Raw genomic sequence first — 57671 nt, forward strand, 5'->3', positions numbered from 1 at the left:
TTATCAGTATCTGAGCCAAATTTTCCTATTGAGGAAGGCGGAGCGCCAACCAAACGAACATCTGTAAAAGTTTCTGTTACAAAAAGCATGTATTGATTGCCTTCGTAAAACGTACGGATTTTATTTTCTTGCCAATTTTCCTTTGGTAAAGAATTAGTAAGTACCGTAATGTTTTCTTGGATTTTATTTTGTTTTTCTGCTTCGCTTTTTAGAGCAGCAGTTCCTTCTAAAACTAATGTCGTCACATCTTCGATTTTTACAATAAAAGCGACTGTTAAGTTTTTATTAGGCAACTCGTCTTCCATTTTGTAAGCCCAAAAGCCATCAGTCAGGTAATCGTGGTCTACCGTAGAGTGCGATTGAATTTGTGAAAATCCGCAATGATGATTCGTTAAAATCAGTCCTTTTGGAGAAATAACTTCAGAGGTGCACCCGCCATTAAAATGCGGAACTGCATCTTTCATGCTCGATTGATTGACATCGTAAATCTCTTTAGCAGACATTTTCATGCCTAAATTTTTCATTTCTGTTTCATTCATTCCTTTCAAAAGCGAAGGGATCCACATGCCGCCCTGCTGCGCTTGCGTCTGAATGACAAATAGTAATAAGAATAATTTTAAAAATTTCATGGTATTAAATTTAGGGTGTAATTTTATTTGATTTTGTATCGCATCAATTTTCTGTTGTGCATCTCAAAATCGTGCGCAAGGTACAATTTTTGTGCTTTTTCGTTGTGTTGTTCCACTTCCAGATAAATAAGTTTTAACGATAGTTTATGACTTTCATTTTGAATGAATGCAATGGTTTTACTTCCAATTCCTTTGCCTCTAGTTTTTTCGGTCAAATACAATTCGTCTAAAAAAGCAATTTTTCCTTGGTATTCAAAACTAAAAACAAAGGTTAGGATAACGTAGCCTACAATTTCATTATCGGATAAAATGAGCCATGATTTTCCCAGATTTTCATTGGAAATAAATTCTTTAAATAAAGTTTTGGAAACGTCAATGTCAATAGGATAATTATCAATCGCATAAAACTCTTGCATCATCGACACAATCGTTTCGATATCAGAAATTACTAACGGTTTAAATTGAATCATTCAAGATGTGTTTCAGAATAATGGCTGTAGCTCCTTTATTCATTTGTACAAAAGTGCTGCACATATGTCCTTTTTCGTGCCTGATGTCATCGTTCTGGATTAGGTTTTTAAATGCTTCGTCTAGCTCTTTGTTATTGTTGATAGAAATACAAGCTTCCATATTTACCAGTGCTGTTGCTTCTGCAAAATGTGAATAGTTGGGGCCAATGAGTATTGGAACGCCAAAGGTTGCCGGTTCCAGTAAATTATGAACTCCGGGATTCCCAAAACCACCGCCCACGTACGCAATATCCGCATAACTGTAAATTTTTGTCAGAATCCCAATTGTGTCAATGATAAAAACATCGAAATCAGCGAGATTTTGTCCTTCTTTTTCAGAGAATAAAACGGTTTTTTTGGTGATGCTATTTTTTAATTGTTGAATTTGTTCTTCTTTGATATTATGTGGCGCAATTATAAATTTGACACTTAGTGTATTCGAATTAATGAAATCCACTAATAAATTTTCGTCTTTCGGCCACGAACTTCCCACGACAATCGTTAATGTGTTGTTTTTAAACTGAGCAATAAAATCCAAGGAATTGTCTTTTTCTAAAATTGCGGCAACTCGGTCAAATCGGGTGTCCCCAGAAACCGAAACATTCGTTTTGCCTACTTCTTGCAGTAATTTTTTTGAAGTTTCATTTTGTACAAAAAAGTAAGAGAATGTATTTAATGCTTCTCTGTAAAAGCCGCCATACCATTTGAAAAACAGTTGATTTTTTCTAAGAATTCCAGAAATTAAATAGGTTTTAGTGTACCGTTTTTTGAGTTCGTATAAATAATTGGGCCAGTATTCATATTTAATAAAAAACACCAAATCCGGATGAACGATTTTTAAAAAGTTCTGAGCATTTTTCTGGGTGTCCAAAGGCAAATAAACCGTAACATCTGCAACGGTATTGTTTTTACGAACTTCATAACCCGAGGGCGAAAAAAAAGTAAGTACAATTTTGTGAGAAGGGAATTGCTCTTTTATTTTTTCAATTACGGGCAAGCCTTGCTCATACTCGCCTAAGGAAGCAGCATGAAACCAGATTGTTTTATCGGTAGGTTTTATTTTTTGTTCCAAAACAGGAAAAACCAGTTTGCGGCCTTCTACAAAAAGTTTCATTTTTGGGCTGAAAAGAGCTGCGATTTTTAATAAAAAACCAGCTATTTGAACAATTAGATTATAGAGAAAAAGCATCGTTGAAATTTTGGGCTAAAATACGTTTTCTTTAGGTTTTTTGTTTCGGCAGCAATATATAAATTTTGGTTGTCAGGAATTCACTTTTTATTTCATTGGAATAATATCGTTTTTTAATGTGGGTTGCATTGGTTTAAACTCATAAATAACTATTTTTGTTCTTCGTTTTAAGAAAGTGTTTGTGGTTTCTGGAAACTATAAACTTTCGAACTTTAACAAAAATTTCAATGAAAAAAATCCAAATGGTTGACTTGAAAAGTCAATATGATAAAATTGCAACCACTGTAAATGCTTCTATTCAGCAGGTTCTGGATACAAATACTTACATTAATGGGCCTCAAGTTCATCAGTTTCAAAAATCTTTAGAAGAATATCTTGACGTAAAACACGTAATTCCATGTGCTAATGGAACCGACGCGTTGCAAATTGCAATGATGGGATTGGATTTAAAACCAGGAGATGAGGTAATTACTGCCGATTTTACTTTTGCAGCGACAGTGGAAGTAATTGCTTTACTGCAATTGACACCAGTTTTAGTCGATGTGGATATGTATAACATGAATATTTCTATCGAAGGAATTAAAAAAGCGATTACGCCAAAAACAAAAGCAATAGTTCCAGTACATTTGTTTGGCCGTGCCGCCAATATGGAAGCTATTATGGCTATCGCCAAAGAATATAATTTATACGTTATTGAAGATAATGCGCAAGCGATTGGTGCCAATTGTAAATTTTCTGACGGAACAAAAAAGAAAGCAGGAACGATTGGACATGTAGGAGCTACATCCTTTTTTCCTTCCAAAAACCTTGGATGTTACGGAGACGGTGGAGCCATTTTTACAAATGACGATGCATTGGCCCACAAACTTCGCGGAATTGTAAACCACGGAATGTACGAACGTTATCACCATGATGTCGTAGGTGTAAATTCACGTTTAGACAGTATTCAAGCAGCTGTTTTGAATGCTAAATTGCCTTTGTTAGACGAGTACAGTAAAGCCAGACAAGATGCAGCCAGAAAATATTCAACTGCTTTTGAAGGACATAAAAATATAATTGCACCAAGTATTTGTGATATTTGTGATTGTCACGTTTTTCATCAATATACATTGCGAATTGTTGATGCTGACAGAAATGGTTTAATGCAACATTTGTTGGACAAAGGAATTCCATGTGCTATTTATTATCCAATTCCATTGCATTCGCAAAAAGCATATTTGGATTCCAGATATAAAGAGGAAGATTTCCCAGTTACCAATCAGTTGGTTAAAGAAGTTATTTCGTTACCGATGCATACAGAATTAGATGACGAACAAATTAAATTCATTACGGATAGCGTTTTAGAGTTTTTAAAATAATAGAAAGACGCAATTTATTGCGTCTTTTTTATGTGGTATAAATATTAAGAGATGCTATAAATCGCGTCTGTACAAAAAAGTAATCATGAAAATATTAGTTACAGGAGGTTTGGGTTTTATTGGTTCGCATACTGTTGTCGAATTACAAAATGAGGGTTTTGAAGTAGTAATTGTAGATAATTTATCGAATACATCATTGAGTGTGTTGGATGGAATTCAGAATATTACCGGAAAAGTTCCCGCTTTCGAAAAGTTAGATTTGCGCGAAAAGGATAAGGTTCAGGACTTTTTTAAAAGGCATCATGATATTTCAGGTGTTATACATTTTGCAGCTTCAAAAGCAGTGGGTGAAAGCGTAGAAAATCCGTTATTGTATTATGAGAATAACATCAATGCGTTAGTTTATATTTTGCAGGAATTACAGCAAAAACCAGAAGCGAATTTTATTTTCAGTTCGTCTTGTACGGTTTATGGTCAAGCTGAAACAATGCCAATTACCGAAAACGCTTCAATTCAAACGGCTATGTCTCCTTATGGAAACACAAAACAAATAGGAGAAGAAATCATTACTGATACTGCCAAAGTAACCAATGTTAATGCAATTTTATTGCGTTATTTTAATCCAATTGGGGCGCATCCATCTACTGAAATTGGAGAATTGCCTATTGGAGTTCCTCAGAATTTAGTGCCGTTTATTACGCAGACTGGTTTTGGATTGCGCAAGGAATTAGCTGTTTATGGAGATGATTATCCAACTCCAGACGGAACAGCGGTACGCGATTATATTCACGTAGTAGATTTGGCGAAAGCCCATGTGATTGCTTTGCAACGATTATTGAATAAAAAAAATACAGCTAAAGTGGAAACTTTTAATCTGGGAACCGGAACCGGAAGTTCTGTTTTAGAAGTGATACATACTTTCGAAAAGGTAAGCGGTAAAAAATTGCCTTACAAAATTGTAGGACGTAGAGAAGGAGATATTACTTCGGCTTACGCCAATACGGATAAAGCTAATACTGTTCTGGGATGGAAAGCACAATCCACGCTTGAAGAAGCAATGGCCAGTGCCTGGAAATGGGAACAGAAAATTAGAAAATAAAAAAAGGGCTGTCATTGACAGCCCTTTTTTTAAAATTATTTTTTTGCTGCTTCTTTCAATTTTTCAGCGGCTTGATTCATTTTGTCAGCTCCTTTTTCAAGAACTTCTCCTGCTTTAACCTTGGTAGAATCAGCTGCAGCATCCACTTTTACAGCTGCTGTGTCTATAGCTTCTTCCATTTCATTACCAACGGCTTCGGTAGCCTCTTTTACTTCGTCTTTTGTTTCTTTTTTGCAAGAAGTCATTAAAGTTGCAATACATGCTAATCCTAAAAGTGCTTTTTTCATTTTTTTCATTTTAAAAATTAAAATTGATTTTAACTCATTTTATAAAGATAAAAAAAATCCTCATAAACAAGAGTTTATGAGGATACTATTTTGAACACTAAATGCTAATTATGCATTCGCAGTAACTGCTTCTTTATCAATTTTTCCAATCAATCCTGCCAATACTTTTCCAGGACCTACTTCAGTAAATAGGGTTGCTCCGTCTTTTATCATTTGTTGTACAGATTGTGTCCATTTTACTGGAGCTGTCAATTGAATGATTAGGTTTTTCTTAATTTCTGCCGGATCTGAAACTGCGCTTGCCGTTACATTCTGGTATACCGGACAAATAGGGGCAGAAAACGTAGTTGCTTCAATAGCTGCAGCCAGTTCTTCACGAGCCGGTTCCATCATTGGAGAGTGAAAAGCACCTCCAACAGGTAACAATAATGCGCGTTTTGCACCAGCGGCTTTCATCGCTTCACATGCTTTTTCTACTGCTGATGTTTCTCCTGAAATCACTAATTGTCCTGGGCAGTTGTAATTTGCAGCTACTACAATTCCGTCGATAGAAGCACAAACTTCTTCTACGATATTGTCAGCCAGTCCTAAAACTGCTGCCATTGTAGATGGTTTTATTTCGCAGGCTTTTTGCATTGCCAAAGCGCGTTGTGAAACCAGTTTTAATCCGTCTTCAAAAGACAAAGCGCCATTTGCTACTAAAGCTGAAAATTCACCTAATGAATGTCCCGCTACCATTTCTGGTTTGAAATCTTCACCAAGCGTTTTTGCCAAAATCACAGAATGCAAGAAAACTGCCGGTTGTGTCACTTTGGTTTCTTTCAATTCCTCGGCTGTTCCTTCAAACATGATGTCTGTGATGCGGAAACCTAAAATTTCGTTGGCTTTCTCGAATAATTCTTTTGCAAGAGCAGAATTTTCATATAAGTCTTTACCCATTCCTGTGAATTGTGCGCCTTGACCTGGAAATACGTATGCTTTCATGTGTCTAATTTAAAGATTGAAAAATGTAAGGATTGAAATATTAGTTTCAATCGGAATGCAAAAATACTATTTTTTGCGGTATTTGAAACTATCTGTTAGGGTTCCTTTTTCTATTGAAGGGATGGTCCATTTATAAAATAGTACATTCAATCTAAAAAAAAATCCACTCAAATTAATGAGTGGATTTTCACCAAAATCAAAAACTAAAGAACGAAATAAGCATTGTTTAAAGGTTGTATATGATGTGCTTTTGCTCCATAAACAGGTAATTCTTCATCAAATTCATCTCGATATTCGTTAACCATTTGCATAAGATTTTTTTCAATTGTATTCGAAATCGCACTTACAGGAGTATCTGTAGGTCTGTTTTCAAATGGATCTTGCAAATGAATGGCCATTTTTTCGATTAAGAAAAAAGCGGCGGCAATGGTTGTCACCAATGGAATTTGAAGCCAGCCAATAATATTAATTAATCCAAAAGGCAATAGAATTATAAATAAACACAGCGCAAATCTAATGTACATGCTATATGTTGTTGGGAAAATGGTATTTTTTATACGCTCACATTTACCCATTGAATCACACAGTCGCGATAATGTATTGTCGATTTCTACTTGTTGGTAAACATTAATTTTATCTGCATTAAGTGCTTTTTTTAAATCTTTGGCGTGTAGCATTAAAATGGCATTTGGTACATGTTTGTGTTTTTTTACAAAGCGTAACTCATCTTCGTCTAGCAAATCTCTTATTGGTTTAATAGGATCTTTTTCTCGAAGTGCTTGTCCAAGACTGTAACACCAAGCAGCTTGTCTTTTTGCGAATTTTTCCTTGAAATCGTTTGCCTCTACGGAGAAATTAGGGTCGTTATAAAAAATAATAATTTGGCGTAAAAGTGTTCTGGAATCATTTACAATTGCGCCCCATATTATTCTTGCTTCCCACCAACGGTCATAAGCTTGGTTGGATTTGAAGGCCAATAATAATGAAATAATAGTACCAATAATAGTAGGGATTGCGATAGGAATATTAACAGAAGCTGTTTTGAAAAAATAATGAAAAATTTCAAATGCAATACAAAAGAGAATCACCAATGTCAATTCAGTTTTTATCTTACCCAGCACATATTTCATGGGAATTTTCTTTTTTAGTAACATATGTTTTAGGTTTAAATTTTAAACAATTATTTATTTTACTAAGAAATCTCTTCGTACAGAGAAAGAACTGGCAGGCCTAAGGTTTCGTTAAGTGCTTTTTTTTCTGTTTTAAGTAATTTTAATTTTTTAGGTTTTCTGGTTTCAATCAAAATATCAATGTTGTTTTTTGATATCGTATCCGTCAAAAAAGGTTTGTTTTCGTTTGTTTTGGTTTCACCTACAATTTTCAATGAAAGAATTGTATTAATGTACGTTTGCAGATCTTCTGCATGAAGGTTTGAATCTGAATTTTTAATATACAATGCTTGGCTTAAGATTTCTTCTTCAAAGTTTGCGTTTGTATGTAAAATGGGGCATTTGCTGTTAGAAATAATTTGGACACAATAACTGTTGATTTTCTTTTTTGAAGATTTAAAAGAAGGAGTAATAATTGTTAGTCCAATAGTAAAATGCTCCATTAGATTTTTAAAAACAGGAGAAGAAATACCATATTGATGGTGAATTTTTAAACTGCAATTTTTAGATTCTGAAATGATTTGTCGGCACATCTGCAAAACATTTTCTTGCGAAGTGCTTAAACCTTTATTGATGTTTCGTAATAAACTGGCAGAAGAAAAGGTGTCAGGAATATCTGCAAGTAACATCAATACGAGCTGGCATTGAGTGCCATTAGATGAGTTTATAGCAGTTTTTACCGCATTGATTGTGTCACTTTGTAATGTCGATGGGATAAGAATATTTTTCATATGTATTAAATTTGATTTATTTATACATACAAAATAACAGTACCCAGTTTATAGCAACCTTAAATTAAAATTAGAATATTCTAAGAATTCACATTAGAATTTCTAATCTTGGCGGTATTAAAAGTAATATTTACAATAGTGCCTTTGTCAGGTTCAGATTGTATTTGAAGTTCGCCATTGTGCATCCTGATTATTTTCATGGCAAGAGGAAGCCCTAATCCATAACCATTGTATTTTGATGCTTTTTTGCCTCGAAAAAACGGCTCATAAAGATGTGGAATATCTTCTGCCGGAATACCAATGCCAATATCAGTAATAGAAATTTTGATGCTAGAGCTGTTTACAAATAAAGTAACAAAAACAGTCTCGTTATCAGAATATTTGACACCATTAGCGATAATGTTATTCAATGAAAGTTCCAGTAAAGATTTGTTACAAGGGATTTCCAGAAAACTTGGGTCAGTCGGGATTTTCTTGATCTTGATCGTTACTCTGTTATTAGGGTAAATTTTATCAACATCTGATTTTACATCCATTAGAAGTTCATCAATCCTGACAATATCTAATAATTGTTTTTTGCCGTCATAACCGGTTTGTGTCAGTTTCAAAAGACTTTCCGTAAGATCTCCTAATCTTGATGCCTGACTGTGAATGTTTTCTAATGAAGAGATATATTCCGAAATATTTCGTTCTTTTAAAAGCATGATTTCTGCTTCGGCAATAATAGTTGTCACGGGTGTTTTTAGCTCATGAGAAGCATTATTGATGAAGTTTGCCTGGATTTCAAAGGAGGTTTCCAGTCGGTCCAGCATGTTATTAAATGTCTTTGTCAAATCGGCAATTTCATCAGTGCTGTTGGTCTCGGGAAGTCTATTGTGAAGGTTTGATGCGCTTATTATTTTTACTTCATCCGTAATTCGGGCTACTGGATTTATTACTCTTCTTGCCAAAAATCTACCAAGAAAATAAGCCAATAATACAAAAGCCAATCCTCCAAAAAAGAGAATTTGAATAATGTAAATGCTGCTGACATTTCCCCTTCGGTCTATTGCGGTGATGATTACGATATATTTTTGATTGGATTCCGTAAAAGTCTGGGCATAAAAATAACGATTGCTGTTTTCTATCCAATTAGAACCATTAGCCATTACTTTTGTATAAAAATCAGCTGGTAAATCAAGATTGGTATTGTATTCAAATGTATTTTTCCCACTGACTTTAAGAACAAAATCTTGTTCATCAATCAGTTCTTCCAGTCCATTAGCTTTAAATTCTTTGAAATAACGGGTTTTTACAGGGTCGTTTTGATAATGAATAGATGCTACAATTTTAGCCCTATCTTGTAATCGTTTCAAAAAATGATATTGATTATTTTGTTTGAACAAAAAGAAAACCACCAAACTCAATAAAAGGGTGCTGAGGGTTGAAAGCGCAATATAGGTAAAGGTAATTTTTTTCTTAATCTGCATTTTTTATGGTTTCAGTACATAACCCAAGCCTTTCATGGTGTGAATTAATTTAGTGTCGTACGGTTTGTCAATTTTTTTTCTCAAATAGTTAATGTAGACATCAATTACATTGGTATTCATGTCAAAATTAATGTCCCAAACATTGTCTAAAAGTTGTTCGCGGGATAAAATAGTCTCAGAGTTGATGGCTAAATAATGTAAGAGTTTAAATTCTTTGGCTGTTAAAACAATGGTGTCTCCATTTCTGGTTACCGATTTTGTTTTTGAATTAATTTGAAGATCGGCAATAGTTATGATTTCATTCGGTTTTTGTATTTGACCGGCTCTTCTGGAAAGGGCATTGACTCTTGCGTCAAGTTCAAGGAATTTGAACGGTTTTAATAAGTAGTCATCGGCTCCGGAATTCAATCCGTTTATTATATTTTCAGTACTTCCCAATGCAGTTAATAGCAAAATGGGAACAAAGTTTTTAGCAGCTCTCAAGCGTCTGCAAATTTCAATACCATTGATGTCAGGTAGCATTACGTCTAGAATCACCACATCAAAATTATGATTAGAGAGTAAATCTAACGCTGTGGTACCATCAAGTGCAACACTTACTTCATGATTTTTTTCTGAAAACCCTTTGCGGATAATTGACGAAAGATTAGGTTCATCTTCAACGATTAATAACTTCATTAACATTACTATTTCTACAAATCTAATGTTTAAACTTTTATTTTTTTTCCAAAATACAGCTGCTAAACTAATATTAACAAAATCTTATAATTTGTTGAAAGTTTCATTTTGTGTTTTTATATCCAAATCGTAGAATTGTTTTTAGGCTTCATTATTAATTTATTACGGTTTTGTTTTGTAACATTTTTTGTTTCTTGGTTACTAATTAAGTATAAAAATAAACAGCTTTATGAAAAAAATATTCTCTATAGTTTTCTTACTCCTTTTTGGATTTTTCCTTTTTTACATCAACCTGCCGGTAATTAATTATGGATTTACGGGTTTTGCTATTGTTTTGTTGTTATTAGTTATTCTTGGGATTTTATTTTCTTTGGGATTTACTGTTTCACAGCAAACAAAGCAAGTGAAGATTGTTTCCAGACCGAGCAAGGTTTTGTATATTCTGGCAGGAATACTTTTAGTGTATTGTATCGCGCTTCCTTTTGTAACAAGCTTAAAAATGTTCAGAAGCGATTCGTATCAAAAATTAATAGGCGAGGTTAAAAACGGCCAAAAAATAACCAATCATATTGCTCCAATTTCTATTGATAAAATCCGTGTGGTCGATGAGGAGTTAGCGCATCTTTTGGGTGAAAAAATATTAGGTTCACAACCAGCTTTGGGAAGTCAGGTAGAATTAGGGGATTTTTGTATCCAAAAGGTAAATGACAACTTGTATTGGGTTGCTCCATTATTGCATTCTGGTTTTTTAAAATGGTTTAACAATCAAGAAGGAACTGCGGGATATGTTATGGTTTCTGCAACCAATGAACGCGATGTGAAATTAGTTCAGAGTGTAGGAGGGAAAGCCATTAAGATTAAGTACCAGCAAGGGGCTTATTTTCAAAGTGATATTCACAGACATGTTTATTTTAATGGAAACGCTACGGTTGGTCTGGCTGATTTTAGTTTTGAAATTGATGATGCTGGAAATCCATTTTGGATTGTCACTAAATATGTGAAAAAAATTGGTTTCTCAGGAAAAGAAGCGACTGGTGTTATTGTGGTTGATGCGCAATCTGGAGCTATAAAAGAATATTCAATTGCTGAAACACCAAAATGGGTAGATCGAATTCAGCCTTTGGATTTCATAGAAGATCAATTGAATGATTGGGGAGAATATGTTCACGGGTATTGGAATTTTTCTAATGCGGATAAACTTCAAATCACGGAAGGATTGACATTGGTGTACGGAAAAGACAATAAATCCTATTGGTATACGGGATTGACTTCGGTGGGGAAAGAAGAATCAGCAGTAGGTTTTGTATTGGTGGATACCAGAACCAAAGAAACTACCTTTTATAAGCAAGGTGGCGCAACAGAATTTGCTGCTCAAAGTTCTGCACAAGGGAAGGTTCAGGAAAAAGGCTATAAGGCTTCGTTGCCTATTCCGTACAATATCAACAATATTCCCACGTATGTAATGACACTTAAAGATGACGGTGGATTGGTCAAAATGTTTGCGATGGTTGCCATCTCAGATTATACGATTGTGGGCGTAGGCAATACGATGCGAGAAACGTTGACTTCGTTTAAAAACGTCTATAATATGGCGGATAATAAAATAAATCCGAACAGTGTTTCCAATAAAAAATCGCTGAAATCAGTGGTAACCCGAATCCAGAATGATGTGAAAAATGGGAATAGTTTTTATTATTTTAAAGTCAAAGATTATCCTAATATTTTTGTAGGTTCTTCACAAATATCGAATCAATTGCCAGTTACAATGGTGGGTGACAGTATAAAAATTTCTTTTGATGTAGACTTAGAAGAAGTAATTGATGTTTCGAGTTTTGAGAATATCAATCTGAAAATGAGCATGAAAACGAAATAATTAAAAAGGGCCTAAAGAAATTTCTTTAGGCCCTTTTTTTATTTTTTTGGCAGTAATTTGAATGAGGTGACTTTGAATTTATTGTCAACCACTTTACCAACCACTTCCGCTTTTCTAATGGCAGAACAAAAACCATCGCTGGCATGCGCATCTCCATGAGAGTCGATAGAACTTCCGTCAACAAAATAGGATTTTCCGTCAATGCGAACGGCTAATTCGCAACCGTGTCCTTCCATCCCAAATTGGCATTGTCCGCATGAAGCTTCTACAATTTGAGGTTTTTTTGGTTCTTCTTTCTTATCCTGAGCGCTTGCAAGTGTTGCAGAGAACAAAATAGCTAAGTATAGTAACTTTTTCATAAATGATTAAATTTTTACTTCAGCTAAGATACTCGTTTTTTTATATCGAATAATTTTTAAACATATAAATCCACAATAATCTGGAAAAACGAATGTTGAAAGAAGACATTGCAATAATGACAACAGCAATAATTGGAATGATTCTCAAATCAAAATTTTCGGTAAAGAAGAATTGCGCTACAGCATATGTCGCTATACCTTGCGCTACTGTTAAACCATAATTGACATACATGGCGCCAAAGAAATAGCCAGGTTCTTTTTCGAATTTAAACTGGCAATTCGAGCAATACTGGTTCATTTTAGGAAATCCAATGTTTAAGAAAATATTCTTTTCATTGAAAACTTTGCCTTTAAGACAGTGAGGGCAATCATTATTCAGGATGTGTACAATAGAATTTGACATCGTTATTATTTTTATCAAAGGTATTTCTTATTCATGTCATGGATGTTTTCTATATTCGCTTATTATAGCACAATAAAGACATTTAGAGGAGATGAAAAAATATCCGATTTATAACATCCAGCGGTTTAACTGTAATTCAGTGAATAGTGATTTGTATATTAACACCTTCAAAAATCACTTAATCGACCATAGTTTTGTTGAGGAACCTCACCGCCATAATTCGTATGTTCTGGTTTTTTTTACGAAAGGTTCCGGAACGCATGAAATCGATTTTGATGTATTTACGATTCAGCCGGGAAGTATGTTTTTCTTGCAACCCGGACAAATGCACCATTGGAATTTATCCGATGATGTGGAAGGTTTTGTGATTTTCTATTCCCAGGAAATGTATAATCTTTATTTTGGACAAAAAACCATTGGCGATTATCCTTTTTATTCTTCGGTGGATAATAAGCCTGAAATGTTTTTTGATGCAACCGAATCGAAATTGATTCTCCCTTATTTTGAAAGTCTGATTTTAGAAACTCAGGCAAATCAGCTGTTGAAACAGGATAGAATCATGAATCTGTTAGACATTATTCACATTGAAATTGCCAGAAAATATAGTGAAACACATCTCCACGAAGCCCATTCGTATAATGTGAAAATCAAAACATTTGAATTGGTTTTAGAACATAATTTTAAAAAAGAAAAAGCACCTTCTTTCTATGCTTCGCAACTTGCAATTACTTTAAAACACTTGAACAGGATTTGCAATGAAATGTTGCAAAAAACCACAACCGAGGTAATTACAGATAGAATTATACTCGAAGCGAAACGCATGCTGATGGATAAAAAGTTTACCGTTAATGAAATTGCAACGGAATTAGGCTTCGATGATTATTCTTATTTTACACGATTATTTAAAAAACATACCCGAATGACTCCAACAGTTTTTCGAATGGTTAAAAAGTAATGGGGAATCAATGTCATTTCCTTAAGACGTTTGTCAAGTCGAGCGCAGTCGAGACTCAACGGTTAGTCTCGACTGCGCTCGACTTGACAATACTATAGATAGTAAATTACGAATTCACGGTAACCAAACTAGCTGCTTTTTTCGCTTTTTCTACCACTTCTTCAATAGGAGTTTCTAAAGTATCATTGACTAAAGCCACGCCCATTCTCCTATACGGTCTTGAAGTTGGTTTTCCAAAGATTCTGAAATCAGTTTTAGGTAAGGAAGCAATGTTTTCGATGCCGGAATACGTTGGGTTTGTTGAGTTTTCCGAAGCTAAAATTACGGCACTTGCTCCCACTTTTTCTAATGTAATTTCGGAAATGGGCAAACTCAAAATGGCTCTTAAATGCAATTCGAATTCATTGAAGTTTTGTGTTCCAGCTAATGTTACCATTCCAGTATCATGCGGACGAGGTGATAATTCCGAGAAATAAACGCCGTCATCAGCCAAGAAAAATTCTACTCCAAAAAGTCCTGCGCCACCCAAAGCTTCAGTTACTTTTTCGGCCATGTCTTGTGCTTCGTATAAATCCTTATCGGAAATTCTGGCGGGTTGCCAGCTTTCTTGATAATCCCCACGTTCTTGTCTATGGCCAATTGGCGCGCAAAAAAGTGTCGGATTATTATTTTGGACAACCGTTAATAAAGTAATCTCCGAATTGAATTTGACAAATGCTTCTACAATGACTTCTACCACATCGCCACGGGAACCTTCTACAGCATAATTCCATGCTTTTTCAATATCAGCTTCAGTTTTTATGGTAGATTGTCCTTTTCCGGACGATGACATTAATGGTTTTACAACACAAGGCATTCCAACGGCTTCAACACCTTTTTGTAATTCCTCGGCAGTTGTGGCGTAGCGGTAATCAGCAGTTTTTAAACCTAATTCTTTGGCAGCCAAATCCCGAATCGCTTTTCTATTCATGGTGAAGTTTGCCGCTTTCGCAGAGGGAACTACGGTAATTTCTTGTTTTTCGTAATCATAAAAACGCTCGGTTCTGATGGCTTCAATTTCCGGAACAATAAAATCAGGTTTGTGTTTGGCAACGATTCTATCTAAAGCGTCACCATCCAGCATATTGATAACTTCAAAATCATGGGCAACTTGCATGGCGGGTGCATTTTCGTAACTGTCAACCGCAATTACGATTTGTCCGATGCGTTGTGCTGCGATTGTAAATTCTTTTCCTAATTCGCCTGAGCCTAGCAATAGTATTTTCATGAAAAAAAGTTTAATGTTTGAAGTTTAAAGTTGCGTAAGGTTAGGAATGCAATTTAAAACGGAAACAAAAATAGTGTTTTTTTGCGTGAGGGATTAAAGTGAAAATCCTTTTTATTTTTGAAGTGATAACGGAGAAATAAAAAGATTGCAGCGGAAAGCCCGACCCTTGTGGTCACGCCCAAAAACAACAAAACCCCAAGAAAATCTTGAGGCTTTGTTTGTATATTGGAAGTTGGAATTTTGACTTTCCAACTTTTGACTATAAAGCTACTGCTTCTTTTATTCTGCGTAAGGCTTCTTTCAATAATTCTTCGCTTGTCGCGTAAGAAAAACGAATACAGTCCGGGTTTCCAAATGCGTCACCGGTTACGGTTGCTACATTTGCTTCGCCCAAAAGGTACATAGAGAAATCATTGGCATCTTTGATAAAAGTTCCTTTTAATGTTTTTCCGAAGAAAGAAGAAACGTCAGGGAATACATAAAAAGCACCTTCTGGAACGTTGATTTTGATTCCAGGAATGTCTTTTAATAATCCAACGACTAAATCTCTACGGCTATGAAAAGCGTCAACCATGTGTTTTAAAACACTTGGGTCCGCATCAACAGCAGTAATTGTAGCACGTTGTGCAATACTGTTAGCACCACTTGTTACTTGTCCTTGAATTTTTGTACATGCTTTTGCAATGAATTCTGGTGCGCCAATATATCCAATTCTCCATCCTGTCATAGCGAAAGCTTTTGCTACTCCATTTACGGTAATTGTTCTTTCTAACATTCCTGGGATAGATGCGATGCTGCAAAAAGTTCCTGAGAAATTGATGTGCTCATAGATTTCATCAGCAACAACATAAACGTTTGGATATTTCTCCAATACTTTTGCTAATGCCGTTAATTCTTCTCTGCTGTACACAGATCCACTTGGATTACAAGGAGAACTAAACCACATCATTTTTGTTTTTGGTGTAATTGCTGCTTCTAATTGTTCTGGTGTGATTTTGAAATCAGTATCTACAGAAGTTGGAACTTCTACAGGAATTCCACCTGATAATTTTACGATTTCGAAATAAGAAACCCAGTAAGGTGCCGGTAAAATTACCTCGTCACCATCATTCAACATTACTTGTGCAATGTTGTATAAAGATTGTTTTGCTCCTGTTGAAACTACAATTTGAGACGGTTTGTACTCTAAATCATTGTCTCTTTTGAATTTTCTACAGATGGCTTCTTTTAATTCTAAATATCCTTCTACTGGAGAATAAGTGCTGTAATTTTCGTCAATTGCTTTTTTAGCCGCTTCTTTGATAAAGTCTGGCGTATTGAAATCAGGTTCGCCTAAGCTTAAACTGATAATGTCTTTTCCTTGTGATTTTAATTCTCTGGCCAAAGCTGCCATTGCTAATGTTTGAGACGTAGATAAATTGTTTATTCTATCTGATAATGGATTCATTTTTTAATAGGTTGTAGTTAGTTTTTATTAAATTCATTCTGTTGGTAGAGATGCACTGCAGCATCTTTACACGTTGTGTTTTTTATGATTATACAGTAAGAGCAGGGTTTTGTCCCAAATCTTTCAAATGCTTAAAATGTGCAATAACGGCGCTTCGCATTGTTTTGTATTCATAATACGGCAAGTTGCATTCCTGCGCAGTTTCTTTCACAATTTTAGCAATTTTACCATAATGGATGTGGCTGATATTTGGAAAAATATGGTGCTCAATTTGGTGATTCAATCCGCCTGTGTACCAGTTAACGATTTTGTTTTTTGGAGCAAAATTAGTTGTGGTAAACAATTGATGAATAGCCCAAGTATTGTCCATTTCACCTAATTCATTTGGAGATGGATTAGTCGTTTCTTCAACAACGTGTGCCAATTGGAACACAACACTTAGAATTAAACCAGCAGTGTAATGCATCACGAAGAAACCAATTAATACTTTCCACCAAGTGATTCCAATAACGATTGGTAATACGATCCAGATAGAAACATAAATTACTTTGGTGATAATTAAAGTCGTCCAAAGTATTTTTGGGCTTTTCGCTTCTCCGTACGATAATTTTCTTTTCAAGTAGCTTCTCATCTGTTTGAAATCAGTTGTGATAGCCCAGTTGAATGTTAATAATCCGTATAAGAATACAGAATAATATTGCTGAAAACGGTGGAAATTATACCATTTTGCTTCTTTAGTAAAACGGATAACACGTCCGGCATCTAAATCCTCATCGTGACCCGGAATGTTTGTGTAGGTGTGGTGTAAAACATTATGTTGCACTTGCCAGTTGTATACATTTCCTGCCAAAACATAAATAGTTCCACCCATGAATTTGTTGACCCAAGTTTTATTGGAATAAGAACCATGATTTCCATCGTGCATCACATTCATTCCTACTCCAGCCATTCCAATTCCCATAACTATTGTCAACAGAAGATGTGCCCAAAATGGCATACCAAGTGTCAGAATTAAAAAATAAGGCGCAAGAAAAACTGAAAACAGAATTATAGTTTTCAAATATAGTTTCCAATTGCCGGTCTTTTGGATGTTATTTTCTTTGAAGTAATTGTTAACCCGTGAGTTAAGTGTTCTAAAAAACTTTAGGCTATCTTGCTTAGCAAATGTTGGAGCATTATTATTCATATATTTTCAATAAAGTTCAAAGGTAATTATTATAAATTTTTGGATATACAAAATTGAGATAAATATTTTAACTCTAAAGTATTACTTTTGTTAAAAAATTAATAGATGGACGAGATTCTTAAGTATTTTCCTAATTTAACTGATATTCAGAAAGAACAGTTCGAAAAACTGGATTTTTTATACCATGATTGGAATGAAAAAATCAATGTTATTTCGAGAAAAGATATTGATGCTTTGTACACCAAACATATTTTACATTCTTTAGGAATAGCCAAAATCATAAAATTTGAAGCTGGAACGTATGTTCTTGATGTAGGAACTGGCGGAGGATTTCCTGGAATTCCATTGGCGATTCTTTTTCCGGAAACGCGTTTTTATTTAATTGATGTTATTGCGAAGAAAATAAAAGTGGTTCAAGCTGTTGCCGAAGGATTAGGGTTGAAAAATGTAAAAGCCGAACAAATGCGTGCCGAAAATGTAAAAGGAGATTTCGACTTTATCGTGAGTCGTGCCGTAACAAATATGCCGGATTTTGTTTCTTGGGTGAAAACCAAAATCAAAAAGAACAACAAACACGAATTGAAAAACGGAATTCTGTATCTAAAAGGGGGTGATTTAACCGAAGAATTAAAGGATTTTCCAAAAGCCACTGAATATAATCTTGCTGATTTCTTTGAAGATGAATTCTTTGAAACCAAAAAAGTAGTGCATTTGCCGTTGAAGTTTCAATCGTAGTCATAAGATCGAAAGATAGAATTGACTAGAAAAAAGATAAAAAAAAGCCGAATCTAAATTTTAGATTCGGCTTTTTTACTATTTGTATGTTCTTTAAGACTTTCGACTTTCAAACTTTACGACTAATTTATTATCCTAAAAACGGGTATCTGTAATTCTCTGGAGTAACAAATGTTTCTTTGATGGTTCTTGGAGAAACCCAACGCAATAAGTTCAATACTGAACCTGCTTTGTCATTAGTTCCTGAGCCTCTAGCTCCACCAAATGGTTGTTGTCCTACAACAGCACCTGTAGGTTTGTCGTTGATGTAGAAATTACCAGCGGCATTTTCTAAAACTTTCATCGCATATTCAATGGCATAACGGTCTTGGCTCAAGACAGCTCCTGTCAATGCATACTCAGAAGTCGAATCTACTAATACAAGAGTTTCTTCCCATTTAGCATCTTCGTAAACGTAAATTGTCAATACTGGTCCGAATAATTCGGTTTCCATTGTACTGTATTTTGGATCTGTAGTTACAATAACGGTAGGCTCTATAAAATAACCAACAGACTTGTCGTAATTTCCTCCTGCAATAATTTCGGCATCAGCATCTTTTTTAGCTTGGTCAATAAAACCGGCTAATTTGTCAAATGAACCTTCTGAAATCACAGATGAAACGAAATTATTAGTATCTCCTGGCGATCCCATTTTCATAGAAGCTAAATCAGCAACTAATAATTTTTTTACTTCTGGCCATATTGATTTTGGTACATACGCTCTTGAAGCAGCGGAACATTTTTGACCTTGGTATTCGAAAGCTCCTCTGGAAAGTGCCGTAGCAACTTGAGCCGGAATAGCGGATGAATGCGCCACAACAAAATCTTTACCTCCAGTTTCTCCTACGATTCTTGGGTATGTTTTGTAGTTGCTGATGTTTTGTCCAATTTTTCCCCAAATGTCATTGAAAACACGAGTTGAACCTGTAAAGTGAATTCCTGCGAAATCACGACTTCCTAATAACGTTTCAGAAATCATGGCAGAGTCTCCATAAACTACATTGATCACACCGTCTGGTAATCCTGCTAGTTTGAATACCTCTACAATTACATTTGCAGAATAAATTTGTGTAGCACTTGGTTTCCAAACTACAACATTCCCCATTAATGCTGGAGCTGCAGGTAAATTACCGGCAATTGCTGTAAAGTTAAACGGAGTGATGGCATATATAAATCCTTCAAGAGGTCTGTGTTCTAATCTGTTCCAAACACCTTCTGATGAAGCGGGCTGTTCAGCATAAATTTGAGACATAAATTGCACATTGAAACGCAAAAAGTCTATAAATTCACAGGCTGCATCAATTTCAGCTTGGTGTACTGTTTTTGCCTGAGCAATCATAGTTGCTGCATTTATTTTGGCACGGTATGGTCCGGCAAGCAATTCAGCAGCTTTTAAAAAGATGGATGCTCTGTGTTCCCAAGCTAAATTAGCCCATTTCTTTTTAGCTTCCAGTGCTGTTGAAATGGCTTTTTCTATATGTTCTTTATCAGCTTCGTGATACTGTCCTACAGTGTGTTTGTGGTCGAAAGGAGGATTTATTGATTGAGTTTTTCCTGTACGGATTTCTTCTCCTCCAATGTATAAAGGAACATCAACTGTTTCATTATACATTTTATTGAAAGTGGCTAGAACTTCTTCTCTTTCCGGACTTCCTGGAGCGTAGGACTTAACGGTTTCGTTAAACGCTTTTGGGACGTTGTAAATTCCTTTTGGCATATTAAATAGATTTTAATTATAATCAAAAATTGAGCTGTAAAGGTAACAATAATTCATCAATCAGAGAATCTGATTGGAAGTTAAAATTCTAATAAAAGAGTTGTAATTTAATTCAAAGCAAAAGGCGCACATAACCTAAAAGTAGGTACGATAACTTTGAAGTTTTTTGTAGAGGTGAAGTTAATCATGTTGAAATATCCTTTCATGGCGCCATAAGGTGAAGAAAGTAAACAGCCAGAACTGTAGGTATGAAATTCACCAGGTTTTAAAACTGGTTTTTTCCCAATTACGCCTTCTCCATCAACTATTTCTATTGCATTTAGAGAATCAAAGATTTCCCAATGGCGAGAAATCAGCTGAACAGAATCTTTACTGTGATTTTCAATTGTGATTACATAACTAAAGGCAAAGTGAATCTTGTAGTTTTTGAAGTAGGTTCCTTCAAAACTAGTCAAAACTGAAATTTTTATACCTCTTGTTATTTGAGAAACCATGATTAAATGGATGAATATGTGTTTATTATTGACAAATTTACAAAAAATTGAACTCGTTTTGCTAAATTTTCGAAAAGTTTTTTTAGTTGGTAATATTTAAGGAATTTGCTATTCCTTTCCCAACAACTCTATCGTATCGATCTGTGTTTTCTCTGTAATAAACGAGTACGGTGTAATCATTTTCCGTTTGATAAAAATTACCGTCAATTGCATTTTCATAGTCAATAACTCCTTTGTCATCAGCAACAATATATTGATAGTTTGTAAATCCCTGTTTGACTAAAATTGCTTTTTCATAAATACCCTTTTGGGAATTATACTCCATTTTGTATTCTGGGGACAGATTATAATTATTGAACATTCCACCAACATAAATATTTTTTTTCAATCTAAAAGTAGGGGCAGAGAGACTAAAATAAACCCATACATAATCCGCTTCGATTTCGGGATTAGTGGCATTTATGTTATTGACAACAAAATCACCATTAACATCTTGGGTAAATGAATAAGGGAAATTTGTTCGTGCGCCATTGGTGTACAAATAGGAACCGTAAATAGCAGTATTAGAATCTATGCGCGCTATATTGTTACTTGCGGATCGTATGTCTTTGTTTTCAAAAAACAAAAACTCATTTCCTGCCCAAAACTGTGTTTCAGGGTCATATTTGTAAATCAAGTCATTTCCAATGGTATATTGTGGGACCACATTTTTTATGGCAGTGTTAAATTGTCCGTTTTGAAGTAAGACTACTTTAACGTTCTTCATTGGATTTTGAAATGTAATTAGGCTTGATTTTATAGAGAATTCTAAATTGTGTTTCAGTTCTATATTACTTACTGTTCGTGCTCGCTTCACCTGCATTGGAACCGTAACAAGATCTTCACATAAAATGAATTTTCTAGAAAATACCACTTCTTTATTTTCGTCTAAAACTTTAATGATATAATTCCCACTGATTCGCAACTGCTGTGTAAACTGATTGGGAATTGATAATTTGTAGTGCGAATAGATTTGTAATGTATTAAAGGAATTAGTATAATCCTGAATTCTTTGGTTGTCAAAACCCTGTAAATATTCGTTTTTTGGAATTCCAGAAGGAACCCAGTTGTAATCGCAATGGATTATTTCGTAATAATAATTGGCTTCATTGCCAAAAAGATCATCAAACTGCAATTGAAATCCTTCTCCTAATTTAAAAATTGGAATCACATTTCGATCACTTTGTAAAAAAGAAATCGTTTTGATATTGTAAGGTGCGGCTACTTCTTTTTCTGCTTGTGCAGAGGAAGAATTAGCTGTGAATACAAAAAGAAAAAAGAAGACTATTTTAAAAAAAGATTTTATCATTTTGCAGCGCTTAAAGATTTTGTAAATATAAGGAATACTCCCCGTTTTTATCCGATAATGTAATTCAAAGAGTAAATATATTTTGTATGTAATTTCTGTTAATTAAAATACAATATTTTTAAAAGTTAGGAGTTATCTTATTATTTTTACTTCAAATATATCTAACCTTATGAAAAAAATCAACAATTTAGTATTCGGGATCATGCTGTTTCCTTTAGCTGTTTTTGCACAGCAAATGGATTACTCAAAAGCAATTCCTTTTGATCCTAGCGTAAAAACAGGTAAGCTTGAAAATGGCTTAACCTATTACATCAAGAAAAATGCCAAACCAGAAAAAAAAGTAGATCTTAGGCTGGTTGTTAATGCTGGTTCTATCCTTGAGGAGAATGACCAACAAGGATTGGCTCACTTTATGGAGCACATGTGTTTTAATGGAACCAAGCGCTTTCCTAAAAATCAATTAGTTGATTATTTGCAAAGTATTGGTGTAAAGTTTGGGCAACACTTAAATGCGTATACCAGTTTTGATGAAACGGTTTATTTTTTGCCAATTCCATCTGACAGTCCTGAAAAATTAGAAAAAGGATTTCAAATTATTGAAGATTGGGCTTTTAATACCGTTTTGACACCAGAAGAAATCGATAAAGAAAGAGGCGTAGTTTTAGAAGAATACAGATTGGGTTTAGGTGCTCAAAAAAGAATGTTGGGCCGCTACATTTCAAAAATGATGCATGAGTCACACTATGCGGAGCGTTTGCCAATTGGTCAAAAAGAAATTTTAGAGAAATTTAAACACCAATCGTTAATTAATTTCTACAAAGATTGGTATCGTCCTAATTTGATGAGCGTAATTGTTGTTGGAGATATTGATGTTGCAGAAATGGAGAAGAAAATCATTTCTCATTTTTCAAGTTATAAAAATCCAGCCAAAGAAAAACCTAGAAAATTTTATGACGTTCCTAATCACAAGGAAACTTTTGTAGCTGTTGAAAGTGATAAAGAAGCTTCAAGCGCTCAAGTACAATTGATTTACAAAGATTATGGAGCTCCAAAACCAATCGTGAATATTGGAGATTTCAAAAATTACATTATTGAAGGATTGTTCTCTACGCTTTTAAATACGCGATTGGATGAACTTACAAATTCAGCTACACCTCCATTTACCTATGGATATTCGTATTATGGCGGAACTTTTGCCAGAAATAAAAAAGCATATCAGTCTGTGGCTATGTCTCAAGAAGATAAGCAATTAAGTGCTTTGAAAGTATTGATAACTGAAAATGAAAGAGCTAAGAAATTTGGATTTACACAAGGTGAATTAGATCGTTCAAAATTAGAATTTCTTGCTTCTATTGAAAAAGCATATAACGACAGAGACAAAACGAATTCAGTAAATTTTGTTGGAGAATACCAAGCTAATTTCTTGGAAAAAGAGCCAGTTCCCGGAATTGAATGGACGTATCAAACGATTAAACAATTGATGCCTTTGATTGATTTAAAGGATGTAAATAGTTTGATTAAAGATTACGTAAAAGAAGACAACCGTGTCATTATTCTTACTGGCCCTGAAAAAGAAGGTTTGAAAAAAGTTACAGAACAACAAGTTCTTGATGCTTTGAAAATTAATACTGATGATATTAAGCCTTATGAAGATGCTGCAGTTGCGACAAGTTTGATAAGAAACGAAGTTAAACCGGGTACAATTGTTAGTCGTGAAAGCAATGCTAAAATTGGAACAAAAACATTAGTATTGTCCAATGGTGTGAAAGTAACGTATAAGAATACAGATTTCAAAAATGATGAGGTTCTTTTTGAGGCGGTTAGTCTTGGAGGAACTAATTTATACTCTAATGAGGATATGAAAAAAGTTCAATTTGCTAACGGAGCCTTGGCGGAAGCCGGATTCTCAGGATTGAAATTGAATGATATCAATAAATTCATGACGGGTAAAATAGCAAGAGTAAACCCATATATAGGTGGAACTACTGAAGGTTTGAGAGGAAATTCCACTCCGAAGGATTTAGAATATTTGTTCCAAATGACGCATGCTTATTTCACAGATTTAAATATGGATGTGACCGCTTTTGAAGGCTACAAACAAAAGCAATCGGCTTTCTTTAACAATATGGCTTCACAACCTAGTTTTTATTTTCAGCAAGAGTTTTATACGTATTTGAATAAAGAGAATCCTAGATTTAATGGGTTGATTCCTTCTGAAAAAACTTGGGGAGAAACAGATTATGCATTAGCGTACAAAAAATACAAAGAGCGTTTTGCCAATGCTGCTGATTTTGAGTTTTATTTCGTTGGAAACATTGATGATAAAACTATGGAAGCGTATTCTATTAAATATTTAGCGTCTTTACCTGCGACTGATAAAAAAGAGAAAGCCGTAGATTTAGGTTATAGAATGCTAAAAGGAGATTTGAAAAAAGTCGTTAATAAAGGAACAGACCCTAAAAGTAACGTAACGATCATGTATTATGGAGATGCAAAATATTCTGCAAAAGATGCGATGAGTATGCAAGCATTAGGAGAAGTTTTGACTATAAAACTAATCGAGCAATTGCGTGAAAATGAAAGTGGTGTTTATGGTGTTTCTGCAAGAGGAAGCATGAATAAAGTTCCAAATGGATCGTACAGTTTTACAATTGGTTTCCCATGTGGACCAGATAATGCTGAAAAATTGACAGCTTCTGCTTTAAAAGAACTTCAAAATATTATCGATAAAGGACCAGATGAAAAAGATGTGGCTAAATTTAAAGAAGGTGAATTAGCTGATTTCAGAAAAGACAGTAAGGAAAACAGATATTGGTTGTCTAATTTCACTAGATCATACACCAATGGAAGTAGCGCTGAAGAAGTCTTGAAATTTGAAGAAACTGTAAATGCAGTATCGGCTAAGGATATTCAAGATATTGCAAAAAAATATCTTACAAAAGATAAAGTAATTGGAATGTTGATGCCAGAAAAAAAATAAACCAACTCAATTTATAAATTAAAAACCTGCTAAAATTAACTTTAGCAGGTTTTTTTATAGTGTAAATTATTTAAAACAAACCGGAATAATTTCCCCTTTGGCTAAACAATATTTCTCTACTAATTCAGGGGCAATTTTATTTGTGTAATCTTCTTCAATTACTTTAAACCCAATGCTTCGTAATTTATCAAAATAATCACGGCCATAAATACGAACGTGATCGTATTGACCAAAGATTTTAGCGCGTTCTTTTTGATCCGTAATGGAATCATCGGCAAAAGTTGCTGCTCTGGATAAATCCTGCGGAATTTGTAAAATAGCCATTCCACCTGGTTTCAAAACCCGATACAATTCCTGCATGGCTTTCGTGTCATCCGGAATGTGTTCTAAAACATGATTGCACAGAATAACATCATATTGATTGTCTTCAAAAGGTAAATTACAAATGTCAGCTTTTACATCCGCCAATGGTGAAAACAAATCGGTTGTAGTATAGTCCAGATTTTTCTGGTTTCTAAACAATTTATAAAAAGCTTGTTCTGGCGCAAAATGCAATACTTTCTTTTTTGCTGCCGAAGTAAAAAAGTCAGTTTCGTTATTTAAATACAACCACAATAAACGATGTCTTTCCAGGGAAAGTGTACTTGGCGAAAGCACATTATTTCTTTGTGTTTCGTACCCATAAGGCAACATCGATTTGAAGCTTTTTCCATCGATTGGGTCGGTGAAATTAGTTCCTCTTAATGAAAAAGCAATAATAGGACGCGCTACATAACTTAAACGAATAAGTATAGGACGCGGAATAGTATTGAGTACAAGTTTAAATAGTTTTTTCATTACAGCACTAAAGGTGTTTGTCTAAACTCATCTTCTTCATCACTCACAATTCCTAACGCTTTGTAGATGTATCCAAAAGTCGATAAAATCTCTGGTTTTCCATCAATAATCGCAACATCATGCTCAAAATGCGCACTTGGTTTTCCATCGGCAGTAAGGATTGTCCAGCCGTCTTTTAATTGTTTGATGTTTCGGGTTCCCATATTAATCATCGGTTCAATAGCGACAACCATTCCTTCTACAAAAAGTTTTCCTCTTCCTTTTTTACCATAATTAGGCATTTCAGGATCTTCATGCATTTTTTGTCCTACGCCATGACCTACTAATTCACGCACAACGCCATAACCATGCGCTTCTGTATATTTTTGAATTGCATTTCCTACGTCTTCTACACGATTTCCTAATTTGAATTCGCGGATTCCAACATATAAAGATTCCTTGGTTACCTGCAATAATTTTTTTGTTTCAGGAGCGACTTCACCTATTTCAAAAGAATAAGCATGATCGCCATGGTATCCATTTTTATATGCGCCACAATCTACGGAGATTACATCACCACTTTTTAAAGGTGTATTGTTTGGGATTCCATGAACTACTTGTGCGTTTGGACTCATGCAAAGTGAATTCGGGAAACCATATAATCCAAGAAAACTTGGTTCAGCTCCATGATCACGAATGAATGTTTCGGCTAATTTATCCAGGTATAAAGTCGTAACTCCTTCTTTTATTTCAGAAGCAATCATTCCTAATGTTTTTGATACGATTAAGGCACTTTCGCGCATTAATTCTATTTCTTCACGTGATTTTACTATAATCATAATTTCGAATTTTCAGTTTGCAAAAGTACAATTTTATAAATTATTTAATCCGGATTAGCCATTATTTTAAAAAGCTCTGAATTTGAAATGTAAAAACGGTTCTCCAAAGCTATCTTTGAAAGCTGTGCGCTAACTAAATTATTCTCTCTTGTATTAATTAAAAATAAGGAACTTTCTCCAAAAGAAAATAATCTTTCCTCTGAATTTAACATCGTGAGATTATCCTGAACCAAACCTTTGATTAGTTCCTTTTGTCTTAGCAAGGATTCAATTTCCATCCTTTGTGCATTTATTTTATTGGTCAGTTGTACTTTTTCTAAATCCAATGTAAATTCAGTTTCCTGTACTTTATACTTCGCCAGTTTCAAACTTCCGCGTTCTTTTCGAAGAAACAAAGGGAAATAAAAATCCAATCCAATTTTATAATCCTCAAACTGATAATTATCAATGTAACTGGGTTCTGATATATAAGAATAACCCACATCAATTTTTGGCAAAAGCATATTGGCCTTTAATTTTTTTTCCACATTTAGCATGTCAATCTTGCTTTGCAATGCATTGATTTTTGGGTGATTGGTAATGGAGAAATTTGTATTCAATAAATCATTCGTTTTTAAACTTTCCTGAATCGTAAATTCCAATTGCGTTTCGGGAATCAATTCATCGGATATTTCCAATGGGATATTGTTTTCCAACCAAAGAAAATTAGAAAGTTCTAATTTGGCTTTAGCCAATTTAAGCTTGGAGTCTTCCAGATTCAGGATTCTGTTTTTTACAATAATTCCCGCTTCAACGCTGTCAATTGCAGGTTTGTCACCTTGCTGGATTAACGACTGAATTCCCTTGAACCTAATTTGTGCATTCTTGTTGTATTCTTCATACAATTGCACTTCATTGAAGTTTTTTTTCCAATTAAAATAGGCCTGCGAAGCATCATACAAAACTGCAATTGCCTGAAGTTTTCGTTCTGCCTGACTCAATTGCATTTGCATTTTTGCCTTTCGTACATCAGCCATTCTTTGGTTAATAAACAGTCCTTGTCCAAGTGGAACGGTCACTCCTAAGGAAGTTAATCCTTGATTGGGAAGTGTGTTTTGCGGATTCAAGTATACACCGTCACTATTGTCAAAACCCGCTTTAATCTCGATTCCATACCAAGTTGGGATTTTGAAACTGCTGTTCAATATCGAATAATACTCTTTGTCTTTGAATTGTTTTTCGCTGAAATCGACTTCGATTTTTGGGTCAAAACCACCGCGAGCCATCATCAAATTAGCTTGCGCTTTATTGATTTCCAAGTTGGCATTCTTCACCAGCGGATGGTATTTTTTTACATACCCCAAGAACTCCGTGTAAGTGAATTCTTTTGAGGTCATATCTTGGGCTGTTGCAGCAAAACCCAAAAATAAAAATGCTAAAAATAGTTGTTTCATTATTTTTTATCTGTTGTTGGTTTTACCGCTGGTTTGTAATAATTAGGAGGGAATCCGTTCAGGGATCGCCACAATTCAAACCAAACAGGTACATTATTTAGCAACGCAATAGTTTGTGCTCCAGCTCCAATACTTAGTTGTTCAGGCCATTTTTCATCATTTTTATCAGGTGATATTAAGACCCGATATTTTCCATTGACGCTAATGAAATTTTCAATGGCTATAATTTCACCACCAAAGGTACCATACGACATGTTTGGCCATCCAGAGAATACAATTGTAGGCCATCCATCAAACCAAACCCTAACTTTTTCGCCTTTTCGTAACAGCGGAAGATCAATTGGGTTTACAAAAGTTTCTACGGCAATATCATATTTGGATGGCATTATCGTTGCAATTGGCGTTCCTTCTTTTATGGTTTCTCCTATACCGGACTGCAATGCCCTGTTGATGTATCCGTTTTGCGAGGCTTTGATATAATACATTCCGTTTCTAATGCTGTAATTTGCATATTGATTTTCAAGTTTATTCACTTGCGCGTCAGTGTCGTACTGACTGCTAAGCGCCGTGAATTTGTCACTATTGGCTTTCGAAACTTTCTCTGCATACTCTGCGCTTATTCTGCTTATTTCAACTTTGGCATTAATAAATTCGTTTTTACTCGTTAAAAATTTGTTTTCCTGAGTGATAATTTTCGCTTCAACTTCTTGTAATTTCAGTCTTTTTTCTTCAATATCAGTAAGCGGTTTCAGTCCTTCCTTATTCAATTGAACTGAACGATTGTATTGCGTGTTAGCTATCTTTAGTTGAGTTTTTACGGCAACTAAATCCATACTGTCGCTCTTAATTTTCAAAACGGATTGTTTGATTTTATTTTGCGCTTGTTCCAGTTTCAAAACTTTTTCTCTTTCAATGGCTTGTATCTGGCCGGTAAGCGTGCTTACTTTTGAACCATACGATTGCAAAGATTGTTTTTTAGCATCTATTTGATTTCTAGTATTTTGAACTAAATTTGGATCCATATAATCCTCTTTTATTTCTGAAATGAACAAGATGGTGTCACCTTTCTTTACAAAATCGCCTTCCTGAACATACCATTTTTCAAGTCGACCAGAAATTACACTCTGAATGGACTGCGGTCTTTGATCAGGTCTTAACGTAGTAACGCTTCCGCTACCTGAAATGTTTTGTGTCCAAGGCAGGAAAAGTGCTATCACGCCTATAATTGAAACTCCTACAATAATTTTATTCAAAATTTTATAGTGAGGTCTGTTGACCAAGTTTTTTACCGTAGTAAAACGATCTAATGGCGGCAGTTTTGTTTTATTGTCAGATATGTTTAGCATTACTATTTATTTTTTAAATCAAGTTGAATAGTTCCATTTTCCATAGTGATAATACGACTGCATTTGGTTTTCCAATATGGGTTTTTTGAGGAAACTATTATTGTCCAGTTGTTCTTCTCGGATGTAAGGAAATCAATAATTTCATTAGCAACTTTAATGTCCATCATGTCCGTGGGATCTTCATAAAAAAGGATTTTTGGTTTGTGTATAATACTTCTAGCCAATAGTACTTTTTGTGCATTAGAAGACGATAATTGTTTTCCTTCCGGAAAAATGCGTGTCTCCAGACCCTTCGGCAGCGTTTTTACAAAGCTGGAAAGTTGGACGCCCTCAATAGCCCATTTTAGATTCTCAGTAGTGATTGAGTTGTCATTGAACGTAATGTTTTCTAACAGAGTACCTTCAAATGGCGTTTCACCGTGAATAATACCGCCAATTTGAGAGCGATATTGCTTTAGGTTGATTTTTCTATAGGTATCGTCATTGATGTAAAAAGTACCCGATGTAGGTTGTAATAATCCGGATAATATGCGAATTAGCGTTGTTTTTCCAGAACCATTAGGACCTTCAATCGCTATTTTTTCTCCTTGTTCTATTTTAAGGGATAAATTACTCAATATTTCCTTCTTGGAGTCCGGAAATTTAAAAGTAAGATTTTCTATTTCCAATGATATATTAGCATAGCAAGTGTCGCTGCTAAAAGCGGTGTCTTCTTCTAATTCCATGTCAGTCACTTGACCAATTTTTTCAATTGAGGTCAGTACATCGTAGAATGTTTCGAGTCCAATTATAATTTTTTCGACAGAGGTTATAACTAATAAAATAATGATTTCTGCCGCTACGAATTGGCCAATATTCATTTGTTCTGAAAGTACCAAAAAGCCCCCAATAGATAATAATCCTCCAGTTATTAAAATTTTAAAAAGAATTAATTGGGTGAATTGTCTTTTGATGATGCTAAAATGTTTCTCCCTGTAATTTAAGTACTCACTAACGATATTATTATTTTTTTCAAGTCCAAAATTATAATGAAGATCATTTTTGAAACTATAATTATTTCGAGCTAATTCTTGTAACCAGCCTGCTACTTTATATTTGAATTTTGATTCTTTCAAGCTTGTTTCCAGACCGGATTTAAAAGAGAATCGGAAAATAAAATACAAAAGGAAAAAAAGTAGTACACCAAACAGAATAAAATAGGGATGGTATAAAGACAGTAAAATTACTCCAAAAGCAATTTGCAACAGCGCCGCAGAAAAATCGATTAGCAGCTTGGAAGTTCCTTTTTGGATGGTCATTGTATCAAAAAAGCGATTGGCTAATTCCGGTGGATAGGAATTGTACAATTGATCCATTTTTATTTTGGGCAAACGGGCTGCAAATTCAAATGAGGCGCGAACAAATATTTTTTGTTGTAAATTTTCAGTGATTCGCAATTGCATCAAGGATAAAATCCCCACTAATGCAACACCAAAAATTACCAAAATAATTAAAACAATCCAAGAGGCGCTTACTCTTCCGGATTGAATAAAGTTGATGATCGCCTGAATACCCAGCGGTAAAGACAAACTGATTAATCCGGCAAAAATAGCGTAGAAAAATATTTGATAAACATCTTTTTTATCTAATTCAAGTAAATTGTAAAAACGTTTTAATGGAGAAATTTTCATAATATCTTATTTTGTAATTCGTTCAACTAAATCAATGTAGAAATCGGTTGGTGAAATAGTTTCATTACAATTTGTAATTGTTTTTAAATGGTCCTTTAAAAAATGCTGGTGTAATGCACCTTCGACTATTGATGAGGCTAAACTTTTTGCATATTTATAATCAGGATTTACCACTTGTATCATTTCTATAACTCTATTGATTACTCTTTTATACACTAAGAAAAAACCAATTTTATTTTCCTCGTCAACGTCTTTTGTTAGCAATGTTTTTGTGAATTCGGCAATTATTATTTTGTTTAGAATAGATTCGTTGATATGGGCGGTTGTAAAATCATCTTCAATTTTTTCCGTTAAAATAGTAATAGCTTTTTTTAATTTCTCCAATGGTACAGATAAATTATTAGTTGCAAACACTAATTTATACTCCATCCAGCCCCAATACCACGAGGATAAATATAATAATAGTTTATGCTTACTTTCAAAGTATCTATAGATTGAACTTTCATTTGAACCAATTTTTTCACCAAGCTTTTTGAACGTAAAATTTTCAAAACCTATTTCATCTATCATTAAAATACTATGCTCAATTATTTTTTTTCCTAAAGAAGAAGTTTCAGGATTCTTGACGTAAAGTTGATCGTTGACTGTTATTGTTATATTTGCTAAAATAGTGTTCATTTTTAAAATTTTGATGATATACTTGAGAGACAAAAAGGGATTTTATATTATTGTTTCACTGCTTGTATTTAAAACGTATTTTTAATTAAAGATAAGTTTTATTGGTTATTATTAGAAATTAATTTTTAGGCCAAAGTTTAAATTTTTCATATCTCTAATGTCAGTTTCTATATTATTATTTTTTAAATCTAAATATTTTAAATGATCTAATGTTTTGAGAACTGGGATTTGCTTCAATTCATTATTGCCCAAATACAATTTTTCTAGATTTTTAAAATGCAGTAGTTCACTTGGTAATGATTTTAAGTGATCATTTTCTAAATGCAGGGATTTTAAATTGGGCAGTTTTGCTAAAATGTTCAGCGTTTTAGGCAAATTCATTTTTTTTTCATCATTTAAAAACACCTCTTCTAATGCGGTCAAATTAGAAAAATCACTAGGTAATATATTGAAATCATTTCCACTTAAATCAATTGTTTTTAAAGATTTTAGAGTAGTAATGCCAATTGGTATTTCCTTCAGATGATCATTTTTAAGATTTAGATAGGTAAGATTAGTAAACTTTGTCCAATTTATAGTATCTAGTTTAACTGTTTGATTACTCAGATCTAGTCTGTAAATCATTTCAGGATTCTTCAGAGCTTCTTCTAAATTATTGTAATCTTTACTTTGATCAGGCTTAATTTGACCAAATAATGCATTTGAAAAGACGATTAAAAATGCCAAAATTAAGTTCGTTTTCATTTTATTTTTTTTAGATTATTCAACAAAAGTAATCACATAATCAATAGTAATGCTATTGATTATGTGACTTTAACTTTTTTTTAAGAAACGCATGCTTTTACTTCTTGTTTAGTAATTAACCTGAACTCGATTTATCATTAAAAAAAATGTGCAAATAATGAAATTAGATTCGTGTAAATATCTGAAAATTGAAAGTTTAACTTAACGATATTTTCAAGATATGATGATGTTTTGCGGCAAAATGTTGATTAATTGCTCAAAAATTTCTTCTTTGAAATTCGAAACCGCCTGATTTAAACAATAAAAGCCTCTTTCTAATCGAGCTTAGGGCATCATTAATCCTTGGTTTTAAGAATCCATATTTCCAATAAATTGTGGTTTTCTTGCAATCAAAAATTTATTCCACATATTTGATTTTAAGTAATAGCGTATGTCTTATTATACTTTTCTAAAGCTAAAGAATCAATTATTTTTTAGTATTAATTTTTTTTAGTAAGGTCTACGTTTATTAGTGTGTTTACTATGAATCCATTATTGTTTTGAAATACATTTCTTTGTTCTATTTCTCTTCCAAGTTGTACCGTTTGATTTATATAACCGCCTTCAACTCTAAAATTATTGTTGAATTTGTAACCTAGTAAAATTCCTATTCGGTTTTGATCAAATATATTTTCATTTACATTTTTGCCAAATCCTATAAGTATTTCATTGTAGGCGGCAATGTATGTTGTTTTGTTTGTTATTTCTTTTCCTTTTAAAGGCATTTGAATTCGAAACATATATCGTAAACGGTTAAGGAATAGATAGTCATCTTCTACTTTTATTGTTGGATTTGTATATCTTCCTATGAAACGCTGTTCGAGCATAAAACGATGCGAAAGATCAAATTTTGATATTTTATCTGTGAGCGTAGCCATCTGAAAAATTCTATGTTCCGTAAAATCTCTTCCCATTCCATTTATTGGAAAATCACCATAAGGATAGGTCTCAATCCAGGCATATCCTAATCGTAATTGCAATTTTGGATTGGTTTGGTAGTTCAATCCTACACGCATTAATCCTTGCTGTTTATCAGCAATATAATTGTCTCTTCGCCACTGGTACTCGGAGTGCAAGCTAAATTTATTGGAAACTTTAAATGTTCCAAAATATCCTAACCATCCTATTTGGTTGTGGTCATTTAGTCTAGTATTTTGCGAAAAAACACTGCTGCCCATTAGTGACAACAGTGTTATAAATATTATTTTTTTCATTTAGTATTCTTTTTTGGCTGTGGCAAGTTATTTAGTGTTTCTGGTAGGAATTCTACTTTTCCTGTGTGGATATCATATACCGCACCTACTATTAATATTTCACCATTTAAGTATTTTTTATGTAAAATGGGGTCTAGGTCGCGCAGGTTATTAACTTGGTCAACAACATTTTGTCGTACTGCATTATTAACACGATTCCCAGGTAAGTGAGCACATTTTGCCACCGCGGGTTTAATTTCATTAATCAGGGTTACAATGTGGCCAGGTACATCCTCGGGGCGTTCTACAGCTGCAGCTACTGCACCGCATTCTGTGTGTCCAAGCACTACAATTAATTTTGTTTTTAATTTTAATACGGCAAATTCCATACTGCCATAAGATGCCGCAGCAGATACTTGTCCAGCAGTTCTGATGATAAATAAATCACCTAAACCTTGGTCAAAAATCATTTCATTAGGCACTCTTGAATCTGAACAGCCTACAATTGTTGCAAAGGGTTCCTGTCCGTTTTCTAGGCTTTTTATGGTATTCATGTCTTGCCTTGGTTTGATTGTTCTCCCTTCAATAAAACGTTTGTTTCCGCCCATTAATTTCTTTATGCCAATCCTAGGATCTGCATAAGCGGAATCTCTATTAATGACGTAATGTTCTTTTTTCCATTGTACGGAATCAATCTCAATTTTTTTTGATTTGTTTTTTTTGACTTGTTTTTCTTGCGAATAAGTGCTTAGACCTATACTTAAACACATTAACCCAACTTGCAGACTTTAGCTTGTAAACCTTTGTTTAAAAAGGAAATCTTGTTTTAGGATTTCAGATTTGGGGACTACAAATTTTTTCCTGGTAAAGGGACATTTTTTATAGTTTAGGGCTAAGTAAATTTCCTTTAGTTTAGGGCTTGGCTCTGAACATTTCTTAATTTCGATTGTGTTTTCAAGTACATCTTTTATCTCTGTTGTAACTAACTTTTGAGTATTTGCAATTCTCATAATTTCTTGCCAATCGTGATTTATTTTTTTTACTTTTAGTTGATATCTAATCGTATTTACGATCCAATAGGCTAACAATCCAAGGTTTAAATGTGCCATAGTTGACTCATCGTTCTGATGATAAATAGGTCGTAAATCCAAGTCTGTTTTTAACGTTCTAAAAGTACTTTCAATTTCTCGTATGCAATTGTATATTCTCCAAATTGTTTGCTCATCCCTTTCTTTTAGAGACGTTTTTATAAAATAAACGCCATGTTCTTTTTTCTGATTTATTTGACTTTCTTTGACCTCCCATTTCATAGAAGTTACCTTGCTCGTTTTTTGGTCAACCAATAAATCAATTTGGTAATGCTTGGCTATTGAGGGATATTTTTGTTGCAATCGCCCTATTTTTTGATTTATAATTTCTTGCTTTTTTATCCCCGATTTTTTGGCTAATCCATTGGCAAGTTTGGTTAATGTGTCTTCATAAAGGGTTTTAAATTTGCGATTCATTGAACGTTCTTTCATTGCTTTCATGTCGCTTTTCACCTTGAAAACACACTGATTTTGTTCTTCACCTTCAATTTCATTCAGCTCTATTTTCTGATTTTTTTTGTCATAAACTATTGTAGGGATTTCATTTTTTAAGGCATATTTTTTGGGTTTAGTACGGCTTACACATAAATAATCATATCCTTTTTCTGTCACCAATTTCAAGTTTTCGTCAGTGGCAATACCAGCATCCATAATCACCAAAGCCTTTTTTGTGGACTCACTCGTAGCCTCACGAAGGCTATCAATCATATCGGACAAGGTCTTGCAATCGGCCATATTCCCTTGGTAGATATTGGAATATTTCAAAAAGCCTTCTACATTTACAACAGCTGCCAAAACAACTAGTTTGGCATCGGTTCGCTTTTCCTTGCTACGTCCGTACTGAGCTAAATCACTGTTCTTTTTCTGACCTTCAAAATAGGTATTGGTTAGGTCATACAAATAAAATTTATCTTCAATATCAAATAATTCATTGGTCTTTTGAGACAAATATTTTTCCATCTCATCTTTAACTTGATACAAATTTAAGGCAGATTGATATAATTTATCCTTTGTTATTTTTTTGATAGGATAAGCGGTTAATTCACAAATAGCCGAATTTTCTTTTATCCATTTACTGGTTCTGTTTTCGCTCGCGGGATAAACGGCTCTGCTTATAATTTGAGTGAGTGCCAATTGAACTTGTTCTTCCGGCCAATTTTTATCCAATAAAAACTGGTCTATTTTTAGTTGCTTCAATGTTTGCAAACTCATCCATTCACCTCCTAGTTCACGTGCTTCAGTGTGTTTTAGTGTGTTCAAATCTACACTGTGAATGTCTTTTTGGGAAGAATGAGAATTATCTATTTTGTTTGATTTTAGTATTTTGGAATACAATTCATCAATATACTCCCAAAGATGTTCTTGAAAATCATCTTCAAACAAGCTGTTTTTTCCATTGAGTTTTTCAGTCAATTTTTTCTGGATATAATTCAATTCCTCAGCCGTTAAATGGTCTATAAATCCAGCAGTTACAATAGTTCTGTTTCTAACAATATCGTTTTGATCACGAAAACTCTCTACCAATCGGTAGTAGGATTCCATTTTGCCTGTTTCAGGATTTCGACGAAAAGTAGATTTGAAATACATTTAGTAAAAATCGGAAATATCCCCATTAAAGACAAGATTTGCTGGGGACTACAAAACGGAATTTACCTAAAAAACACCTGTTTTGAATACAAAAAATACCAATTTTTAAATAAAAACTTACAGAAATGATTGTTAAAATGATGTAATTAACAATTAATTAACTTTTATCGTCATTCAACCCTGCAAGTTGGGTTAAAAATAGAATACTCTTTTTCATGTTTTTAATTAATTATAGTGATACATTTAAATTTAATACAAATATATATATTAAAATAATAGTATTGCTATTAACAATGAAAATTTAACTTTTATTTATAAAAAAAGCTACTCGTTTGGAGTAGCTTTCAATTCAAATATTGCTTATTGGTTTTATTTAAAGTAAAGAATGACAAGTCATTACCTCCGGTTTTTCGACACCCATTAATTCTAAAATAGTTGGGGCAATATCTCCAAGAACTCCATCATGAATTACTCTAAGATCTTTGTCCACTAAAATAATTGGGACAGGATTTGTAGTGTGTGCTGTATTTGGACTTCCATCAGGATTAATCATTGTCTCACAGTTCCCGTGATCTGCAATTACGATGGTAGTATAATTATGGGCTAATGCTGCCGTGATTACTTTTTCGACACATTGGTCAACTGCTTCACAGGCTTTTATTGCAGCACTCATAATTCCGGTATGTCCCACCATATCGCCGTTGGCAAAATTAAGACAAACAAAATCTACTTCTTCTTTCTCCAATTCGGGAATCAAAGCATCGGTCAACTCAAAGGCGCTCATTTCCGGTTGTAAATCATAAGTGGCAACCTTTGGAGAGTTTTTTAAGATGCGGCTCTCGCCAATAAAAGGCTGTTCTCTTCCGCCGGAAAAGAAGAAAGTTACGTGAGGATATTTCTCCGTTTCGGCAATACGAATTTGCTTTTTGTGTGCTTTTTCTAAAACTTCTCCAAGAGTTTCCGTAATATTATCTTTGTTATAAACGACTTTTACGTTTTTGTACGTTTCGTCATAATTAGTCAGCGTAACATAATACAAATTAAGTTTGTGCATGTTTTGTTCATGACAATCCATCTGAGTCAATACTTCGGTTAATTCTCGTCCTCTGTCTGTTCTGAAATTAAAGAAAATAACCACATCATCTTCCTCTATTGTGGCCAATGGTTGGTCATATTCATCCACCATAACTGTTGGATGAATAAATTCATCAGTTACATTGACTTCATAACTATCCTCGATGGAAGCCACTGCATTTGTTGAATGTGTTCCAATTCCGTTTACTAATAAATCGTAGGCAAGTTTTACTCTTTCCCAACGTCTGTCGCGGTCCATTGCATAATAACGTCCTACAACTGAAGCCAGTTTTACGGTAGTATTAGCGATATAATCCTGTAAATCCTGTATATAATGTTTACCGGATTTTGGGTCTACATCACGACCGTCAGTAAAGGCGTGAACAAAAACTTTTTGCAATCCGTGTTGTTGTGTGGCGTCAATCAAACCGCGTAAATGAGACGTATGAGAGTGCACACCTCCATCTGAAACTAAACCTAAAAAGTGTACTTTTTTATTGTGTATTTTGGCATATGTGAAGGCATCAACTAGAACTTGCTCCTTCGCCAAAGTGTCGTGAGCAACTGCTAAATTTATTTTGGCTAAATCCTGATATACAATTCGGCCTGCACCAAGATTCATGTGACCTACTTCGCTGTTTCCCATTTGACCTTCAGGAAGACCAACGTTTAATCCGTCAGTTCGAAGTTGAGCGCTTGGATAATTTCTATAAAGACTATTAATAAATGGAACATTGGCATTATCGATAGCAGAAACTTTTGGGTCAGGAGATTTTCCCCAACCGTCCAAAATCATAAGAATTACTTTTTTATTCATTGCAAATTTATTTTAAGCAAAGATAAAGTATTTCTAAAAATCTTCAAGTGAATCAAAATCACTATTATAGATTCAGAGGCTAAGCATAACAAATAATGATTATTTTGTTGTGGAAAGTTACCTTTTTTAAGGTTTATGCATTTAGAATTTATTCTTCACTTCATTGTAATCTATAAAATAGCGCACACTGATCGAGAAAACATGACTCAATGCGTCATTATTCAATAAATTGGTGAAGTTTTCTCTAAATTCTTTATTGATTTTTCTTTCAAAAGCACCAGCATTGTTTCGATACAAAACAGAAACCTGACTTCCTGGCGCAAACCACCAAGTATAAGACAAATCAGCATTCCAGGAATAAAAACTTGAGTTTTTGTTGTCTGTGTATCCTGTAAAATCAGCCAATCTTCCGTTTTGTTCTAAGGATAAAGTGTTTTTATTCTCGGCATAGGACCAATAATGGCGTAACGAAATATTAAACGTCATCTGACTGTTCAGTGAATACTTTCCCGAAAGTGTATTTGAATAGGTGATTACATTTCTATTGGCGAAAATTATAGTATTTGGTGTAGCTGAATTCAGGTCTTCATTAATACTGTCAATGTAGCCTTTATTATTGTTTTGCCTGAAAAAATTGAAATTATAATTCAATGATAATTTATCGCTAAAACGGTATCTCGGACCAAGAGAAAAACCATAAGAATTTCTTCCGGCTTCATCAAAAACGGCGTATGACGGATTGAAATCAATGGCAAAACTATTGTTGTAATTGGTTGAAATATAAATAAAACCTCCAAGTTTACTTGGTTTTATGACGTATCTGTCAGCGGTTCTTGGTTCGTAATAATCGTAGGTCTCTACTGGATTCGCATCGAAACCTATTCCGAAGTAATGATTTTTTTTGGTATTCGAATTAATCTGAAAGTTAATATTGCCCGTTTGTAATTTGCCTGTTTCTTTTTGAAATTGTGAATAAGCGTTTATTCTGGCATTGAAAGTGTTAAAATACTTCGTAGGATTCAGGATTCTATAACTGGTGTTACCATATACACTGTAATAATTAGTCTCAAAATTGATTCCTAAATCATTATTATCAAAATCTTTTGTGGTGATATCAGCCCCAACTCCATAACGAAATTTACCGCTGGTTTCAGAAAAATTCAATTGGGAATTAATACCTTTTTTATCTTCTACACCATTGATATAACTGTATTTGAAATCACCGACAAGGTTATAGGTATTTTTTTTAGTATTCAAATCCCAAACTAAGGCGGTTACATTTCCATCTCTAAAACTTCCGTTTCTGGTAACATTTGTGTTAACAAACGCAACAGAGGAATTTTTGCGAAAGCGCTGGTCTAAAACTAATACATTATAATTTGCCAGCGGTTCAACAACTTCTTTTCGGACTTCTTGTGTGTCGTTATTTCTGATGGTTGCAGTTGTTTTTTCGGTGACAGCATTTAAGATTCCAACTCCCAATCCATTTTTGGTTCTTCCAGAAACTTTAAATGCATTGATAAGGTTTACACTAGCGGGATTATCAATGATTTCTTCGTTTGCAGCTGCGGTAGGATAATTGATTGGATTTCCTCCAATTCGTCTTGAATAAACTAAATTTCCTTTACTAAACAAATCGGTTCCCTCTGTAAAAAAAGGTCTGTTCTCGTTAAATTGTTGTTCAAATGGTCCTAAATTCAGAATTTGATCATCGTATTTTGTTTGTCCAAAATCAGGAATAAGAATCATATCCAGCGTAAAAGCATCGTTTATTCCGTATTTCAAATCTAATCCGCCTTTGAGAGTTCCGTACGTTTTTTGTTGCGCATTTGCATTTACATAAAAGGAAGAATACGGCAAAAGGAAGAGTCGGGTGGGAGGTTTTATATTTTCAATTCCTTCTAAAACCCCTGTTTGTTGGGTGAAAGTTCCCAATTTTGAATCAATGAAATTCCAAGTATATTTATGACGATCCCGTCTAATTTCCCTGAAAAAATTAAGTCCCCAGGTTTGTTTGTTCTCGCCAGAAAAACGCAATGCGGCGTATGGAATTCTCATTTCAACAACCCAGCCTTTATCCGTAATTACGGCTTTGCTTTTCCAAACGGCGTCCCAAGAATAATCCTCTCCATTAGTATCGGTGGTAATGCAATCGGCTTGTCCATCTGCTGCATTGACAAAAAATTGAAAATCTTGTTGTCCATCATTAAACCCATTTATAAAAACACCAAAAAGGTCAGAAGTACCAAAATTATCCCGCTGGGTAATTTCTCTTAAAATTTTCCCCGGATTTTCATCATACATAATGGCTCCAATATATATGGCGTCATTGTCGTATAAAACTTTTACTTCAGTTCTCTTATTTTCTGGAATCGCTTTGCCATTGTCTGGGTCAAACATGATGAAATCATTGGCTATTGCAGCTGTTTGCCATGTATTCTCGTCTAATTTCCCATCGATTTCAATTTTTTCCGAAATGAATTTAGTTTGTAAGACTTTTTTTTGGCTATAGCCAAAAGCAGATAGGAATAGAAAACAAAGTAATAACTGGTTTTTCATGAAACGATTGATTGATTGGTGATTGATGCAAAATTTAGAAAAACCAAAAAAGTTTCAAAGGTAACAATCACCAATCCACTGAATAGTTTGAGTTAATAGACTCCCTTTTCAATTGAATGTTACAGTTTGGTTTAAAATTAAAATTTATTTTTCACGGCATTGTAATCAATGAAATAGCGAATGCTTATGGAAAGCACATTGGTTAAGTCGCTATTAAAAATACTTTTTAGATTTTTAGATAAATCTTTTTCGACTATACTCGCTCTTTCTAATCCATAGTTACGGTACAAAATGGATATTTCGCTTCCAGGAGCAAACCACCATGAATAAGACAAATCGAAGTTCCAAGAATTAAAATTCCTGTCTTTGTTTTGTGCGTAAGTACTGTTTGGAGTTAAATAACCGTTGTTTTGTAAGGTGAAAAATTGATGATTTTTAGAATAGGACCAGTAATAACGTGCAGTCAGGTTTATTGTCATTCTATTATTCAAGGCATATTTTCCGGTAAAATCATTTTGAGCTGTTTCCCTATTACGTTCAGCAAAAATTATCCCTGTATTGTCAGTATCAACCCAACCACGATCATTAGTTTCGTTAAAATAATCCAATACGTATGCAATAGAAAGCCTATCGTTAAATCGGTATTTTGGACTTATATAAAAACCATAAACATTTCGGTCATTCTCATTGAATTTGGACAATGAAGGTTGCACAACTAATGTAAAAGGGTTATTGTCGTTAGTAGCAAAATTTATTGCAGTAAAAACTTTTTCAGGAAGGAACACATATTTGCCATATTCACGAGGTTCATAAAAATCAAAAGTTTTAAATGGTGAAAATTCAACTACAAATTCTAAGTAATCGTTTTGTAATGTTGTTGCTTTTATTTCTGTTCCAAATGCACCGGTTTGTAGTTTTTTTGAGGTGTTGTCAACCTCAAAATTTATATATTGATTTATTTTGAAAGTATTAAAAATTTTAGTCGGATTTACTATTCTGTAGCTTCCATTTGCATAAGCATTATGATAATTGGAATAAAAATTAATCCCTAAATCATTTACATCATAGTTTTCGGATACATATTTTCCGGAAAATCCATAACGATATTTTCCACTTGTTTTTGCAAATCCAATTTCTGTTTTAAATCCATCGTAATCTTCAATTGCATTGATGGAACTGTATTTGAAATCTCCATATAAATTATACGTATTTTCTTTTGTATTCAAATCAAACAATAATGCCGAAGCATTCGCATCTCTAAAACCTCCATTTCTAGTAGTGTTCGCATTTACAAAAGAAACCGATGAGTTTTGGTTGAAGCGTTGATCTAAAACCAACATATTATAATTAGTCAATGGTTCGATTACTTCTTTTCTAACTTCGCCTATGTCATTATTTAAAATAATAGCTTTTGTCTTTTCAGTAACGGCATTCAGAAATCCAATACCCAACCCTTTTTCAGTGCGTCCAGATATTTTTACGGCATTCAATAAATCTACCGTGCTTGGATAATTCGTTATTTCTTCATTTGCTGCCGTAGCGGGTTCAGTGCTTGGAGCCCCACCAATTCTTCGGGAATAAAATAAACCTCCTTTGTTAAATAAATCAGTTCCTTCGGTAAAAAAAGGTCTATTTTCTTCTAACTGTTGTTCGAAAGGTTCTAAATTCAAAATCGCATTGTCAAATTTTGTCTGTCCAAAATCAGGTACCAAAATTGCATCTAATGTAAAGGAGTCATTTATGCCGTATTTTATATCCAACCCAGCTTTTAAAGTCGTGTCAGAACCAATATCACTTTGTTGATAGTATGCGGATGAATATGGAATCAAGAAAAGTCGGGTAGGAGTTTGTATACTTTCAATTCCTTGAAGAATTCCTGCTTGAGGAATAACAGCACCAATTTTAGTGTCAATCCTGTTCCAAGTATATTTTTGTACATCGCGTTTGATTTCACGCATGAAGTTCAAGCCCCAAGTTTGTTTATCAGCTTTTGAAAATCGTAAGGCAGCATAAGGAATTTTCATTTCAACAACCCAACCAAATTCCGTTACTGTTACTTCACTGTCCCAAATGGCATCCCAAGTGAAATCTTCAGAATCTTCAATTGCTAAACAATCCATTTGGACTCCTGCAGCACTTACAAAAAACCTAAAATCTTGTTGGCCATCATTGAATCCGTTGATGTAAACTGAAAAGTGATCTGAAACCCCAAAAACATCTCGTTTTGTTATTTCACGTTGAATTTTTTCAGGTTCATTGTCATAAAGTAATGCCGATATGTAGATGGCATTGTTATCGTAGAGTACTTTTACTTCTGTCCTTTTATCGTTGCTTATTGGTTTTCCGTTGTCAGGCTCAAACATTACAAAATTGGTAGCAACTGAGGCAGTTTCCCAAATTTCTTCATTTATTTTTCCATCAATTGTTATATTTTCAGTGATGGATTTTGCTTGAAGCGTTTTTTTTTGGCTGTAAGCAGTATAACTAAAGAATATTAAATAAAATATAGCTATCGAATGTAACTTTGACATAAATTGGGATTGATTCTAAACAAAAATAGCAAAATTAACATAGAAATTGTGTTTTTTATGATTTTTCACTCAATATTTCACCAAGTAATGCGTTATAAATGGACTAAAATTTTGTTAAAAATGTTTCGATTTTGATTTTTTAACGTAGGTTTGCAATCCCGAATTTATTTATAACTTAAAGATAATCAATGATTTATAATCTATTTCCTACTATTTTGTTTATGCTGTTTTCTTTCTCTACAAGCAAAACAAACCTTTCAGAGTCAAGTGATGTTAAACCAGTAGTTTATGCCAAAACGGTAGAATCTAGTGTTGAGGCTAAAATTGAATTGGCATACAATAATTTGCATTCTGATAAATTTGCTTTGCCTAAATTAGAAAGTTTTGCTGAAGCTTTAAAAGGGTATTATTCGTTGAAAGAAAAAGGATTAATTAAGAAAGATATTCTCACCTTAATTGATTTTAGCTTGTCCTCAAATACCAAAAGACTTTGGGTAATTGACCTACTAACTGGAGATATATTGTTTCATTCTCTTGTGGCACATGGTAGAAATACAGGAAATGAGTTTGCTTCTAATTTTTCAAATTCAGCTGAGTCGTATAAAAGCAGTTTAGGTTTTTATGCCACAGGTGAAATTTATAATGGCAAACATGGGATGTCACTTAAATTAGATGGGCTGGAAAAAGGAGTTAATGACAATGCAAGAGCAAGAGGCGTGGTGATGCATGCGGCTGATTATGTTTCTAATTCATTTATCAAAAATAATCACAGATTAGGCAGAAGTCAAGGTTGTCCTGCTGTGCCGGTAGAATTGTCTAAAGATATCATCAGTGCCATAAAAAACAAATCATGTTTTTTTATTTACCATCCGTCAAGGGCTTCTAAATTTGGAACAGAATCAATTTCTTAATTTAGTGTATAAATCATTATCTAGATTGTAAATATCATCTCTAAAAATCAGTTTGTTGTTTTCGCTCCAAGCGGTCCAATACAATAAGTGAAAGGAAACTTCTTTTTTGATTTTTACAAATTTTGTTTTTTCATTTTGCAAGATTGTTGTAATTTTTTCCAGATTCCAATTGACGGCATCGTTCAATAAATATTCTGTTAATTCTAATGGATTGTCAACTCTGACACAACCCGAACTCAACGAACGATCTATTTTGTCAAAATAATCCCTGTGATTAGTATCGTGTAAATAAACAGAGAAGCGGTTTGGAAAAATAATCTTAACCATTCCCAGCGAATTAAAAGTTCCTGGACTTTGCACATAACGATAACTTTGGGCTTGCGATAATTGCCACTCGTAAGGACTTACGATTTTCCCATTGCGATCATAGATCTTAATATTTGATTCCGATAAATAACTTCGGTTTTTTAAAATGGCAGGAATAACATCTTCCAGCAAAATGGTGGGAGGAACAGTCCAAGTTGGGTTAAAGACAACCTGAGTTAATTTAGACGATAAGATTGGTGTTTTTCTTTTCGCTCTTCCCACTATTACTCTGTGCGTTCTCAACGTGTCTTTCTCTTTTATTAGCGTCAATCTGTAGTCGGGAATATTAATGATTATATATTCTTTTCCCATTTCTTTAGGATACCATTTCCAGCGCTCAAGATTTACTATAATTTGTTGCATTCGTTGTTTTTTGGAAAAATTGAGTGAGGAAATTGTTGCAGGTCCAATTATTCCATCGATAGCTAAGCCATGACGACTTTGAAATTTCTTTATTGCAAGTATGGTTTCTGGGTCATAGATAGTCGTTAAGCTGTCTTGCGGTTGCAATTCTTTCCAGTAAGTCAATCTTTTTTTAATATCAATTATGGAAGGATTGGTATCGTTTGGAGCAATTATTTCTGCGATTTTTAACGCTTTGAAATCATCTTTAGGAAAGGTATTAATCAGTTTTAATGCTTTTTTTAATCTTTTGTAAACAATATGATTGGGTTTCAATTGTTTTATTTTGTCTGCTAAGGAATCGCTGTCCAGTAAATTAGTCAAAGTCTCGTTTAGGTCAATGTAGTTTTCTTTTAAATCCCAGTTTTTATATAGTTTTCTGGGGTTTAATGTTCCGTTTGTCAAATGTGAAATGTATTTTTGAAAACTTTCGGTCAGTAAAATGTCGTATTTGGCTAAATCAGAATCGTTTAGTGTTGCTGATTTTTTTTCAAAATCACTTAATGTTTTTACTTTGTAGTCCTCCGGATTTAATCCCTCCTCATCAGATTTAAGGAGTTCTGTTAAAATTATTTTTCTACTATCCTCAGATTGCCAAATTGTTCTGTAGTTAGTCGCTTTATAAAAATTGAAAAGTGTTTTGTTGTTAAAAGAAGTTAGTAGGATGGAGTCAATTCTAACGGATTTATCTTCAGGTAAAACAGGAGGGTTTGAAATGTCATTTTTCAAGATTACCTCACTTTTTAGTTCTTCCTTTTTGCAACTAATAGTTACACAGATTAATAATATTAGAACCAACGTTTTCATTATTCGTTTTTTTAAACATGATAATGTGTTCTTCAACTCCTTTTATTTTAAAGTCAATCTTTTGACTTAATATTCCATTTTTTCATGGAATCCAATGCTTCTTTTCGTGCGAATTTCTCAGAATTTTGAATGAGTTTTTCTTCAAAACCCTTTTTTGATGCTGTTTTAAGACTGCTATTTCCTGAATTCGGAACTGTTTTCTGCCCGAAGTACGGGATGTCTTACTGAAAATGCTTCAAAAAACGATAATTTTTTTGATATTTTAGATTGTTTTTTTTAGCGTAATAAAGGTATAATAATTTCATATTAAATTCTTTATGATTTTTATATGCTTTTTTAAAAAAGATCGCATGGGTAAGTTTGTGATTTTTTAAGAAAAAAACTTGCATTGAAGCAAACTTATTAATTATATTTGCACCGTTGTTAATGCGAAAGTAGCTCAGTTGGTAGAGCTCCAGCCTTCCAAGCTGGTTGTCGCGAGTTCGAGCCTCGTCTTTCGCTCTAAGCCTCAAATTTAGGTTTGAGGTTTTTTATTTTACTGTTTTAATGCGAAAGTAGCTCAGTTGGTAGAGCTCCAGCCTTCCAAGCTGGTTGTCGCGAGTTCGAGCCTCGTCTTTCGCTCTTCAAAGCCGAAACTTAATTGTTTCGGCTTTTTTTTGTAATTTATTTTAGGATTACTTTAAAAAACTTAAATCAGTTCCACTTTCCAGTTCTTCAGGTGCTTGATTTTGTCTAAACAGGCGTGCAGTCAAATCGCCTTTCAAAGTGATTTTGTCTCCTTTTACATCCAGCCAACTTCCTTCTCTTAATCCTAAAACGGGTACTGAATTATAAGCATGAAACTCTTTTATTCTGGTTTCGCGAGTTTCTCCCATGTGTTTTGAATTGGTGTCGGGATCTAAATAATGTGGGTTCAAATTGAAAGGAATTAATCCCAGAGTTTTAAAACTTGGAGGATAAACAATTGGCATGTCATTTGTCGTTTGCATCGTTAATCCACAAATGTTACTTCCGGCACTTGTTCCTAAATACGGAGTTCCATTTTTTACAACTTCAGAGAGGATTTCCATACTGTTGTTTTTGTATAATTGGGAAACCAAAACAAAGGTGCTTCCACCTCCGGTAAAAATCCCTTCGGCATTTTTCAAAGCTTGAGTGGCGTCTTCAAATTCATGGATTCCGATTACTTTTTTATTTATTTTGGCAAAAGCCAAGCTAACCATTGCAGTGTATTCCTCATGAGAAATACCTCCGGGTCTTGCGTAAGGAATGAAAAGAATAGTATTACAGTCTTTAAAATGCAATTGCAATTCAGGTAATAAATAGTCCAGATAATTCTGGTTTGCAAGAGTAGAAGTGCTTGCGATTAGTATATTTTTCATTTTTTAGTGAATAATTTGTGCTAAAGGTATTAAATCAGTCTTTTTGATTTCACATTTTTAATTAACATTTTTTTACCAACCCATTAGTAATTAATTTGGAACGCATTAAGATACTTTTACGAGGTGTGAATAACGGATTTAAAAAGGGATGATTAGAATTGTGTACTTGTATTTGGCTTTTGTAACAACGAATGTTGTAGCACAGGAAACTTCTAGAATAAGATTGAAAGGAAAAGTGACTTCTGATGTTTCAGTTTTAGAAGGAATTTATGTGATAAACTTAAAAAGCGAGCAAGCTTTAGTCACAGATAAAGAGGGAAATTTTTCTATTTTTGCTAAAGTTGGAGATACATTACTATTTACTGAAGGGCAGTTCAAAGAGATTAGAATTAGCTTAACCCAAAAGGATTTTGAACAAGAAATGCTTTCTGTGAAAATGATGCCGATAGTAAATCAATTGCGCGAAGTTATTGTAAGAAGCGGTATCAATGCAGTGTCAATGGGGATAATTCCAAAGGGACAAAAAATATATACTCCGGCAGAACGAAAGTTATATACTGCCAGTAATCTTAATGCCACAGCTAATGCAGGCTCGATGATGGGTGGTTCAATCTCAGCGGATCCATTATTGAATTGGTTTTCAGGAAGGACTAAAATGCTTAAAAAAGAAGTTGAAGTCGAAAAGAAAGAATCGTATATGAGGCAATTAGAGAATATGTTTACTATTGATTATTTTGTAAATACATTAAAAATACCTTCTGAATATGTCAAGGGATTTGAATATTATATTGTTGACAACGAAAGATTTGTGACTATTTTAAAATCTAAAAATGTAACGATGACTACTTTCTTAATTGGAGAGTTAGCAACTAAATATAAAGAAATAATCGCCGGTGAAAATTAAAATTACACTACAGTTTATTGTTTTTTTGTTCGCGCAAGTCATTTTTGCTCAAGCTTACAACATAAAGGAACTTCGAGGAAAAATTATCGCCGATTCTGTTGCGGTTGATCGCATTACGATTGAGAATGTAACAACGGATAAAACTGCTTTTTCGGATGTGAACGGTTTCTTTACTATTGCTGTAAAAGAAGGTGATGTTTTGGTGTTTACTGCGGTTAATTTAGAAGGCCTCCGAATGAAAATTGACAAGCAGGATATGCTGCAGGAAGTTATTACTGTAAAGATGATTCCTAAAAGTATTATTTTGAAAGAAGTCATAGTGAGTGAATCTACCATTACAGCAGAGAGCTTAGGAATTATACCTTATGGGCAAAAAAAATATACACCAGCCGAAAGGAAATTATACACGGCAACTTCCGGTAATGGTATCGATGGATTGCTGAATACCATTTCAGGACGAAAAGCTATGCTGAAAAAGGAAATTGTAATTGAGAAAAAAGAACAATTATTAGCTAGAATCGAAGTTCTTTTTGAAGATAAATATTATATCGAAAATTTAAAAATTCCCACAGATTATATTAGAGGTTTTCAATATTACTGTATTGATGATACTGCTTTTGCAAATGCATTGCGATCTAAAAACAAGACAATGGTCATGTTTTTAATTGTAAGGCTCGCCGAAAATTACAATGAAATTATTACAGGTGAAAATAAATAAAATTCTACCGGTAGTTTTATTTTTAATGTGCCAAATTTCTTTTGGACAAACTGCTTCATGGTAAAATTAGAGTCGATTCGGCTTACATAAGTGGAATAAATATCTTAAATTTAGTAAATGAAAAAACAGCCGTCACAAATAGTGATGGAGAATTTTTTATTATGGCTAAAGCCAATTGCTAGATTGAAAAAAATAATGCTTATAAAATAATCCAAGATGAAAACTAAAATAAGAATCCTTTGTTTGATTTTCTTTTGCCAACTTTCTTTTGGTCAAAATGGAAACAGAAAGTCTTTGCACGGTCAATTTGTAAATGAATCTGCTTTGGTAGACAACGGGTATGTTTTTAATTTGAATTCAAAAACAAGAACCTTTATAAGCGACCAAGGCTTTTTTGATATTTTGGCGAAAGCCAAAGACACCTTGTTAGTTTCAAGCGCATCTTTCAAGTCTAAAAAAATTGTGATTCAGGACAACGATTTTTCAAAACCGTTGTTTGTAGTCAATTTAGAAGCACAAACTACGCTTTTGAAGGAAGTTATTGTGAAGCGTAAAGCGGAGATAAAACCAATAGCCGGAAATTCTCAGGGAATTGTAGACCTGCAATTTTTTGACGATGCGAAATCTTCGCCAGTGAATAGAACCATGCCATCGGATGGAAGTATAGAAAATGGAATGGATTTTGTTAGAATATTTAAAATGGTTTCTAAAGTATTCAAGAATGATTCGGCAAAAAAAGCCGATTTGAATTCTAATGTGGATTTCTCGGATGTGGTTTCTAAAGGAATTGACAATTATTTCTTTACAAATACATTGAAGTTGAAAAAAGAGGAAATTGGACTTTTTCTGGATTATTGCGAGAATGATCCAAAATCAAAAAGCCTTTTGAAACAAGAAGACGAATTTTTACTAATTGATTTTTTAATTACCAAGAACGAAGAGTTTAAAAGAATTACTACTTTTGAAAAATGAAATCGCCATGATTCCAAAATACAAATAAGATTCAAGAATTGCGATACCATATTCCGATAAAAACAAATAGAATCTTCGTATGAAAAAAACAATCTTAATTACTTTTTTTTGCCTATTATTTTTAACGTTGACTTCTTTTACTGTACATAAATTTTATGTAGCATTATACCAAGTAAATTACGCTCCCCAAAAGAAAATGCTTCAAATCACCGCTCGTATTTTTGTTGATGATTTGAATAGTGCCGTTGGAAAAAAGTATACTAAAAAAATCAATTTGGGCTCCGAAAAAGAAACGGATGAAGATTTGATTTTGTTGAAAAAGTATTTAAGCGAAAAATTCTCCATAAAAATAAATGGACAAGCTAAGGCCATGAATCTTTTAAGTAAAGAAATGGAAGGAGATGTACTTATTTGTTATTTAAGTATTAAGGAAGTCCCTAAAATTAATTCACTCGAAATTTATAACACAGTTATCATAGAAGGAAATTCAGAGCAACAGAATATTATGCATTTTAATGTGGCTGGTGTAAAAAATACACTACTATTTACAGAGTCCACATCCAAGGGAATGTTAAAATATGAATAAATTTAGAGAAATTTGTTTTAAATTATTATTTTCACGCACTGATAACCAGATTTCCACCTATGAAAAAATTTACATTATTATTACTTCTTCCCGCAATTTTATTTGCCCAAGAAAAAACGGCACCTGTTGCGCCAAAACAAACAGGAAAATACGATACCAATAAGTTTAGTCAAATGTATGACCTGTTAGCAACACCTAACATGTTTCGTACGGCTTCTGGAGCTCCGGGTCCGGCTTATTATCAGCAACAGGCTGACTACAAGATAAATGTAGAGCTTGATGACAAAAAATCTAAATTAACTGGTTCTGAAACGGTTACTTATTATAACAATTCTCCGGATACTTTAGAGTATTTATGGGTTCAGTTAGACCAAAATCAAGCTGCGAAAACTTCGCAGACTCCATTGGCGGAAAGCCAAAGAATGGAACAGGTTTTTCCTGCTGGAAACTTCGCAAATAAGTTCTTGAAACAAGAGCAAGAGCGTGGTTTTAACATTGAGTTCGTGAAAGATATAAAAGGAAATGCTTTATCCTATTCGATCAATCAAACGATGATGCGTATTAATTTAGCAACGCCAATGAAACCTGGTGAGAAATTTACTTTTTCTATCAATTGGTGGTATAATATTAATAATTACAGACAAGACGGTGGTCGTTCTGGCTATGAATTATTCGAAAAAGAAGGAAATAAATTATATGTAATTGCACAGTTCTATCCTAGAATGGCGGTTTATAATGATGTTGAAGGATGGCAGAATATGCAATTTTGGGGAACGGGAGAATTTACGTTGCCTTTTGGAAATTTTGATGTAAATATCACCGTTCCTGCAGATCACGTTATGGAAGCTACAGGGGAATTGATGAACAGAAGCGAAGTCTTTACTGCAGAGCAAGTAAAAAGATACGAACTGGCTCAAAAATCATTTGACAAACCAGTTGTAATTGTTACTCAAGCGGAAGCTGAAGCAAGCGAAAAAGGTTTTTCAGAAAAGAAAAAAACATGGAAATTTAGTGCTAAAAACGTAAGGGATTTTGGTATTGCTACGTCAAGAAAGTTTATTCTTGATGCAATGGCAGTTCAATTGACTAACAAAACAGTTATGGCAATTTCAGTTTATCCTAAAGAAAGTAATCCACTTTGGGGAGAAACTTCAACTAGAACTGTTGCTCATACTTTAAAAAGTTATTCATCTCATACATTTGACTATCCTTATCCAAAAGCTGTTTCTGTTTCAGCAGAAGATCAAGGGATGGAATACCCAATGATTTGTTGGAATTATGGTTGTCCTGACGAAAAAGGAGTGACTAGTGAGCGTATTAAAAACGGAATGATTGGTGTAGTAATACATGAAGTAGGACACAATTTCTTTCCTATGATTGTAAATTCTGATGAGCGTCAATGGTCTTGGATGGATGAAGGTCTTAATACTTTTATGCAATATATGGCTGAACAAGAAATGGGTACAAATTTCCCTTCAAGTCGTGGACCGGCAAGTAAAATTGTTCCTTACATGAGTGGAGATCAAAAATTCTTGGAGCCAATTATGTCAAACTCTGAAACGATAGTTCAATTTGGTGCTAATGCTTATGGTAAGCCGGCAACGGGTTTAAATATCCTTAGAGAAACAATTATGGGTAGAGAATTGTTTGACCATGCTTTCAAAGTATATGCAAACAGATGGAAATTCAAGCATCCTACACCAGAAGACTTTTTTAGAACTATGGAAGATGCATCAGCAGTAGATTTAGATTGGTTTTTCAGAGGATGGTTTTACTCTACTGATTTTGTAGATATCGGAGTGAAAGAAGTAAAACAATATTTCGTGTCTGAGACAGCAACAAAAGAATTGAAAGACGCTGTAGTAAGAAGAGGGCGTTTTGGTCAAGAAAAAGGACCTTTCGTTTATTTAGTTCCTGGAACAAGTGAAGAATTATCAGCTAAAGACAAAAAAGCATTGGCAATTGCAGATGTAAATTTACTATCTGAGTATGTAAACCAAAACTTCTCTGCGGATGAAAGGTTAAAATTAAAATCTCCTAAGTATTTCTACGAAGTAGAGTTTAACAAGCCAGGAGGAATGTTAATGCCAATTATTGTTGAATTGACTTACGAAGATGATACGAAAGAAACATTCAAATATCCAGCTCAAATTTGGAGAAAAAACAACGATACCGCTAAGAAAGTGTATGCAACTGAAAAAGCAATTAAAAAGATTCAGATAGATCCAAAATTAGAAACAGCTGATATTGATGTAACCAATAACGCTTGGCCTAAAGAAGAAGTGAAGTCTAAATTTGATTAAATAAAGACATAAAATTAAAAAAGACTCTGAAAAGAGTCTTTTTTTTATGAAAAAATTAAAAGTCAAAGATTCAAAATTAGGTATATTTGTAGCAATAAAAAACAAAAAATATGTTTGGCATAGGAGGAGGCGAATTAATTTTTATCATGTTTATAGTACTGATGCTTTTTGGGTCAGATAAAGTACCGGAAATAGCCCGCACCATGGGTAAGGCAATGGCACAATTAAAACATGCTACAAATGACATAAAAAGTGAAATTCAAAAAGGAGCTGAGGCTAATGGATTTGATACACAAACATTAACCGATTTAAGAGGAAATATTACATCGCATATCAATAAAGCTAAGGATGATTTATTGGGAGATACGTCACAAATTAGCGATATAACAGGGAATATAACCTCAGAAATTAATAAAGCCAAAGACAATTTACTGGGCGAAACCACCACTCAAATCGAAACAACTAAAGAAGCTATAGAAGATGTTGCAGGACCTATAAAACGTCAGATGTAATGTTGGATAAATTACTGTCTTTAGACACAAAATTGTTTATTTTTTTGAATGGATTAGGGTCGGAAACCTATGATGGACTTTGGTTATTTATTACGAAACAAAGCAACTGGATTCCTCTTTTTTTACTCCTTTTGTTTGTCCTTTATAAAAAACTTGGCGCTAAGCAAACCTTATATTTATTGCTTTTTGTAGCGGCTTTAGTCACATTTACAGATCAAGCAACAAACGTATTCAAGAACGGATTTCAACGATTGCGACCATGTAATAATCCTGAAATAAATTCCTTTATACGCATCGTTCAAGTCAGAAACTCATTTAGTTTTTTCTCAGGTCACGCTGCAAATTCAATGGCAGTTGCTACATTTTTGTTCTTTAATTTTAAAGACAAAATCAAGTTTTTCGGCTTCCTGTTCTTGTGGCCACTCATCTTTGCATACAGTAGAATTTACTTGGGATTGCATTATCCGTTAGATATTCTTACGGGTTATTTATTCGGTTTTACTTTTGGATTTTTGATGTTCAAAGGATACAAAATGGCACAACAAAAGTATTTTCCACAATAGTTATTACGAGAAACGAAATAAGCTGGAGCTATTTCCTGCTCTACGCTGTATCTTTTTTTGTTATTCTTCCTTAGGTCAGAATAACAAGAAAAAGGATGCCGCTTCTATCAGGGCTAGGGCATTTGTTTTCAATAGAAATATCGAAACTATAGAACTCTGCTTACTGTCAATCCATCACGAATAGGCAACAAAACCGTTTCTACTCTGGGATCAGTTGCTAATAACTCATTGTATTCCAGTAATACTTTTGTACTCAAATCATTTGGGTGTAACGGTTCCAAAACTTTCCCGCTCCATAACACATTGTCTGATAAGATAATTCCGCCTGTATTCATTTTTGGAAGAATCAATTCAAAATAGTTGAGGTAATTTTCTTTATCAGCATCGATAAAAACCAAATCAAATTTCAAGTCAAGCGCTGGAATAATGTCAACTGCCTCGCCTAAATGTTGTACAATTTGTTTCCCCCAAGGCGATTTGTCAAAATGTTTTCTTTGAAAATCTACCAATTCTTCTTTGATGTCTATGGTGTGCAATTGTCCGGTTACCTGCATCCCTTCGCACAAACACAACGCCGAATAACCTGTGTAAGTGCCAATTTCCAGAATATTTACCGGCCGAATCAATTTAGACAACATACTCAAAACCCGACCTTGAAAATGACCGCTCAACATTCGTGGCAACAGAATTTTTTGGTACGTTTCTTTATTCAACGCCGCCAGTAAAGCAGGCTCTTTTTGAGAATGTTGCTCGATATAATCTTCTAAATCTTGGGAAATGAAATGCATTTTTTGATTTTTTTTCAATTGGAAGCAAAGTTATCAAATTATCAAATCAACAAATCAACAAATTGTCATTAAATTTGCACCATGGAAATCGAGAAAAAAGACATACGATCCTTATCAAAAGAACAATTGCGAGATTTTTTCGTAGCAAATGGAGACAAAGCCTTTCGTGGAAATCAAGTTTACGAATGGTTGTGGAGCAAAGGCGCACATAGTTTTGAGGATATGACCAATGTTTCTAAGGGAACACGCACGATGTTGGAGACGCATTTTGTTATCAACCACATCAAAGTGGATACGATGCAGCGCAGTGAAGACGGAACCGTGAAAAATGCCGTTCGTTTGCATGATGGTTTAGTGGTAGAATCGGTTTTGATACCTACTAATACAAGAACTACAGCGTGTGTTTCGAGTCAAGTAGGTTGTAGTTTAGATTGCAACTTTTGCGCTACAGCGCGATTAAAAAGAATGCGAAATCTGGAACCGGCCGAAATCTATGATCAGGTAATTGCCATTGATAAAGAAAGCCGTTTGTATTACAATCATCCGTTGTCGAATATTGTTTTCATGGGAATGGGAGAACCGCTTATGAATTACAACAATGTTTTGAAAGCAATCGAAATGATTACGTCGCCGGAAGGTTTAGGAATGTCACCTAAACGTATTATGGTTTCGACTTCGGGAGTTCCTAAAATGATTAAGAAATTAGCTGATGATGATGTGAAATTCAAATTAGCAGTTTCGCTACACTCGGCAATCGACGAAATTCGTTCCAGAATTATGCCGTTTAGTGCTAATTTTCCTTTAGCGGATTTACGTGAATCATTAGAATATTGGTACCGAAAAACTAAAAGCAAAATCTCCTACGAATATGTCGTTTGGAAAGATATCAATGACAATAAAGCTTCCATAGATGCCTTGGTGAAGTTTTGTAAATACGTTCCTTGCAAAGTAAATCTTATTGAATACAATCCTATCGATGATGGGGAATTTCAACAAGCTTCTGAAGAATCAATTAATGCGTACATAAAAGCGCTTGAAGCTAGCGGAATTGTAGTAAAAGTGCGAAGAAGTCGTGGAAAAGATATTGATGCAGCTTGTGGACAATTGGCAAATAAAGAAGCTTAAGAGTTTTCTTTTCGAAAAATATTCAAAAGAATGCAAGCATTTGTAAGATTCTAGGCTAAAATTGTATCTTTGAATTCTAATGAATATTACTTCACAAATAAAACAGCCCATTTTCAATGAAATGGAACTTTTTGAAAAAAAGTTCTATGAATCGATGACCTCAAAAGTGGCTTTGTTAAATAGAATCACGTATTACATCGTCAACAGAAAAGGAAAACAAATGCGTCCTATGTTTGTTTTTCTGACTGCTAAAATGGTTTCAGCCGGAATTGTAAACGAACGAACGTATCGTGGCGCTTGTGTTATCGAACTGATTCATACTGCGACATTAGTTCATGATGATGTAGTGGATGACAGTAATCGCAGAAGAGGTTTTTTCTCGCTTAATGCGCTTTGGAAAAATAAAATTGCGGTACTTGTGGGTGATTATTTATTGTCCAAAGGATTGTTGCTTTCTATTGATAATGGCGATTTCGATTTGCTTCGAATTATTTCTGTCGCTGTTCGCGAAATGAGTGAAGGCGAATTACTTCAAATTGAAAAAGCCCGAAGACTCGATATCACAGAAGATATTTACTATGAAATCATCCGAAAAAAGACAGCGACACTTATTGCTGCCTGTTGCGCTCTTGGTGCAAGATCCGTTATTGAAGATGAAGTTCAGGTAGAAAACATGCGTAAATTTGGAGAACTTATCGGGATGGCTTTTCAGATAAAAGATGATTTATTTGATTACACAGAAGATGCCATTGGTAAACCAACCGGAATTGACATCAAAGAACAAAAAATGACTCTGCCACTTATTCACGTCCTGAATACGTGTACTTCCAAAGAGAAAACATGGCTTATCAATTCCATTAAAAACCATAATAAAGATAAAAAACGCGTCAAAGAAGTTATTGCTTTTGTAAAAAACAATAATGGATTGCTTTATGCAGAACAAAAAATGGTCGAATTCCAGCAAGAAGCCCTTTTGCTTTTAGATAATTATTCGGATTCTGAGTTTAAAGACGCGCTGATTTTGATGGTGAATTATGTGATTGAAAGAAAAAAATAATTTTTTTAAAAATAATTTTCTCTCGTTAACTATTGATTTTATTGACTTTTTTGGTTTTAATTTTTTTAGAATCAAAAAATTTTCTATTTAAGATGCAACCTTTTTGCATTGTCAATCGTCTATACTTATAGAAACACTTTATAAAGATTTTGAAAGTAATCAACTTACATCAGGAGGAAAATGAATTAATCGAGTTAGCTGTCGAGAATAATCGGCATGCACAACAGAAAATTTATACCCAGTTTTCTCCAAAAATGTTAAGTGTTTGCCGTCAATACATAAAAGACATTCATCAGGCCGAAGATATCATGATTACTGCTTTTATGAAAGTGTTTACGAATCTGAAGAATTTTCAGCACAAAGGAAGTTTCGAAGGTTGGATTAGAAGAATCATGGTCAATGAATGTATTTCTTTTATCCGAGTTGAAAAAAAGCTAAAGTATAGTGAAGACGAAACCTATTTTGAAGAAAGTTTCAACAACATTGAAAGCCAATTTTCAATAGACGATATTCAGTTTTTAATAGACAGTTTGCCGGATGGTTATAAAATGGTTTTCAATTTATATGCTATTGAAGGGTATAAGCATCAGGAAATTGCAAGTATGTTAGGGATTAATGAAGGAACATCAAAGTCGCAGTTGTCACATGCCAGAAAAATGCTGCAAGGGCAGATTAATACGTTAAAAAATTACAGTTATGGAACCGAATAAATTAGAAACCCAGTTCAAAGAGCAATTGAATTCTCGGGAGATCAAACCATCAGAAATGGCTTGGAGCAAACTGGATGCAATGCTTTCGGTAGCTGACTCGAGCAATAGCGAACAGGCGAAGCAAAAACAAAAAACAAAATTCCCTTGGATGTTCATGGCGGCAAGTTTTGTTGGATTTCTATTAATAGGTACGGTTTATTTTAAAGGTTTTGAAACTGTAAAAATAGATAAGGGAAATCCAGTAGT

Annotated in this window: 51 protein-coding genes and 2 tRNA genes (2 of these 53 running past the window's edge); 20 read left to right on the forward strand and 33 right to left on the reverse strand. The window is 34.0% G+C overall.

The annotated features are described in order from the left end of the window. The 3 genes in view from Q1W72_RS11055 to Q1W72_RS11065 are tightly spaced (at most 23 nt apart) and all read right to left on the reverse strand, a layout consistent with a single transcriptional unit that may run on beyond the window. Positions 1 to 629, reverse strand: the 5' end (the start) of a protein-coding gene (locus Q1W72_RS11055) for a S46 family peptidase (RefSeq protein ID WP_302135228.1). The gene continues 1540 nt to the left of window position 1, outside the view; only the first 629 of its 2169 coding nucleotides appear in the window; its start codon is at positions 627 to 629; the stop codon falls past the left edge of the window. A 23-nt stretch (positions 630 to 652) separates the two neighbouring features. Beyond that, positions 653 to 1099: an N-acetyltransferase gene (locus tag Q1W72_RS11060; protein ID WP_302135230.1), complete on the reverse strand. Its 447-nt coding sequence runs from the start codon at positions 1097 to 1099 to the stop codon at positions 653 to 655. Then, positions 1086 to 2327, reverse strand: coding sequence for a 3-deoxy-D-manno-octulosonic acid transferase (locus Q1W72_RS11065; protein WP_302135232.1), 1242 nt, complete (start codon positions 2325 to 2327; stop codon positions 1086 to 1088). The genes Q1W72_RS11060 and Q1W72_RS11065 overlap by 14 nt, the downstream gene beginning before the upstream one ends. Before the next feature lie 227 nt (positions 2328 to 2554). Between Q1W72_RS11065 and Q1W72_RS11070 the strand changes: the two genes are divergently transcribed. Then, positions 2555 to 3685 carry a DegT/DnrJ/EryC1/StrS aminotransferase family protein gene (locus Q1W72_RS11070; protein ID WP_282714883.1) on the forward strand — a complete coding sequence of 377 codons (1131 nt, stop codon included), beginning with the start codon at positions 2555 to 2557 and terminating at the stop codon, positions 3683 to 3685. Between the two features lie 85 nt (positions 3686 to 3770). After that, positions 3771 to 4784 carry a UDP-glucose 4-epimerase GalE gene (galE, locus tag Q1W72_RS11075; protein ID WP_302135234.1) on the forward strand — a complete coding sequence of 338 codons (1014 nt, stop codon included), beginning with the start codon at positions 3771 to 3773 and terminating at the stop codon, positions 4782 to 4784. A 35-nt stretch (positions 4785 to 4819) separates the two neighbouring features. Here the strand turns inward: galE and Q1W72_RS11080 are convergent, their stop codons facing one another. The 6 genes from Q1W72_RS11080 to Q1W72_RS11105 all read right to left on the reverse strand — a co-directional run bounded on the left by Q1W72_RS11080 (position 4820) and on the right by Q1W72_RS11105 (position 10102). Continuing rightward, positions 4820 to 5071 (reverse strand): hypothetical protein, encoded by a 252-nt coding sequence (locus tag Q1W72_RS11080; RefSeq protein ID WP_121343369.1) that lies wholly within the window; start codon positions 5069 to 5071, stop codon positions 4820 to 4822. Between the two features lie 108 nt (positions 5072 to 5179). After that, positions 5180 to 6055 (reverse strand): ACP S-malonyltransferase, encoded by an 876-nt coding sequence (fabD, locus tag Q1W72_RS11085; protein ID WP_099714391.1) that lies wholly within the window; start codon positions 6053 to 6055, stop codon positions 5180 to 5182. Positions 6056 to 6258: 203 nt separating this feature from the next. Further along, positions 6259 to 7209, reverse strand: coding sequence for a bestrophin family protein (locus Q1W72_RS11090; protein WP_121342813.1), 951 nt, complete (start codon positions 7207 to 7209; stop codon positions 6259 to 6261). A 38-nt stretch (positions 7210 to 7247) separates the two neighbouring features. Further along, positions 7248 to 7955, reverse strand: a complete 708-nt coding sequence (locus Q1W72_RS11095) for a hypothetical protein (RefSeq protein WP_282710761.1) — start codon at positions 7953 to 7955, stop codon at positions 7248 to 7250. Positions 7956 to 8035: 80 nt separating this feature from the next. After that, complete coding sequence (locus Q1W72_RS11100) at positions 8036 to 9424, reverse strand: HAMP domain-containing sensor histidine kinase (protein WP_302135240.1); 1389 nt, start codon at positions 9422 to 9424, stop codon at positions 8036 to 8038. A 3-nt stretch (positions 9425 to 9427) separates the two neighbouring features. Further along, positions 9428 to 10102, reverse strand: coding sequence for a response regulator transcription factor (locus Q1W72_RS11105; RefSeq protein ID WP_302135242.1), 675 nt, complete (start codon positions 10100 to 10102; stop codon positions 9428 to 9430). 229 nt (positions 10103 to 10331) lie between these two features. On the opposite strand from Q1W72_RS11105, the gene Q1W72_RS11110 reads away from it, so the two are divergent. Then, a complete protein-coding gene (locus Q1W72_RS11110) occupies positions 10332 to 11975 on the forward strand; it encodes a hypothetical protein (RefSeq protein ID WP_302135244.1) in 1644 nt (547 codons plus the stop codon). 38 nt (positions 11976 to 12013) lie between these two features. On the opposite strand, the gene Q1W72_RS11115 is transcribed toward Q1W72_RS11110, so the two are convergent. Then, on the reverse strand, positions 12014 to 12334 hold the full coding sequence (locus Q1W72_RS11115; protein WP_099714397.1) for a DUF6370 family protein: 321 nt from the start codon (positions 12332 to 12334) through the stop codon (positions 12014 to 12016). A 40-nt stretch (positions 12335 to 12374) separates the two neighbouring features. Then, positions 12375 to 12737 carry a DUF983 domain-containing protein gene (locus Q1W72_RS11120; RefSeq protein ID WP_099714398.1) on the reverse strand — a complete coding sequence of 121 codons (363 nt, stop codon included), beginning with the start codon at positions 12735 to 12737 and terminating at the stop codon, positions 12375 to 12377. Between the two features lie 91 nt (positions 12738 to 12828). Between Q1W72_RS11120 and Q1W72_RS11125 the strand changes: the two genes are divergently transcribed. After that, complete coding sequence (locus tag Q1W72_RS11125; RefSeq protein WP_302135248.1) at positions 12829 to 13692, forward strand: AraC family transcriptional regulator; 864 nt, start codon at positions 12829 to 12831, stop codon at positions 13690 to 13692. A 106-nt stretch (positions 13693 to 13798) separates the two neighbouring features. Here Q1W72_RS11125 and purT read toward each other — a convergent pair whose 3' ends face one another. The 3 genes from purT to Q1W72_RS11140 all read right to left on the reverse strand — a co-directional run bounded on the left by purT (position 13799) and on the right by Q1W72_RS11140 (position 17592). Then, positions 13799 to 14959 carry a formate-dependent phosphoribosylglycinamide formyltransferase gene (gene purT / locus Q1W72_RS11130; protein WP_302135250.1) on the reverse strand — a complete coding sequence of 387 codons (1161 nt, stop codon included), beginning with the start codon at positions 14957 to 14959 and terminating at the stop codon, positions 13799 to 13801. 259 nt (positions 14960 to 15218) lie between these two features. Next, on the reverse strand, positions 15219 to 16406 hold the full coding sequence (locus Q1W72_RS11135; protein ID WP_282714558.1) for a pyridoxal phosphate-dependent aminotransferase: 1188 nt from the start codon (positions 16404 to 16406) through the stop codon (positions 15219 to 15221). 88 nt (positions 16407 to 16494) lie between these two features. Next, positions 16495 to 17592 carry an acyl-CoA desaturase gene (locus Q1W72_RS11140; protein WP_099714402.1) on the reverse strand — a complete coding sequence of 366 codons (1098 nt, stop codon included), beginning with the start codon at positions 17590 to 17592 and terminating at the stop codon, positions 16495 to 16497. A 105-nt stretch (positions 17593 to 17697) separates the two neighbouring features. Here Q1W72_RS11140 and rsmG point away from each other — a divergent pair, with 105 nt between their 5' ends. Further along, positions 17698 to 18327: a 16S rRNA (guanine(527)-N(7))-methyltransferase RsmG gene (rsmG, locus tag Q1W72_RS11145; RefSeq protein WP_302135257.1), complete on the forward strand. Its 630-nt coding sequence runs from the start codon at positions 17698 to 17700 to the stop codon at positions 18325 to 18327. Between the two features lie 130 nt (positions 18328 to 18457). Here rsmG and pruA read toward each other — a convergent pair whose 3' ends face one another. The 3 genes from pruA to Q1W72_RS11160 form a co-directional block, all read right to left on the reverse strand. Next, positions 18458 to 20083 carry an L-glutamate gamma-semialdehyde dehydrogenase gene (gene pruA, locus Q1W72_RS11150; protein ID WP_121342804.1) on the reverse strand — a complete coding sequence of 542 codons (1626 nt, stop codon included), beginning with the start codon at positions 20081 to 20083 and terminating at the stop codon, positions 18458 to 18460. A 107-nt stretch (positions 20084 to 20190) separates the two neighbouring features. Then, a complete protein-coding gene (gene apaG / locus Q1W72_RS11155) occupies positions 20191 to 20577 on the reverse strand; it encodes a Co2+/Mg2+ efflux protein ApaG (protein ID WP_099714405.1) in 387 nt (128 codons plus the stop codon). A gap of 82 nt (positions 20578 to 20659) precedes the next feature. Beyond that, entirely contained in the window at positions 20660 to 21925 is a 1266-nt protein-coding gene (locus tag Q1W72_RS11160) for a DUF5103 domain-containing protein (RefSeq protein WP_302135260.1), read from the reverse strand. A 169-nt stretch (positions 21926 to 22094) separates the two neighbouring features. On the opposite strand from Q1W72_RS11160, the gene Q1W72_RS11165 reads away from it, so the two are divergent. Then, complete coding sequence (locus Q1W72_RS11165) at positions 22095 to 24905, forward strand: pitrilysin family protein (RefSeq protein ID WP_302135261.1); 2811 nt, start codon at positions 22095 to 22097, stop codon at positions 24903 to 24905. 66 nt (positions 24906 to 24971) lie between these two features. Here the strand turns inward: Q1W72_RS11165 and Q1W72_RS11170 are convergent, their stop codons facing one another. The 13 genes from Q1W72_RS11170 to Q1W72_RS11230 form a co-directional block, all read right to left on the reverse strand. Then, the gene (locus tag Q1W72_RS11170) at positions 24972 to 25742 is read right to left on the reverse strand and encodes a class I SAM-dependent methyltransferase (RefSeq protein ID WP_302135263.1); all 771 of its coding nucleotides are present in this window, start codon (positions 25740 to 25742) and stop codon (positions 24972 to 24974) included. After that, positions 25742 to 26560, reverse strand: coding sequence for a type I methionyl aminopeptidase (gene map / locus Q1W72_RS11175; RefSeq protein WP_099714409.1), 819 nt, complete (start codon positions 26558 to 26560; stop codon positions 25742 to 25744). The genes Q1W72_RS11170 and map overlap by 1 nt, the downstream gene beginning before the upstream one ends. A 44-nt stretch (positions 26561 to 26604) precedes the next feature. Beyond that, positions 26605 to 27936 (reverse strand): TolC family protein, encoded by a 1332-nt coding sequence (locus tag Q1W72_RS11180; RefSeq protein WP_302137939.1) that lies wholly within the window; start codon positions 27934 to 27936, stop codon positions 26605 to 26607. Between the two features lie 56 nt (positions 27937 to 27992). Next, complete coding sequence (locus Q1W72_RS11185) at positions 27993 to 29339, reverse strand: HlyD family secretion protein (protein ID WP_302135266.1); 1347 nt, start codon at positions 29337 to 29339, stop codon at positions 27993 to 27995. A gap of 2 nt (positions 29340 to 29341) precedes the next feature. Further along, positions 29342 to 31003, reverse strand: a complete 1662-nt coding sequence (locus Q1W72_RS11190) for a peptidase domain-containing ABC transporter (protein ID WP_302137940.1) — start codon at positions 31001 to 31003, stop codon at positions 29342 to 29344. 12 nt (positions 31004 to 31015) lie between these two features. Further along, positions 31016 to 31687 carry a TetR/AcrR family transcriptional regulator gene (locus Q1W72_RS11195; RefSeq protein ID WP_099714412.1) on the reverse strand — a complete coding sequence of 224 codons (672 nt, stop codon included), beginning with the start codon at positions 31685 to 31687 and terminating at the stop codon, positions 31016 to 31018. A gap of 111 nt (positions 31688 to 31798) precedes the next feature. After that, positions 31799 to 32431: a leucine-rich repeat domain-containing protein gene (locus Q1W72_RS11200; RefSeq protein ID WP_302135267.1), complete on the reverse strand. Its 633-nt coding sequence runs from the start codon at positions 32429 to 32431 to the stop codon at positions 31799 to 31801. A gap of 479 nt (positions 32432 to 32910) precedes the next feature. After that, entirely contained in the window at positions 32911 to 33684 is a 774-nt protein-coding gene (locus Q1W72_RS11205; protein WP_302135268.1) for a DUF2490 domain-containing protein, read from the reverse strand. Further along, positions 33681 to 34433, reverse strand: coding sequence for a carbonic anhydrase (locus Q1W72_RS11210; protein WP_302135269.1), 753 nt, complete (start codon positions 34431 to 34433; stop codon positions 33681 to 33683). The genes Q1W72_RS11205 and Q1W72_RS11210 overlap by 4 nt, the downstream gene beginning before the upstream one ends. 18 nt (positions 34434 to 34451) lie before the next feature. Then, entirely contained in the window at positions 34452 to 36338 is a 1887-nt protein-coding gene (locus Q1W72_RS11215) for an IS1634 family transposase (protein ID WP_302134830.1), read from the reverse strand. A gap of 373 nt (positions 36339 to 36711) precedes the next feature. Next, entirely contained in the window at positions 36712 to 38229 is a 1518-nt protein-coding gene (gene gpmI / locus Q1W72_RS11220; protein WP_302135271.1) for a 2,3-bisphosphoglycerate-independent phosphoglycerate mutase, read from the reverse strand. Positions 38230 to 38370: 141 nt separating this feature from the next. Further along, on the reverse strand, positions 38371 to 40788 hold the full coding sequence (locus tag Q1W72_RS11225) for a DUF5916 domain-containing protein (protein ID WP_302135273.1): 2418 nt from the start codon (positions 40786 to 40788) through the stop codon (positions 38371 to 38373). A 137-nt stretch (positions 40789 to 40925) separates the two neighbouring features. Then, positions 40926 to 43319 carry a DUF5916 domain-containing protein gene (locus Q1W72_RS11230; protein ID WP_302135275.1) on the reverse strand — a complete coding sequence of 798 codons (2394 nt, stop codon included), beginning with the start codon at positions 43317 to 43319 and terminating at the stop codon, positions 40926 to 40928. A gap of 188 nt (positions 43320 to 43507) precedes the next feature. On the opposite strand from Q1W72_RS11230, the gene Q1W72_RS11235 reads away from it, so the two are divergent. Continuing rightward, entirely contained in the window at positions 43508 to 44230 is a 723-nt protein-coding gene (locus Q1W72_RS11235) for a murein L,D-transpeptidase catalytic domain family protein (protein ID WP_302135277.1), read from the forward strand. On the opposite strand, the gene Q1W72_RS11240 is transcribed toward Q1W72_RS11235, so the two are convergent. Further along, positions 44219 to 45805, reverse strand: a complete 1587-nt coding sequence (locus Q1W72_RS11240; protein ID WP_302135278.1) for a murein L,D-transpeptidase — start codon at positions 45803 to 45805, stop codon at positions 44219 to 44221. The two genes, Q1W72_RS11235 and Q1W72_RS11240, sit on opposite strands and share 12 nt — an antisense overlap. A 428-nt stretch (positions 45806 to 46233) precedes the next feature. Between Q1W72_RS11240 and Q1W72_RS11245 the strand changes: the two genes are divergently transcribed. After that, positions 46234 to 46306, forward strand: a tRNA-Gly gene (locus tag Q1W72_RS11245). 47 nt (positions 46307 to 46353) lie between these two features. Next, positions 46354 to 46426: transfer RNA gene (locus tag Q1W72_RS11250), tRNA-Gly, on the forward strand. A gap of 53 nt (positions 46427 to 46479) precedes the next feature. Here the strand turns inward: Q1W72_RS11250 and pepE are convergent. Beyond that, positions 46480 to 47187, reverse strand: coding sequence for a dipeptidase PepE (pepE, locus tag Q1W72_RS11255; protein ID WP_121342792.1), 708 nt, complete (start codon positions 47185 to 47187; stop codon positions 46480 to 46482). 148 nt (positions 47188 to 47335) lie between these two features. On the opposite strand from pepE, the gene Q1W72_RS11260 reads away from it, so the two are divergent. The 7 genes from Q1W72_RS11260 to Q1W72_RS11290 all read left to right on the forward strand — a co-directional run bounded on the left by Q1W72_RS11260 (position 47336) and on the right by Q1W72_RS11290 (position 53745). After that, positions 47336 to 48091, forward strand: coding sequence for a hypothetical protein (locus Q1W72_RS11260; protein ID WP_302135281.1), 756 nt, complete (start codon positions 47336 to 47338; stop codon positions 48089 to 48091). Beyond that, positions 48081 to 48809, forward strand: a complete 729-nt coding sequence (locus Q1W72_RS11265) for a hypothetical protein (protein ID WP_302135282.1) — start codon at positions 48081 to 48083, stop codon at positions 48807 to 48809. The genes Q1W72_RS11260 and Q1W72_RS11265 overlap by 11 nt, the downstream gene beginning before the upstream one ends. Before the next feature lie 216 nt (positions 48810 to 49025). Then, positions 49026 to 49781, forward strand: coding sequence for a hypothetical protein (locus Q1W72_RS11270; protein ID WP_302135283.1), 756 nt, complete (start codon positions 49026 to 49028; stop codon positions 49779 to 49781). Positions 49782 to 49860: 79 nt separating this feature from the next. Further along, the gene (locus tag Q1W72_RS11275) at positions 49861 to 50367 is read left to right on the forward strand and encodes a DUF6702 family protein (RefSeq protein ID WP_302135285.1); all 507 of its coding nucleotides are present in this window, start codon (positions 49861 to 49863) and stop codon (positions 50365 to 50367) included. Between the two features lie 59 nt (positions 50368 to 50426). Next, a complete protein-coding gene (locus tag Q1W72_RS11280; RefSeq protein WP_302135287.1) occupies positions 50427 to 52670 on the forward strand; it encodes a M1 family metallopeptidase in 2244 nt (747 codons plus the stop codon). A 110-nt stretch (positions 52671 to 52780) separates the two neighbouring features. After that, positions 52781 to 53182 carry a twin-arginine translocase TatA/TatE family subunit gene (locus tag Q1W72_RS11285; protein WP_099714425.1) on the forward strand — a complete coding sequence of 134 codons (402 nt, stop codon included), beginning with the start codon at positions 52781 to 52783 and terminating at the stop codon, positions 53180 to 53182. Beyond that, complete coding sequence (locus Q1W72_RS11290) at positions 53182 to 53745, forward strand: phosphatase PAP2 family protein (RefSeq protein WP_302135291.1); 564 nt, start codon at positions 53182 to 53184, stop codon at positions 53743 to 53745. The genes Q1W72_RS11285 and Q1W72_RS11290 overlap by 1 nt, the downstream gene beginning before the upstream one ends. 146 nt (positions 53746 to 53891) lie before the next feature. On the opposite strand, the gene Q1W72_RS11295 is transcribed toward Q1W72_RS11290, so the two are convergent. After that, positions 53892 to 54533: an O-methyltransferase gene (locus Q1W72_RS11295; RefSeq protein ID WP_302135293.1), complete on the reverse strand. Its 642-nt coding sequence runs from the start codon at positions 54531 to 54533 to the stop codon at positions 53892 to 53894. An 81-nt stretch (positions 54534 to 54614) separates the two neighbouring features. On the opposite strand from Q1W72_RS11295, the gene rlmN reads away from it, so the two are divergent. The 4 genes from rlmN to Q1W72_RS11315 form a co-directional block, all read left to right on the forward strand. After that, complete coding sequence (rlmN, locus tag Q1W72_RS11300) at positions 54615 to 55658, forward strand: 23S rRNA (adenine(2503)-C(2))-methyltransferase RlmN (RefSeq protein ID WP_099714427.1); 1044 nt, start codon at positions 54615 to 54617, stop codon at positions 55656 to 55658. Positions 55659 to 55737: 79 nt separating this feature from the next. After that, positions 55738 to 56715, forward strand: coding sequence for a polyprenyl synthetase family protein (locus tag Q1W72_RS11305; protein WP_099714428.1), 978 nt, complete (start codon positions 55738 to 55740; stop codon positions 56713 to 56715). Positions 56716 to 56864: 149 nt separating this feature from the next. Then, positions 56865 to 57425: an RNA polymerase sigma factor gene (locus Q1W72_RS11310; protein WP_099714429.1), complete on the forward strand. Its 561-nt coding sequence runs from the start codon at positions 56865 to 56867 to the stop codon at positions 57423 to 57425. After that, positions 57412 to 57671, forward strand: partial view of a hypothetical protein gene (locus Q1W72_RS11315; RefSeq protein WP_099714430.1) — the 5' end (the start) only. It continues 487 nt past the right edge of the window; 260 of the gene's 747 nt are visible here — the first part of the coding sequence; its start codon is at positions 57412 to 57414; the stop codon falls past the right edge of the window. The genes Q1W72_RS11310 and Q1W72_RS11315 overlap by 14 nt, the downstream gene beginning before the upstream one ends.

The sequence above is a fragment of the Flavobacterium sp. ZE23DGlu08 genome (assembly GCF_030505335.1).
In the GTDB taxonomy this organism is placed as follows: Bacteria; Bacteroidota; Bacteroidia; order Flavobacteriales; family Flavobacteriaceae; genus Flavobacterium; species Flavobacterium algoritolerans.

Excerpts from the sequence above, each read along its gene's own strand:
- Q1W72_RS11275 (WP_302135285.1), top strand. The coding sequence starts at position 49,861 with ATGAAAAAAACAATCTTAATTACTTTTTTTTGCCTATTATTTTTAACG.
- Q1W72_RS11215 (WP_302134830.1), bottom strand. The coding sequence starts at position 36,338 with ATGTATTTCAAATCTACTTTTCGTCGAAATCCTGAAACAGGCAAAATG.
- Q1W72_RS11180 (WP_302137939.1), bottom strand. The coding sequence starts at position 27,936 with ATGACCTCAAAAGAATTCACTTACACGGAGTTCTTGGGGTATGTAAAA.
- Q1W72_RS11305 (WP_099714428.1), top strand. The coding sequence starts at position 55,738 with ATGAATATTACTTCACAAATAAAACAGCCCATTTTCAATGAAATGGAA.
- apaG (WP_099714405.1), bottom strand. The coding sequence starts at position 20,577 with ATGGTTTCTCAAATAACAAGAGGTATAAAAATTTCAGTTTTGACTAGT.
- Q1W72_RS11105 (WP_302135242.1), bottom strand. The coding sequence starts at position 10,102 with ATGAAGTTATTAATCGTTGAAGATGAACCTAATCTTTCGTCAATTATC.
- Q1W72_RS11195 (WP_099714412.1), bottom strand. The coding sequence starts at position 31,687 with ATGAACACTATTTTAGCAAATATAACAATAACAGTCAACGATCAACTT.
- Q1W72_RS11110 (WP_302135244.1), top strand. The coding sequence starts at position 10,332 with ATGAAAAAAATATTCTCTATAGTTTTCTTACTCCTTTTTGGATTTTTC.
- Q1W72_RS11100 (WP_302135240.1), bottom strand. The coding sequence starts at position 9,424 with ATGCAGATTAAGAAAAAAATTACCTTTACCTATATTGCGCTTTCAACC.
- Q1W72_RS11125 (WP_302135248.1), top strand. The coding sequence starts at position 12,829 with ATGAAAAAATATCCGATTTATAACATCCAGCGGTTTAACTGTAATTCA.
- Q1W72_RS11170 (WP_302135263.1), bottom strand. The coding sequence starts at position 25,742 with ATGAAAAAACTATTTAAACTTGTACTCAATACTATTCCGCGTCCTATA.
- Q1W72_RS11165 (WP_302135261.1), top strand. The coding sequence starts at position 22,095 with ATGAAAAAAATCAACAATTTAGTATTCGGGATCATGCTGTTTCCTTTA.
- Q1W72_RS11060 (WP_302135230.1), bottom strand. The coding sequence starts at position 1,099 with ATGATTCAATTTAAACCGTTAGTAATTTCTGATATCGAAACGATTGTG.
- rsmG (WP_302135257.1), top strand. The coding sequence starts at position 17,698 with ATGGACGAGATTCTTAAGTATTTTCCTAATTTAACTGATATTCAGAAA.
- Q1W72_RS11080 (WP_121343369.1), bottom strand. The coding sequence starts at position 5,071 with ATGAAAAAAGCACTTTTAGGATTAGCATGTATTGCAACTTTAATGACT.
- Q1W72_RS11290 (WP_302135291.1), top strand. The coding sequence starts at position 53,182 with ATGTTGGATAAATTACTGTCTTTAGACACAAAATTGTTTATTTTTTTG.
- Q1W72_RS11205 (WP_302135268.1), bottom strand. The coding sequence starts at position 33,684 with ATGAAAAAAATAATATTTATAACACTGTTGTCACTAATGGGCAGCAGT.
- Q1W72_RS11280 (WP_302135287.1), top strand. The coding sequence starts at position 50,427 with ATGAAAAAATTTACATTATTATTACTTCTTCCCGCAATTTTATTTGCC.
- Q1W72_RS11140 (WP_099714402.1), bottom strand. The coding sequence starts at position 17,592 with ATGAATAATAATGCTCCAACATTTGCTAAGCAAGATAGCCTAAAGTTT.
- Q1W72_RS11230 (WP_302135275.1), bottom strand. The coding sequence starts at position 43,319 with ATGTCAAAGTTACATTCGATAGCTATATTTTATTTAATATTCTTTAGT.
- Q1W72_RS11090 (WP_121342813.1), bottom strand. The coding sequence starts at position 7,209 with ATGTTACTAAAAAAGAAAATTCCCATGAAATATGTGCTGGGTAAGATA.
- purT (WP_302135250.1), bottom strand. The coding sequence starts at position 14,959 with ATGAAAATACTATTGCTAGGCTCAGGCGAATTAGGAAAAGAATTTACA.
- Q1W72_RS11235 (WP_302135277.1), top strand. The coding sequence starts at position 43,508 with ATGATTTATAATCTATTTCCTACTATTTTGTTTATGCTGTTTTCTTTC.
- Q1W72_RS11065 (WP_302135232.1), bottom strand. The coding sequence starts at position 2,327 with ATGCTTTTTCTCTATAATCTAATTGTTCAAATAGCTGGTTTTTTATTA.
- pruA (WP_121342804.1), bottom strand. The coding sequence starts at position 20,083 with ATGCCAAAAGGAATTTACAACGTCCCAAAAGCGTTTAACGAAACCGTT.
- pepE (WP_121342792.1), bottom strand. The coding sequence starts at position 47,187 with ATGAAAAATATACTAATCGCAAGCACTTCTACTCTTGCAAACCAGAAT.
- Q1W72_RS11225 (WP_302135273.1), bottom strand. The coding sequence starts at position 40,788 with ATGAAAAACCAGTTATTACTTTGTTTTCTATTCCTATCTGCTTTTGGC.
- map (WP_099714409.1), bottom strand. The coding sequence starts at position 26,560 with ATGATTATAGTAAAATCACGTGAAGAAATAGAATTAATGCGCGAAAGT.
- Q1W72_RS11185 (WP_302135266.1), bottom strand. The coding sequence starts at position 29,339 with ATGCTAAACATATCTGACAATAAAACAAAACTGCCGCCATTAGATCGT.
- Q1W72_RS11270 (WP_302135283.1), top strand. The coding sequence starts at position 49,026 with ATGAAAACTAAAATAAGAATCCTTTGTTTGATTTTCTTTTGCCAACTT.
- Q1W72_RS11120 (WP_099714398.1), bottom strand. The coding sequence starts at position 12,737 with ATGTCAAATTCTATTGTACACATCCTGAATAATGATTGCCCTCACTGT.
- Q1W72_RS11135 (WP_282714558.1), bottom strand. The coding sequence starts at position 16,406 with ATGAATCCATTATCAGATAGAATAAACAATTTATCTACGTCTCAAACA.
- gpmI (WP_302135271.1), bottom strand. The coding sequence starts at position 38,229 with ATGAATAAAAAAGTAATTCTTATGATTTTGGACGGTTGGGGAAAATCT.
- Q1W72_RS11260 (WP_302135281.1), top strand. The coding sequence starts at position 47,336 with ATGATTAGAATTGTGTACTTGTATTTGGCTTTTGTAACAACGAATGTT.
- Q1W72_RS11070 (WP_282714883.1), top strand. The coding sequence starts at position 2,555 with ATGAAAAAAATCCAAATGGTTGACTTGAAAAGTCAATATGATAAAATT.
- Q1W72_RS11115 (WP_099714397.1), bottom strand. The coding sequence starts at position 12,334 with ATGAAAAAGTTACTATACTTAGCTATTTTGTTCTCTGCAACACTTGCA.
- Q1W72_RS11240 (WP_302135278.1), bottom strand. The coding sequence starts at position 45,805 with ATGAAAACGTTGGTTCTAATATTATTAATCTGTGTAACTATTAGTTGC.
- Q1W72_RS11160 (WP_302135260.1), bottom strand. The coding sequence starts at position 21,925 with ATGATAAAATCTTTTTTTAAAATAGTCTTCTTTTTTCTTTTTGTATTC.
- rlmN (WP_099714427.1), top strand. The coding sequence starts at position 54,615 with ATGGAAATCGAGAAAAAAGACATACGATCCTTATCAAAAGAACAATTG.
- Q1W72_RS11285 (WP_099714425.1), top strand. The coding sequence starts at position 52,781 with ATGTTTGGCATAGGAGGAGGCGAATTAATTTTTATCATGTTTATAGTA.
- fabD (WP_099714391.1), bottom strand. The coding sequence starts at position 6,055 with ATGAAAGCATACGTATTTCCAGGTCAAGGCGCACAATTCACAGGAATG.
- Q1W72_RS11295 (WP_302135293.1), bottom strand. The coding sequence starts at position 54,533 with ATGCATTTCATTTCCCAAGATTTAGAAGATTATATCGAGCAACATTCT.
- galE (WP_302135234.1), top strand. The coding sequence starts at position 3,771 with ATGAAAATATTAGTTACAGGAGGTTTGGGTTTTATTGGTTCGCATACT.
- Q1W72_RS11095 (WP_282710761.1), bottom strand. The coding sequence starts at position 7,955 with ATGAAAAATATTCTTATCCCATCGACATTACAAAGTGACACAATCAAT.
- Q1W72_RS11210 (WP_302135269.1), bottom strand. The coding sequence starts at position 34,433 with ATGTGTTTAAGTATAGGTCTAAGCACTTATTCGCAAGAAAAACAAGTC.
- Q1W72_RS11200 (WP_302135267.1), bottom strand. The coding sequence starts at position 32,431 with ATGAAAACGAACTTAATTTTGGCATTTTTAATCGTCTTTTCAAATGCA.